The sequence below is a fragment of the Deefgea piscis genome (assembly GCF_019665785.1).
Taxonomy (GTDB): Bacteria; Pseudomonadota; Gammaproteobacteria; order Burkholderiales; family Chitinibacteraceae; genus Deefgea.
This window is the reverse complement of the sequence record NZ_CP081149.1, coordinates 689,662-747,332: the sequence shown is the minus strand read 5'-3', so window position 1 is coordinate 747,332 and position 57,671 is coordinate 689,662. Positions and strand designations below refer to the sequence as shown.

At 48.6% G+C, this 57,671-nt stretch carries 55 protein-coding genes and 1 tRNA gene (2 of these 56 only partly in view); 28 read left to right on the top strand and 28 right to left on the bottom strand.

Features of this window, described 5'->3' with window-relative positions:
* The 3 genes in view from K4H25_RS03590 to K4H25_RS03580 are tightly spaced (each overlapping or abutting the next) and all read right to left on the bottom strand, a layout consistent with a single transcriptional unit that may run on beyond the window.
* Positions 1-1,413, bottom strand: partial view of an efflux RND transporter permease subunit gene (locus tag K4H25_RS03590; RefSeq protein ID WP_221022048.1) — the beginning only. The gene continues 1,653 nt to the left of window position 1, outside the view; the window shows 1,413 of its 3,066 coding nt (coding positions 1-1,413); it begins with the start codon at positions 1,411-1,413; its stop codon lies beyond the left edge, outside the window.
* Complete coding sequence (locus tag K4H25_RS03585; protein WP_221022047.1) at positions 1,410-2,495, bottom strand: efflux RND transporter periplasmic adaptor subunit; 1,086 nt, start codon at positions 2,493-2,495, stop codon at positions 1,410-1,412. Before K4H25_RS03585 ends, K4H25_RS03590 begins: the two co-directional genes overlap by 4 nt.
* On the bottom strand, positions 2,488-3,132 hold the full coding sequence (locus K4H25_RS03580) for a TetR/AcrR family transcriptional regulator (protein WP_221022046.1): 645 nt from the start codon (positions 3,130-3,132) through the stop codon (positions 2,488-2,490). Before K4H25_RS03580 ends, K4H25_RS03585 begins: the two co-directional genes overlap by 8 nt.
* 170 nt (positions 3,133-3,302) lie before the next feature.
* Between K4H25_RS03580 and argB the strand changes: the two genes are divergently transcribed.
* The 3 genes from argB (at position 3,303) to K4H25_RS03565 (ending at position 5,404) form a co-directional block, all read left to right on the top strand.
* Positions 3,303-4,181, top strand: a complete 879-nt coding sequence (argB, locus tag K4H25_RS03575) for an acetylglutamate kinase (protein ID WP_182076263.1) — start codon at positions 3,303-3,305, stop codon at positions 4,179-4,181.
* A gap of 107 nt (positions 4,182-4,288) precedes the next feature.
* Positions 4,289-4,720 carry a CBS domain-containing protein gene (locus K4H25_RS03570; protein ID WP_221022045.1) on the top strand — a complete coding sequence of 144 codons (432 nt, stop codon included), beginning with the start codon at positions 4,289-4,291 and terminating at the stop codon, positions 4,718-4,720.
* Positions 4,721-4,783: 63 nt separating this feature from the next.
* The gene (locus K4H25_RS03565) at positions 4,784-5,404 is read left to right on the top strand and encodes a pyrimidine 5'-nucleotidase (protein WP_221022044.1); all 621 of its coding nucleotides are present in this window, start codon (positions 4,784-4,786) and stop codon (positions 5,402-5,404) included.
* A 73-nt stretch (positions 5,405-5,477) separates the two neighbouring features.
* Here K4H25_RS03565 and K4H25_RS03560 read toward each other — a convergent pair whose 3' ends face one another.
* From K4H25_RS03560 to ttcA, 7 genes are all read right to left on the bottom strand, one after another.
* On the bottom strand, positions 5,478-7,370 hold the full coding sequence (locus K4H25_RS03560) for a potassium transporter Kup (RefSeq protein ID WP_221022043.1): 1,893 nt from the start codon (positions 7,368-7,370) through the stop codon (positions 5,478-5,480).
* A 102-nt stretch (positions 7,371-7,472) separates the two neighbouring features.
* A complete protein-coding gene (gene ampD, locus K4H25_RS03555; protein ID WP_308443234.1) occupies positions 7,473-8,120 on the bottom strand; it encodes a 1,6-anhydro-N-acetylmuramyl-L-alanine amidase AmpD in 648 nt (215 codons plus the stop codon).
* Positions 8,113-9,480 carry a sigma-54-dependent transcriptional regulator gene (locus tag K4H25_RS03550; RefSeq protein ID WP_221022042.1) on the bottom strand — a complete coding sequence of 456 codons (1,368 nt, stop codon included), beginning with the start codon at positions 9,478-9,480 and terminating at the stop codon, positions 8,113-8,115. Before K4H25_RS03550 ends, ampD begins: the two co-directional genes overlap by 8 nt.
* The gene (locus K4H25_RS03545; RefSeq protein ID WP_221022041.1) at positions 9,464-11,050 is read right to left on the bottom strand and encodes a sensor histidine kinase; all 1,587 of its coding nucleotides are present in this window, start codon (positions 11,048-11,050) and stop codon (positions 9,464-9,466) included. The genes K4H25_RS03550 and K4H25_RS03545 overlap by 17 nt, the downstream gene beginning before the upstream one ends.
* Positions 11,051-11,101: 51 nt before the next feature.
* On the bottom strand, positions 11,102-11,596 hold the full coding sequence (locus tag K4H25_RS03540) for an RNA pyrophosphohydrolase (RefSeq protein WP_173533088.1): 495 nt from the start codon (positions 11,594-11,596) through the stop codon (positions 11,102-11,104).
* A gap of 168 nt (positions 11,597-11,764) precedes the next feature.
* Positions 11,765-12,556: a fused MFS/spermidine synthase gene (locus K4H25_RS03535; RefSeq protein WP_221022040.1), complete on the bottom strand. Its 792-nt coding sequence runs from the start codon at positions 12,554-12,556 to the stop codon at positions 11,765-11,767.
* The gene (gene ttcA / locus K4H25_RS03530; protein ID WP_221022039.1) at positions 12,553-13,494 is read right to left on the bottom strand and encodes a tRNA 2-thiocytidine(32) synthetase TtcA; all 942 of its coding nucleotides are present in this window, start codon (positions 13,492-13,494) and stop codon (positions 12,553-12,555) included. Before ttcA ends, K4H25_RS03535 begins: the two co-directional genes overlap by 4 nt.
* Before the next feature lie 324 nt (positions 13,495-13,818).
* Here ttcA and K4H25_RS03525 point away from each other — a divergent pair, with 324 nt between their 5' ends.
* Both K4H25_RS03525 and K4H25_RS03520 read left to right on the top strand, forming a co-directional pair.
* On the top strand, positions 13,819-15,885 hold the full coding sequence (locus K4H25_RS03525; protein ID WP_221022038.1) for an Ig-like domain-containing protein: 2,067 nt from the start codon (positions 13,819-13,821) through the stop codon (positions 15,883-15,885).
* Positions 15,886-15,994: 109 nt separating this feature from the next.
* The gene (locus tag K4H25_RS03520; RefSeq protein ID WP_221022037.1) at positions 15,995-16,318 is read left to right on the top strand and encodes a hypothetical protein; all 324 of its coding nucleotides are present in this window, start codon (positions 15,995-15,997) and stop codon (positions 16,316-16,318) included.
* Between the two features lie 486 nt (positions 16,319-16,804).
* Here K4H25_RS03520 and K4H25_RS03515 read toward each other — a convergent pair whose 3' ends face one another.
* Complete coding sequence (locus tag K4H25_RS03515; RefSeq protein ID WP_221022036.1) at positions 16,805-17,710, bottom strand: FAD-dependent oxidoreductase; 906 nt, start codon at positions 17,708-17,710, stop codon at positions 16,805-16,807.
* Positions 17,711-17,738: 28 nt separating this feature from the next.
* Between K4H25_RS03515 and K4H25_RS03510 the strand changes: the two genes are divergently transcribed.
* The 3 genes from K4H25_RS03510 to K4H25_RS03500 all read left to right on the top strand — a co-directional run bounded on the left by K4H25_RS03510 (position 17,739) and on the right by K4H25_RS03500 (position 20,349).
* Complete coding sequence (locus K4H25_RS03510) at positions 17,739-19,028, top strand: class I SAM-dependent methyltransferase (RefSeq protein ID WP_255587980.1); 1,290 nt, start codon at positions 17,739-17,741, stop codon at positions 19,026-19,028.
* Positions 19,029-19,228: 200 nt separating this feature from the next.
* Entirely contained in the window at positions 19,229-19,987 is a 759-nt protein-coding gene (locus tag K4H25_RS03505; protein ID WP_221022035.1) for a lysophospholipid acyltransferase family protein, read from the top strand.
* 134 nt (positions 19,988-20,121) lie between these two features.
* Complete coding sequence (locus K4H25_RS03500; RefSeq protein ID WP_221022034.1) at positions 20,122-20,349, top strand: hypothetical protein; 228 nt, start codon at positions 20,122-20,124, stop codon at positions 20,347-20,349.
* A 41-nt stretch (positions 20,350-20,390) separates the two neighbouring features.
* Here K4H25_RS03500 and K4H25_RS03495 read toward each other — a convergent pair whose 3' ends face one another.
* Together K4H25_RS03495 and K4H25_RS03490 are read right to left on the bottom strand one after the other, a co-directional pair.
* Positions 20,391-21,374: an IS110 family RNA-guided transposase gene (locus K4H25_RS03495; RefSeq protein ID WP_221021794.1), complete on the bottom strand. Its 984-nt coding sequence runs from the start codon at positions 21,372-21,374 to the stop codon at positions 20,391-20,393.
* Between the two features lie 423 nt (positions 21,375-21,797).
* Positions 21,798-23,261, bottom strand: a complete 1,464-nt coding sequence (locus K4H25_RS03490) for an amino acid permease (RefSeq protein WP_221022033.1) — start codon at positions 23,259-23,261, stop codon at positions 21,798-21,800.
* A 201-nt stretch (positions 23,262-23,462) separates the two neighbouring features.
* Between K4H25_RS03490 and K4H25_RS03485 the strand changes: the two genes are divergently transcribed.
* Together K4H25_RS03485 and K4H25_RS03480 are read left to right on the top strand one after the other, a co-directional pair.
* Positions 23,463-24,776 carry a Na+/H+ antiporter family protein gene (locus K4H25_RS03485; RefSeq protein WP_221022032.1) on the top strand — a complete coding sequence of 438 codons (1,314 nt, stop codon included), beginning with the start codon at positions 23,463-23,465 and terminating at the stop codon, positions 24,774-24,776.
* Between the two features lie 80 nt (positions 24,777-24,856).
* Positions 24,857-24,933, top strand: a tRNA-Met gene (locus K4H25_RS03480).
* A gap of 274 nt (positions 24,934-25,207) precedes the next feature.
* Here K4H25_RS03480 and ahpF read toward each other — a convergent pair.
* The gene (gene ahpF, locus K4H25_RS03475; protein ID WP_221022031.1) at positions 25,208-26,755 is read right to left on the bottom strand and encodes an alkyl hydroperoxide reductase subunit F; all 1,548 of its coding nucleotides are present in this window, start codon (positions 26,753-26,755) and stop codon (positions 25,208-25,210) included.
* 133 nt (positions 26,756-26,888) lie between these two features.
* Entirely contained in the window at positions 26,889-27,452 is a 564-nt protein-coding gene (ahpC, locus tag K4H25_RS03470) for an alkyl hydroperoxide reductase subunit C (protein ID WP_221022030.1), read from the bottom strand.
* A 233-nt stretch (positions 27,453-27,685) separates the two neighbouring features.
* Here ahpC and K4H25_RS03465 point away from each other — a divergent pair, with 233 nt between their 5' ends.
* Positions 27,686-28,462: a hypothetical protein gene (locus K4H25_RS03465; protein WP_221022029.1), complete on the top strand. Its 777-nt coding sequence runs from the start codon at positions 27,686-27,688 to the stop codon at positions 28,460-28,462.
* 21 nt (positions 28,463-28,483) lie between these two features.
* On the opposite strand, the gene K4H25_RS03460 is transcribed toward K4H25_RS03465, so the two are convergent.
* A complete protein-coding gene (locus K4H25_RS03460) occupies positions 28,484-29,512 on the bottom strand; it encodes a LacI family DNA-binding transcriptional regulator (protein ID WP_221022028.1) in 1,029 nt (342 codons plus the stop codon).
* Positions 29,513-29,840: 328 nt separating this feature from the next.
* Here K4H25_RS03460 and araD point away from each other — a divergent pair, with 328 nt between their 5' ends.
* The 14 genes from araD to K4H25_RS03390 all read left to right on the top strand — a co-directional run bounded on the left by araD (position 29,841) and on the right by K4H25_RS03390 (position 42,469).
* Positions 29,841-31,592 (top strand): L-arabinonate dehydratase, encoded by a 1,752-nt coding sequence (gene araD, locus K4H25_RS03455; protein WP_221022027.1) that lies wholly within the window; start codon positions 29,841-29,843, stop codon positions 31,590-31,592.
* A gap of 10 nt (positions 31,593-31,602) precedes the next feature.
* Entirely contained in the window at positions 31,603-32,391 is a 789-nt protein-coding gene (locus tag K4H25_RS03450; RefSeq protein ID WP_221022026.1) for an HpcH/HpaI aldolase family protein, read from the top strand.
* Positions 32,391-33,275: an aldose 1-epimerase gene (locus tag K4H25_RS03445; protein WP_221022025.1), complete on the top strand. Its 885-nt coding sequence runs from the start codon at positions 32,391-32,393 to the stop codon at positions 33,273-33,275. Before K4H25_RS03450 ends, K4H25_RS03445 begins: the two co-directional genes overlap by 1 nt.
* A complete protein-coding gene (locus K4H25_RS03440; protein ID WP_221022024.1) occupies positions 33,268-34,143 on the top strand; it encodes an SMP-30/gluconolactonase/LRE family protein in 876 nt (291 codons plus the stop codon). The genes K4H25_RS03445 and K4H25_RS03440 overlap by 8 nt, the downstream gene beginning before the upstream one ends.
* Before the next feature lie 2 nt (positions 34,144-34,145).
* Positions 34,146-35,018: an NAD(P)-dependent oxidoreductase gene (locus tag K4H25_RS03435; protein ID WP_221022023.1), complete on the top strand. Its 873-nt coding sequence runs from the start codon at positions 34,146-34,148 to the stop codon at positions 35,016-35,018.
* A 32-nt stretch (positions 35,019-35,050) separates the two neighbouring features.
* Positions 35,051-35,818, top strand: a complete 768-nt coding sequence (locus K4H25_RS03430) for an SDR family NAD(P)-dependent oxidoreductase (RefSeq protein WP_221022022.1) — start codon at positions 35,051-35,053, stop codon at positions 35,816-35,818.
* Between the two features lie 13 nt (positions 35,819-35,831).
* Positions 35,832-36,704, top strand: coding sequence for a sulfite exporter TauE/SafE family protein (locus K4H25_RS03425; RefSeq protein ID WP_221022021.1), 873 nt, complete (start codon positions 35,832-35,834; stop codon positions 36,702-36,704).
* 116 nt (positions 36,705-36,820) lie between these two features.
* Positions 36,821-38,185: an MFS transporter gene (locus K4H25_RS03420; RefSeq protein WP_221022020.1), complete on the top strand. Its 1,365-nt coding sequence runs from the start codon at positions 36,821-36,823 to the stop codon at positions 38,183-38,185.
* Between the two features lie 253 nt (positions 38,186-38,438).
* Entirely contained in the window at positions 38,439-38,723 is a 285-nt protein-coding gene (locus tag K4H25_RS03415) for a DnaJ domain-containing protein (protein WP_173533062.1), read from the top strand.
* Positions 38,720-39,283 (top strand): hypothetical protein, encoded by a 564-nt coding sequence (locus tag K4H25_RS03410; RefSeq protein WP_221022019.1) that lies wholly within the window; start codon positions 38,720-38,722, stop codon positions 39,281-39,283. Before K4H25_RS03415 ends, K4H25_RS03410 begins: the two co-directional genes overlap by 4 nt.
* An 87-nt stretch (positions 39,284-39,370) precedes the next feature.
* Positions 39,371-40,138 (top strand): hypothetical protein, encoded by a 768-nt coding sequence (locus K4H25_RS03405; protein WP_221022018.1) that lies wholly within the window; start codon positions 39,371-39,373, stop codon positions 40,136-40,138.
* Position 40,139: 1 nt separating this feature from the next.
* Positions 40,140-41,345, top strand: a complete 1,206-nt coding sequence (locus K4H25_RS03400) for a hypothetical protein (protein WP_221022017.1) — start codon at positions 40,140-40,142, stop codon at positions 41,343-41,345.
* Positions 41,346-41,486: 141 nt separating this feature from the next.
* Positions 41,487-42,101: a LysE family translocator gene (locus tag K4H25_RS03395; RefSeq protein ID WP_221022016.1), complete on the top strand. Its 615-nt coding sequence runs from the start codon at positions 41,487-41,489 to the stop codon at positions 42,099-42,101.
* A gap of 29 nt (positions 42,102-42,130) precedes the next feature.
* Positions 42,131-42,469: an FKBP-type peptidyl-prolyl cis-trans isomerase gene (locus K4H25_RS03390; RefSeq protein WP_221022015.1), complete on the top strand. Its 339-nt coding sequence runs from the start codon at positions 42,131-42,133 to the stop codon at positions 42,467-42,469.
* A gap of 27 nt (positions 42,470-42,496) precedes the next feature.
* Here K4H25_RS03390 and K4H25_RS03385 read toward each other — a convergent pair whose 3' ends face one another.
* From K4H25_RS03385 to K4H25_RS03330, 12 genes are all read right to left on the bottom strand, one after another.
* A complete protein-coding gene (locus K4H25_RS03385; RefSeq protein WP_173533056.1) occupies positions 42,497-43,099 on the bottom strand; it encodes a 2-hydroxychromene-2-carboxylate isomerase in 603 nt (200 codons plus the stop codon).
* A gap of 236 nt (positions 43,100-43,335) precedes the next feature.
* Positions 43,336-44,769, bottom strand: coding sequence for a sulfate adenylyltransferase subunit CysN (gene cysN / locus K4H25_RS03380; RefSeq protein WP_221022014.1), 1,434 nt, complete (start codon positions 44,767-44,769; stop codon positions 43,336-43,338).
* Between the two features lie 88 nt (positions 44,770-44,857).
* The gene (gene cysD / locus K4H25_RS03375; protein ID WP_255587977.1) at positions 44,858-45,784 is read right to left on the bottom strand and encodes a sulfate adenylyltransferase subunit CysD; all 927 of its coding nucleotides are present in this window, start codon (positions 45,782-45,784) and stop codon (positions 44,858-44,860) included.
* A 274-nt stretch (positions 45,785-46,058) separates the two neighbouring features.
* Complete coding sequence (rsfS, locus tag K4H25_RS03370; RefSeq protein WP_173533053.1) at positions 46,059-46,430, bottom strand: ribosome silencing factor; 372 nt, start codon at positions 46,428-46,430, stop codon at positions 46,059-46,061.
* Positions 46,431-46,512: 82 nt separating this feature from the next.
* On the bottom strand, positions 46,513-47,148 hold the full coding sequence (gene nadD / locus K4H25_RS03365) for a nicotinate-nucleotide adenylyltransferase (RefSeq protein ID WP_221022013.1): 636 nt from the start codon (positions 47,146-47,148) through the stop codon (positions 46,513-46,515).
* 102 nt (positions 47,149-47,250) lie between these two features.
* Entirely contained in the window at positions 47,251-48,507 is a 1,257-nt protein-coding gene (locus K4H25_RS03360; protein WP_221022012.1) for a glutamate-5-semialdehyde dehydrogenase, read from the bottom strand.
* Positions 48,508-48,758: 251 nt separating this feature from the next.
* Positions 48,759-49,652 carry a trypsin-like serine peptidase gene (locus K4H25_RS03355; RefSeq protein WP_221022011.1) on the bottom strand — a complete coding sequence of 298 codons (894 nt, stop codon included), beginning with the start codon at positions 49,650-49,652 and terminating at the stop codon, positions 48,759-48,761.
* A gap of 67 nt (positions 49,653-49,719) precedes the next feature.
* Positions 49,720-50,454 (bottom strand): hypothetical protein, encoded by a 735-nt coding sequence (locus tag K4H25_RS03350; protein ID WP_221022010.1) that lies wholly within the window; start codon positions 50,452-50,454, stop codon positions 49,720-49,722.
* A 139-nt stretch (positions 50,455-50,593) separates the two neighbouring features.
* Positions 50,594-51,889 carry an ATP-binding protein gene (locus K4H25_RS03345; protein WP_221022009.1) on the bottom strand — a complete coding sequence of 432 codons (1,296 nt, stop codon included), beginning with the start codon at positions 51,887-51,889 and terminating at the stop codon, positions 50,594-50,596.
* 212 nt (positions 51,890-52,101) lie between these two features.
* Complete coding sequence (gene rstA, locus K4H25_RS03340; RefSeq protein WP_173533046.1) at positions 52,102-52,821, bottom strand: two-component system response regulator RstA; 720 nt, start codon at positions 52,819-52,821, stop codon at positions 52,102-52,104.
* A 28-nt stretch (positions 52,822-52,849) separates the two neighbouring features.
* Complete coding sequence (locus K4H25_RS03335; protein ID WP_221022008.1) at positions 52,850-53,494, bottom strand: HugZ family pyridoxamine 5'-phosphate oxidase; 645 nt, start codon at positions 53,492-53,494, stop codon at positions 52,850-52,852.
* 217 nt (positions 53,495-53,711) lie between these two features.
* Complete coding sequence (locus K4H25_RS03330; RefSeq protein ID WP_221022007.1) at positions 53,712-55,190, bottom strand: aldehyde dehydrogenase family protein; 1,479 nt, start codon at positions 55,188-55,190, stop codon at positions 53,712-53,714.
* A 267-nt stretch (positions 55,191-55,457) separates the two neighbouring features.
* Here K4H25_RS03330 and ald point away from each other — a divergent pair, with 267 nt between their 5' ends.
* The 3 genes in view from ald to K4H25_RS03315 are tightly spaced (at most 57 nt apart) and all read left to right on the top strand, a layout consistent with a single transcriptional unit that may run on beyond the window.
* Entirely contained in the window at positions 55,458-56,582 is a 1,125-nt protein-coding gene (gene ald, locus K4H25_RS03325; protein ID WP_221022006.1) for an alanine dehydrogenase, read from the top strand.
* A gap of 16 nt (positions 56,583-56,598) precedes the next feature.
* A complete protein-coding gene (locus K4H25_RS03320) occupies positions 56,599-57,348 on the top strand; it encodes a gamma-glutamyl-gamma-aminobutyrate hydrolase family protein (protein WP_221022005.1) in 750 nt (249 codons plus the stop codon).
* 57 nt (positions 57,349-57,405) lie between these two features.
* Positions 57,406-57,671, top strand: the beginning of a protein-coding gene (locus K4H25_RS03315; protein WP_221022861.1) for a glutamine synthetase family protein. Its footprint extends 1,063 nt past the window's final position; only the first 266 of its 1,329 coding nucleotides appear in the window; it begins with the start codon at positions 57,406-57,408; the stop codon falls past the right edge of the window.

The following is a 57,671-nucleotide window of genomic DNA, read 5'->3' as shown; positions in this document are numbered from 1 at the left end:
AGCAAAAATCGAGAAGGTATATTCACCGGCATTCGATTTAGCCAGGCCGACCGGCAAAAACCCCGCTGCGGTAATTAAAGTACCGGTCAGCATTGGAAACGCCGTCGAGCTATAGGCAAAAGTGGCTGCACTAAAGCGATCCCAGCCTTGTTCTAATTTCAACGCCATCATTTCAACCGCAATAATCGCGTCGTCGACCAACAAGCCGAGTGCAATCACCAGCGCCCCCAGTGAGATGCGCTGTAATTCCAAATTAAAGATTTTCATGCATAAAAACGTCAAAGCCAGCACCAGCGGAATCGACAGCGCCACCACAATCCCCATCCGAAATCCCAGCGCCAAAAAGCTTACCGCTAGCACAATCACCACAGCTTCAAGCAAGGATTTCATAAAGATATGCACGGCCGACTTCACCACGGCGGGCTGATCAGAAACCGCTTGAATTTCGATGCCGACCGGTAAATTTTGCTTGGCTTTATGCAATACAGCGTCAATTTGCTCGCCCATTTTGAGCACATTGCCGCCTTTACGCATTGAAATACCTAAACCAATCGCGGGCTGCCCTTGGTAATACATTCGTGTTTCAGCAGGATTGAGCGAGGCGCGATAGACATCAGCCACATCGCTTACGCGAAAAGTTTTGCCATTGACGGTAATCGGCGTGGCTTTAATCGCGGCGATGGCGTCAAACTCGCCACTAACCCGTAAAAACACCCGTTCTTCATTGCCTTCAACCACACCTGCCGGCGTCACCGTATTGGTCGCGGCCAGCACTTGATTAATTTGCAACGGGGTAATGCCGAGCGTGGCCAACTTGGCGCTGCGATATTCAACGTAAATTTTTTCGTCTTGTGGCGCAATCAACGTGGCTTTATTAATGTCTGGAATCCGCAGTAGCTCGGTTCTGACACTCTCAACGTATTTTTTTAACTCCGCATCGCTAAAACCATCGCGAGTAAACGCATACAAACTACCGTAGGTTTCACCAAATTCATCATTAAAAAATGGCCCCACCACGCCAGGCGGCATTTTGCCCTTGGCGTCGTTAATGCGCTTACGGACTTGATACCACACGTCGTTGACTTCTTTGCCACGAATGCTTTCTTTGAGCATCACGGTAATCAAAGCCTCTCCCGAGCGAGAGTAGCTCTTGGTAAAGTCGACCTCAGGAATACCTTGCAGTGCTTCTTCGAGTTTATCAGTGACTTGCAGCTCAACCTCAGCGGCGGAAGCACCCGGCCAAAAACTGCGCACCACCATCGCTTTAAAGGTGAATTCTGGGTCTTCTTTTTGCCCTAGCTGGGTATACGACAGAATGCCTGCTACAGAAAGGATCACCATCAGATACAGTACTAAAGACTGATGCGTGAGCGCCCAAGCGGATAAATTAAACGACTGCCGTTGTTCGTTCATTGCTGTGCTCCTTGCGCTGCTGGCAAGATTTTGATTTTTTGCCCTTCACGCAATAAATGCACACCAGCAGTCACCACCACCGATTTAGCAGGAATCCCTTGAATTCTAACTTGCTGGCCTTGATGACCCAGCACGGTAATGGCTTGGCTATGCACGGTGTTTTTAGCATCCACTAACCACACTCGCATCATTTGCTCTTTGCCAAAGATTGCCGACATCGGTACAGATATTTCATTAGGTATCTCTTTAGAAGCGAATACCTGACTTACCTGTATCGTCATACCCAGTGCAGCTGAATTTTTTTCCGGTAGCGCGACCTTCACGCGAAACGTTCGGGTTTTACTATCGGCCGCAGGGGCGACTTCGCTCACCGTGCCAACCAACTCTCGATTGGCATCGGCCCACAGTTGCACGGCCACTTTTTGCCCTGGCTGCCACGCTTGAACGCGATTTTCTGGCACATCAATCACTGCCTCATACTGCCCAGCTTTGGCCAACATCAGTACCGATTGTCCCGCAGAAACCACTGCGCCCGGTTCAGCCAAGGTTTGCGTAATCACGCCATCGCCATCGGCAGTGAGTTGAGTGTAACTCGCCTGATTATTCGCCAAATCCACTTGCGCCTTGGCTTGCTCAGTGAGTTTTTGCGCTGAAATCAGCGCCGTTTGCCGTTTATCTACCTCGGCTTGGCTAACAAAGTTCTGTGCGTGTAAATCTTGTGAGCGCTGATAATCGAGTTTGGCTTGTGCTAACTGCGCCTGCGCAGAAGATAAAGCCGCGCGCGCAGCCGTGGCGTTCAACGCCACATCGCCGGCATCCAGTTGCGCTAACACCTGACCTTTTTTCACCATATCGCCCACACTCACTGAGCGCGAAATAATTTTGCCGGGAATGCGAAATCCCAACGGCACTTCATGCTGCGCTTTCACCTCGCCGCTATACACCTCAGCTGCAGCAGGTAAGGCTCCACCCACCACCATGGTGCGCACCGGGCGAATTTCTTCGACCGGTTTTTGTTCTGATTTGCAACCGGCTAAAACGACCATCGCGGCAAGTAGTGTCACTGACCATTTATTAAGCATGAGAGGCATCCATAGGACGGGCCAAAAGGCCGGTTAAAAATAAATCCACCGTGCATTGCACGTAACGTTGGGCAGAAAAATCAGCGGGTAAGCAATATAAAGGAGTGTTTTGCAACACCATCGCCATCACCATCGGGCTAGATAAAATATGCGCGGCATAGTCGATATCGTTAATGACAAACTCACCACGCGCCACGCCTAAAGTCAGCACCTGCCGCAACATCGCTTGCCCCGGTGCAGTCACTTCTTCATTGTAAAGTTGCATCACTTCTGGGAAGTTGCCCCCTTCTGCAATCATCAACTTAGGCAGTGCCGATAGCGATGTTGCGCCCACATTACGCCACCACAAATGAAATAACTCTTGCAGCAAGTCACGGGCACTACCTTGCCAGTCTTGTAATAGCGTTGCGCCAATTGCCAGCTGCGGCAACAGCAAAGAACGAATCACCGATTTAAAAATTTCTTCTTTATTGGCAAAGTACAAATAAGGCGTACCACGGGTCACCCCTGCGGCACGGGCAATGTCTTCGATCTTGGTAGCGGCATAGCCTTTTTCGACAAACAAGGACAAAGCCGCCTCAAGGATTTCTTGTGGTCGGGCTTCTTTACGCCGCGACCAACACTTTATGGGGCACATGACATTTCGCTAATAAATGAACGTTCATTTATTATCTACACTCGCGATTTCAGCGTCAATCATTCAAAGCGATTCATCTGGTATTTATTTTGCAACACAATCCACCCCCAGATTTCTGACGAATACGGTACAATCGCGGCAATTTAGTCCCGCCTATCCTGGAGACCGCCGTGCCTGAAATAACCCCACAAATCAAAGCCGAAATTCTGTCTGAAGCCCTGCCGTATATTCAGCGCTTCTTAGATAAAACCATCGTGATTAAATACGGTGGTAATGCAATGATTGATGAAGAGCTCAAAGATGGGTTTGCATCGGATGTGGTGTTGCTCAAGCTGGTGGGTATGAATCCAGTGGTAGTTCACGGTGGTGGCCCGCAAATTAATGATTTGCTCGATCGCATCGGCAAAAAAGGCGAATTCATCCAAGGCATGCGCGTCACCGATGCCGAAACCATGGATGTGGTTGAAATGGTCTTAGGTGGCCATGTGAATAAAGAAATCGTTTCGCTGATTAATAAACACGGTGGTAAAGCGGTCGGTTTAACAGGTCAAGACGGCCACTTTATCCGCGCGCGTAAAATGATGCTCAAAGACAATATGGGCGAAAACAATATCGATATCGGCCAAGTTGGCGAAATTCAAAGTATCGACCCATCGATTGTGCTGCATTTAGACGCCGCCGACTTTATTCCAGTGATTGCGCCAATCGGTGTGGATGCCACTGGCGAAAGCCTCAATATCAATGCCGATTTGGTCGCTGGCAAATTGGCTGAAGTGCTCAAAGCCGAAAAACTCATCTTAATGACCAATACCCCCGGCGTTTTGGATAAAGAAGGTAACTTACTCACCAAGCTCACTGCGCGTCGGATTGATGAATTATTTGCCGACGGCACCATCTCTGGCGGCATGTTGCCAAAAATTGCTTCGGCACTAGATGCGGCTAAAAGCGGCGTCAATGCAGTGCATATTATTGATGGCCGAGTTAAACATGCCTTACTGCTTGAAGTACTGACCGAGCAAGGCGTTGGCACGATGATTCGCGCCAAATAAGGCGGCATCAAGTTGATAAAAAGGGCGACTTTAGTCGCCCTTTTTTCTTGCATGTTAAACCCTGTCAGCTACAGTAAAAACACTGCTTAGCCAAGGGAAAACTAACAATGACCACCGCTCGTCAAATGCTCGCCGCCAAAAACAAACACGATACCGTCGCAGTCTCTCCAAACGCAACAGTCTATCAAGCCTTACAAATGATGGCCGATGCCAATATCGGTGCCATTTTAGTGATGGAAAACGACAAACTCGTTGGGATTTTCTCCGAGCGTGATTACGCGCGCAAAGTCGTTTTAATGGGGAAAACCTCATCCAACACACCGGTTTCAGAAATCATGACGCATAAATTACTTTGCGTGCCGCCCAATGCCACGACCAATGAATGTATGGGGCTCATGACCGAAAAACGCATCCGTCACTTACCGGTACTCGACGGCGACACGGTACTGGGCGTGTTGTCGATTGGTGATTTGGTGCATGAAAAAATGGCCGAGCAAGAATTCGCGATCGAGCAACTTGAGCAATATATTTACAGCTAAACACATTGTTTATCTTGAGTAAACTCGACACAATGGCCGATCTCATCGGCCATTTTCTTTGCTATGCCCCAACCTACTTGGATTTTTGATCTCGACAATACGCTGCATCATGCCAACCAGCATGCATTTCCGGTGATCGATTCGGCAATGACGGCTTGGCTACAAAATGAATTGCAACTGCAGCAATCGGCCGCCAATCAGCTACGCCAAGATTATTGGCGGCGCTATGGCGCGACTTTATTGGGCTTGATTCGCCATCATACGCATCTAAACCCACATCATTTTTTAGCGGCTTGCCATCCTTTACCTCAGCTACTGAGTGAAGTGCATCCGATGCCGCAGCTTAAATCCACACTGGCCAGACTCAATGGCAACAAGATTGTATTTACCAATGGCCCCATTGCCTACGCCAGAGCCATGCTCGCGGCGCTCGATATTGAGCGATATTTCATAGGTATAGCAGCCATCGATACGCTCAATCTTACCCCCAAGCCTATACCCAAGGCTTATTACCAAATGCTACGCCAATTTAAACTCAAAGCCAGCGACTGCATCATGGTTGAAGACAGTATCGACAATCTGATCACCGCCAAAAAATTAGGGATGCAAACGATTTGGTTGCGCCATGGTAATAAAAATCACCCTGCAGCCGATCGCTGTATTACCCAACTGAAACAGCTATAAAAAAACGCAGCCCAGAGGCTGCGTTGATGTATAGGGCGCTAACCCTTAACTAATAATGCTTAGAGTCATATACCTATAGCTCTACCTGCATCCCCATTTCAACCACACGGTTAGGTGGGATTTTAAAGAAGTTGGTAACCCGCGTTGCATTGCGACTCATCAAACTAAACAAGCGGCGACGCCACCAGCTCATTGATGGATATTTCGCTTCAACAATCGTTTCACGCGACAAGAAGAACGAGGTATTCATTTCATCAAACACCAATTCTGGCTGCAGCTGTGTTACTTGCAACAATACTGCAGGAATATTGGGCTCTTCTTTAAAGCCAAACGTTGCCACAATTTGGTAAAAACTTTCCCCCAATCGCCGCACTGTGACTCGCTCTTTAAGTGGTACATAAGGAATATCGTTGGTTTGCACCGTCAAGAACACCACTTGCTCGTGCAGCACTTTATTGTGTTTTAAATTATGCAATAAAGCATGCGGCACCGTGTCAGTATTGGCGGTCATAAAGATTGAAATCCCTTCGACACGCTGCGGTGGGTGCGCTTCAAGGCTTTCAACAAAGCCGCTTAATGGCATTTCACCTTCAAGCAATTTAGCCGACAACATCTTACGACCCCGCTTCCAAGTCGTCATCAAGATAAAGGCCACCAAACCAATCACCAATGGGAACCAGCCGCCCTCATGGATTTTGAGCGAGTTTGAGGCAAACAAGGCCAAATCGACGACTAAAAATAGGCTTAACATCGCGTATAAGCCATATTTTTTCCAACCAGCCAAACCACGACCCAAGACCATAAACGCCAGTAAAGTGGTCATCACCATGGTGCACGTCACGGCAAAACCATACGCGGCGGCCAAATTACTCGATGTTTTAAAACCAATCACCAATAAAATCACCGAGGCTAACAAGAACCAATTAATCCCCGGCATATAAATCTGACCAATTTCACGCTCAGACGTATGCTGAATATCCATTCTTGGTACAAAGCCGAGCTGAATCGCTTGGCTAGTGACCGAATACGCCCCAGAAATCACCGCTTGCGAAGCAATAATCGACGCACAAGTGGCCAATACCACCAGCGGCATCACCATCCACGCCGGCGCCATCATATAAAATGGATTTTTAATCGCTTCGGGGGTGGTCAACAATAGCGCGCCCTGCCCTAAATAATTGAGCATCAAGGCGGGCAATACCAAACCAAACCACGCATAGCGAATCGCCGGACGACCAAAGTGGCCCATATCGGCATATAAAGCCTCAGCCCCGGTCAAAGCCAACACCACTGCACCAAGCAAAATAAACGCAATTTTTGGACTAGAGATAAAAAATTCAATCGCATACAAGGGGTTAAGCGCTTTTAACACTTCAGGCGCTTGAATAATTTGGGCAATGCCTAAGCCCGCCAATGCCAAAAACCAAGCTATGGTAATTGGGCCAAATAACTTGCCCATACTGGCCGTACCGCGTGCTTGAATCCCAAACAGCACCACCATCACCACAATGGCAATCGGAATAATATAAGGATCAAAGGTGTGCGAAACAATGCTAATCCCTTCTAATGCCGAAAGCACAGAAATCGCCGGGGTAATAATCGAATCGCCATAAAACAAAGCGGCGCCAAATAGACCAATAATGGTAATCCACATGGCCTTGCGAGAACCCGGTGTGGCATTACGCGCCGCCAAGGCCATCAAAGCCAAAATACCACCTTCGCCTCGATTATCCGCACGCATAATAAACATGATGTATTTGGTCGAAACGACGATCATCAGGCTCCAAAAAATCAGCGATAAAACCCCTAAAATATTCGCTGGATTTAAATCAAGAGCCACATGGCCGTTAAAGCATTCTTTCAGAGTGTACAGCGGGCTAGTACCAATATCGCCATAGACCACACCAATCGCACCAACGATTAGTCCGGCTAGCTTTTTTGGATCCTGCGCTTGAGAAGTCGACATGTGTATTTCTATCAAACCAAGTAGAGGTTGCGGATTATAGTCCTGTGATACGCAGCAGGGGCATGAATAAACGACAATCGTTGCGGCAACGCAGCATAAACATTAGAGTTGGCTGATGTTGCCAGTTTGGCGTAATTCCAAAATCGGCTCCGCCAGTAAATTCCAATCAAAATAAGGGCCTGGATCGGTTTTTCTTTCCGGCGCAATCTCGCTATGCCCCAATAAAAAAGCCAGCGGGTAGCGGCGCTGCAATGCCGCAGCCAGTGAATTCAACGCTGCATATTGCGCTGGCATAAAAGGCACAAAGTCCGAGCCTTCCAATTCAATACCAATCGAAAAATCATTACAGCGCTCACGTTCTTGCCAACGTGATACACCCGCATGCCAAGCGCGCAGCTCGCACGGTACAAATTGCAGGATTTCACCGCTGCGGCGAATCAAAAAATGCGCCGACACCCGCAGTTGCGCCAACTCTGCATAACAAGCGTGATCAGCCACATCCAGCGTATTGGTAAATAGCCGCTCAATGTCCGGACCAGTAAACTCAAGCGTTCCTGCCGGTTGCGGTGGCAAATGAATATTGTGGATCACCAGCATATCGGGCGCTTGCCCGACTGGGCGCGCATCACAATTGGGACTCGGTATCCGCTTGGCCGCATGGCACCAGCCCAATTCATCAATTTCAAATTGCAACATTGGCTCACTCAATTTGATTGTTGCTGATTCAAACCGCCCCAGCGATTCACTCATCTTGCGTAATCCCCAATCTTTCTAAGCGATAGCGCAAACTTCGAAAGGTCACGCCGAGTAATTTCGCTGCCTGCGTTCGATTAAAGCCGGTTTTATCCAAAGCAGCGATAATGGCGGCTTTTTCTACCCGATCCAAATAGTCTTGCAATGGATAGGTGTCGCCTAAATTCGCCGCAACGGCCTCTGCTTTATCGCAAGAAGCGTGTTGCAATTGCAGATCATCGATATCAATCTGCTGGCCATCGGCCAAAGCCATTGCGCGCTCAAGTAGATTTTCTAATTCACGCACATTACCGGGAAAATCATAACGGCATAGCGCCTCTTTGGCTGCCGCAGTAAAAGCCAACACTGGCATGCCATGGCGCGCAGCGATGTCTTCAACTAAAAACTGAGCGATTAATAAGACATCGTTGCCCATTTCGCGCAGTGCCGGCATTTTCAGCTCGATCACATTCAGTCGATAATACAAATCTTGCCGAAAACGCCCAGCCTCAACGCAGCGCGATAGATTTTGATGCGTTGCCGAAATAATCCGTACATCAACGTCTTCTTCTTGCACGCCGCCCACTTTGCGTACTTTGCGCTCTTGAATGGCGCGCAGCAATTTAACTTGCATCAGCAAGGGCAAATCGGCGACTTCATCCAAAAATAGCGTACCGCCATGTGCCGCCTGAAAAAAGCCATCGCGGTCTTCCATCGCGCCGGTAAATGCGCCTTTGCGGTAGCCAAAAAACTCACTTTCCATTAAGTTTTCCGGAATCGCACCGCAGTTCACCGCAATAAATGGCTGATCCACCCGACTAGAACAACTATGAATCGTTCGCGCCGCCCGCTCTTTACCCGAGCCCGACTCTCCGGTGACGTACACTGGCGCTTGATTGCGCGCTAGTTTTTCAATTAACACCAAAGCGTGTTGCAAAGCTGGCGAATCGCCCAGCAGCGGACGATCTCGTCGCGCGGCTTTTACCGCTAGCGTAGCTTCAATTTTCAGTGCCGATTTGACTAAAGCCCGCAATTGCTCTAGCGCCACCGGCTTGGCCAAATAATCAAACGCGCCCGCTTTCAGAGCCGCAACGGCATTCTCGGTATTACCATATGCCGTAATCACCGCAATCGGTAAATCTAAGCCTTTACTTTGGATATACCGAACCAGATCCAAGCCTTCACCATCGGGCATGCGCATATCGGTCAAACACAAATCAAAATGCTGGCTATCAATCAAAGCTTTGGCGGCAATCACCCCATTGGCAGTTTCAACCGCCAGCCCCATTTTGAGCAAAGTTAATTCGAGTAATTCGGCCAAATCAGGCTCATCATCCACCACCAAAACTCGGGGTAATACTTTAGATTTTTTCGCCATCGGTATATCCAAATAAAATTCGAAAACAAGCACCGCTCTCTGGCGGGGATTGGTACTCTAGTAAAGCGGCATTGGCTGCGCAAATTTCCCGCGCAATATATAAACCCAAACCCGTGCCTTTACTTTCAGTAGTAAAAAAAGGCTCAAACAGCTGGCTCTGCGCGTCGCTCGGCACCCTAGGTCCATCGTTAATCACACTGAGCATCCAGCCAGAGCGAAATACACTCACCGTAAAACGCAGGCTATGATCTTGCTTTAAGCAATAGCGCCAACCATTACGCGATAAATTCCACAGCACTTGATGCAAATGCCCCACATCAAACCGCACCGTCGCCTCCGGTGGGCAAATGATGGTGAGCTGCACCGGTATTTTCTCTTGTTGCCGAAATTCTTCCACAAAATTGGCCAGCCAATCGGCCAAGTGAATATCAATACGCTCAACTCGATCACGACGATTGAGCTCTAAAACGTCTTTCACCATGCGCTCAAGGCGCAGGCTGTTGTCATTAATAATTCGCGTCAATTTTTGTAATAAGGGGTCATCATTCGCCTCTTCACGCATCAGCTCAGCCGCATGGCTAATTGCACCTAAAGGATTGCGAATCTCATGCGCCAGATTGGCCGTTAAACGCCCGAGCGCGGCGAGTTTTAATTGCTGTGACTCACGACGTAAGCGCGCCATATCTTCGAGATAAATCAGCACATTCCCGCTCGAATCATGCGTTAAAGACACAAACCGCGCCCGCAGCGTATTACGCCCACCTGCTGTTTGCACTAATTCACTACTGCCCAGCTCTGGAAACTCGCGCCAGCGGTGTAAAGGCGCTGCCAATTCAGGAAAATCCGCCGCCAATGGGCTACCTAAATCAGTCCGAACGCCGGTGACTCGAACGGCTTGCTCATTAAATTGCTGAATTAAATTGCAACTATCCACTACCAAAACACCGTCAGATACGTCTTGTAAAATCCGAGTATTGAGCTGACCTAAATTCGCAATATCGACACTACGTTGTTCAGCTAGCTCTCGGTTTTCTTCAGCATACCGAGAGAGCCGGTATGCCAGCCAAGCCACCGCAAATGAAGCGATACAGAGAAATACCGTCGACATCGGTATTGTTGATTCTAAATCACCGTGTATCGCGCTCCACAGCATTTCAGCCAATAAAGCAATGCTGGCAATCGCCGCATGAAAGATCGTCATCCGCCCACGCGCAATCAAACCGGCGCCAGCTAAATACGGCAATAATAAAATCCCAAATCCGCTTTTAATTCCGCCACCGAGATGCATCAACGCCACAATAAAAATCACATCAATCAACACATGAATCGACAATTGCACGTCAAAACGCGGCCATTTTTTGGCGATGCCAAAGGCAAAAATAATCCCGCACAGGGTGTAACACCCTAAAATCCAAATCACCACCCAAAAATGATCGCGCTCAAGCAAGCTCTCACCGGTGAGTAAAAACGCCCCCACCATCAAGCCAATCACGATTAATAGCCGGAAAATATTAAATAGGGATAGCGATTGCCATAGATGCTCACTCGATGAGCGATTGAAATCGGGCATAAGATCCAAATAAAAAAACGGGCGACCCAAGCCGCCCGTTCTAATGCTGTTTTAGTTGACGACTGAAGGCGGATGTTGACCAATCAATCGCGCTAACTCACCCAAAGCTGCTTCATATACGCCACGTTTGAAATCAATCACCGCCTCAAGCGGTGACCAATATTCATTCCAGCGCCATGCATCAAACTCGGGATGCGTGGTTTTACGCAAGCAAACGTCAGAATCCTTCCCGACTAGCCTGAGCATAAACCAAATTTGTTTTTGTCCTCTATAAGTACCGCGCCATTCACGGCGCACCCAATTGGTCGGCACATCATATTTCATCCAGTCCCGCGTGCGGCCCACAATTTCTACATGTTCCGGCAGCAGACCAACTTCTTCGGCCAGCTCTCGAAACATCGCCTGCTCAGGAGTTTCCCCCTGCTTAATGCCGCCTTGCGGAAACTGCCACGAATGCTCTCGCACGCGTTTCCCCCAAAACACTTGGTTCTGTTGATTAATGATAATGATGCCGACGTTTGGCCGATAGCCATCACGATCGAGCATAAGTACGACCTATTTAAGATTTCGTTGATTACCCTGATTTTTTCACATTCGCGAGCACTTGAAAACCTTTATTCGTGCGGGGAGTGGAGAGTAGGGAATCGGGAATGAAAAAAACCTTTCTTTTCTGCTTTTACTCCCTACTCCCTCACTCCCAACTCCCCGCCTTCATCAAATAAACAAACGTCGATCGTTATGTGGATTCATTCGCGCCAAATCACTAACAAATTCATTAAATTCAAGACCATACTCAGCTTCGAGTTTTTTGGCTTTATCAGCTAATCGCTCCCATTGCGGATTGTTTTGTCCGCGCATAAAAGCAAAAGCGATGACGTTGCCTTTTTGTCTTGCTGGCAAGCAAATCAAACGGCCATCAAATACACCCGCCAATTGCTCACAATACTGCTCGAATCGGCGATCAATACTCCATAAATTCACCGCCAAAACGCCATCATCGGTCAGCTTATTTTTGCACGCGGTAAAAAAATCAGTACTCGCCAATGGCGCAGCAATGCCGGTCGCTGAATACGCATCCATCATAATCATATCAACCGATTCGTCCGCCATATTGTAAACATGCGCAGCGCCATCGCCGGTAATCACCTCCAAGCGCTCATCATCTGGCGGCAAAAAAAACATCGAGCGCGCCACATTCACGACTTGCTGAAATAACTCAACGCACGTCAAATGTGTCGTCGGCAAATACTCATGCACCCATTTCGCAATCGAGCCGCCGCCCAAGCCAATCAACAGCATTTTTTTCGGGGGATCTAAAAACAATAAGCTAGCAAACACACAGCGTGAATACGCCAGTAGCAACTCATTGGGCGCATTGATCTTCATCGCGCTCTGCGTGTCATCGCTACCAAAATGCAGTTTGCGAACGCCGCCCTCCTCAGAGACATCAATCATCAGCTCATCGTCAAAATTTCTTGGGCGACGCCGAGTGCGCGATAACATCATGACTCATCTCCACACGCGCTCGCTGCAGGTTTACTCGACAAAATCGAAATCCGGCTCGGATCGCTAAATGTTTCCCGATCAAACGCCTTATCGCCATCGGCGCGTGGCGTGCCATCGGCCTTGGCATTTACAAAATCGTAACGCTTAGGATCGGCTAAATGCGAGGGCACCACATTACACATCGCGGTAAACATCGTTTCCAAACGTCCCGGGAAACGTTTATCCCAATCACGCAACATATCGCCAATCACTTGCCGCTGTAAATTAGGCTGCGAGCCGCATAAATTACACGGAATAATCGGAAATTCACGCGCTGCGCTGTATTTTTCAATGTCTTTTTCACGGCAATACGCCAATGGGCGAATCACCATATGTTTGCCATCATCCGACACCAATTTTGGCGGCATACCTTTGAGCTTGCCGCCGTAAAACATATTCAAAAACAGCGTTTCTAAAATGTCATCCCGATGATGACCTAGCGCAATCTTGGTCGCCCCCAATTCATCGGCCACGCGGTACAAAATGCCACGGCGCAAACGGCTACACAAACCACAGGTGGTTTTTCCCTCTTCGATCACTCGCGTCACAATCGAATAGGTATCTTCTTCGATAATTCGGTGCTCAACGCCAATTTCGGCCAGATACGTCGGCAAAATATGCTCTGGGAAACCCGGTTGTTTTTGGTCCAAATTCACCGCAACAATCGAAAAATTAATCGGCGCTGATTTTTGCAAACTCAGCAAAATATCCAGCATGGTGTAGCTGTCTTTCCCTCCCGACAAACACACCATCACCCGATCACCATCTTCGATCATATTAAAATCGTTAATCGCGTCGCCCACGTTATGGCGCAAGCGTTTCACCAATTTATTGAAATTATATTTCTGCTTTTGTTCCGCCTCTGTCAGTTGCGGCTTCTCTTGCGCTGGTTCGGTCATTGCGTTCATAGAATAAATACGGGACGCCCAAAGGACGCCCCGCTATAGGTAATTGAATTGGCAGTGATTTTACCTGAAAAACCCCTACTCGTACGCACAAAGCCATTCGCTCACAGCAACACGCTGCTGAGTGTTTGATTTTTCACCGCAATCTCATACCGCAATAGGCCGCCAAACCCGCATGACAAATAGGTGTCACTTTTAGAAAAAGTAAGCGAAAAGCAACATTCAAACAGCATAACTTGCTTAAAATACATAAAATAAAAAATCAGCAGAAAGAAAATACTGGTTTGTTTGTAAATATATCGTAAAAGGCAAGACAAAATGCACTCAACCCCTCGCAAAGCCCTTATTCATCTTGCCATTGTCGGCGCAATCGCCAGCACACTCACCGCCTGCGGCGGCGGCGGCCCCGGCGGTGCCGATCTGATTTCGGGAGGCAGTAATGGCGGAGGGGGTGGTGGCGCAACGCCGACGCCCATTCCTGCGGTTGCTAAGATCGTCCTGACGCCAACACAAGCTACCCTTGCCCTTGGCGAAACCATTCAAGTGACGGCACTGGTCGTCGACGCCAAGAACAGTCCGATTGCTGGCGCGGTAGTGAATTTCACAACCGATACGACATTAGGTTTGCTAAGCCCGAACGCAGGTTTAACCAACTCTGCCGGTCAAATGACGACCACACTCAGTGTGGCCAATATCAGCGCCAGTGGCAAAGTAGGCGAATTGATTGCTAGCGCCAAATACAAAGACGCTAGTGGTACCGATCAAACCATCACCAATTCGATGGCCTATCAAATTGGCTCTTCCACATTAAAAATTGATAGCATGCAAGCTGGCTTAGCCAGTATCAGCGCCAATGCCAATACCAGCTTAGAAGTGCAGGTCAGCGCCAATGGCAAGCCAATTTCCGGACAAACCGTTAATTTCTCTTCGCAATGCGCGCAAGCAGGCAAAGCAACAATCGACGCAACAGCCCTCACCAATACCAGCGGTAAAGCGATTGCTTCATTTACTGACAAAGGCTGCGCCAACACCGATACGATTACTGCAACACTATCTAACGGACAAAGCCAAAACGTAAAAGTCGCCATTGCGCCGCCGACCGCAGCATCACTCTCATTTAATGCGATTACCCCTGCCGATGGCGTAATCACCCTCAAGGGTTATGCCAGCGCAACGCGCCCTGATACTGCCCAAGTGCAATTCAAAGTGATTGATGCCACTGGTGCTCCGATTCCTGGTCAAGCGGTCACTTTTGCCTTGGACACATCGGCTGGCGGCGTTACTTTACTCAATGCCGTATCAGGTAAGGTCACCGTAACCACCGATAGCAACGGCGTTGCAAATGCAACAGTGATTTCTGGCAATCAACCGACTTCAATCCGCGTGACAGCCACAGCTGGCGCTTTAAGTAGTACGTCTGGAAAATTAGCGATCAGTTCAGGCTTCCCTGATCAAGACTCAATTTCATTATCCGCTGATAAATACAATATCAATGGCTGGAATTATGATGGTACTGAAGCCAAAATCACTATGCGCCTTGCCGACCACTTTAATAACCCAGTACCCGATGGCACCGCGATTAACTTTATTACCGATGGCGGGCGTATTGGCACGAACACCCAAGGTAGTTGCACTACGGTGGATAGTAGCTGCCAAATCACCTTAACCTCCCAGAGCCCACGCCCAAACAATGGCCGAGTTCACGTTCTGGCTTATGCAACTGGTGAAGAAAGTTTTGTCGATCGCAATAACAATTTAATTGCCGATCAAGACAGTGAGCTAATCGATGACAATAGCAAAACGACGGATATTGGCGAGGCTTTCTTAGATAAAAACGAAAATGGTAATTTCGATTTAGGCGTAGATCAATTAGTCGACTTCAACGGCAACAATGCATACGATGCGGCGGATGGACTACTCAATGCGAGTTTATGTGCACCAAGTTATGTGAAATGTTCAAGCAAAAAAACACTGCATATTTTCCAACAATCTACATTTATTTTCTCCAGTGACAATCCAAAAACACCTGTGCTCAGTCCTGCGGCGCCAGTTACTGGCACCTGTGGAACGAACAAAGATTACACAATCTATATCCCTGATGAAAAAGGCAATATCTTGCCAGCAGGTACGACGATCGCGATTGCAAGTACCAATGGGCAAGGTTCTGTGCTTTCTGGTAATAGCCATACCATTGGCTCATCTGCAATTGCGACTAATGCCGTCGTTTTAGGTCAAACCAATTTTGGATTTAAGCTTCAATTTGCTACAACTTGTCCTGCCACGCAAAATAGCGGTATTTTAACTGTCACTGTCACCACACCTGCAGGCGGCGGGCAGGCAGCAAAAATCACCACCTTCCCGTATAACTACACCATAACGCCATAACTAATCGCAGTCACCCACCACTAAAGCCGCTGTTTTTCAGCGGCTTTTTATTCGCAGCAAACCATTCGCGACTGGTATTTTCCAATACTACTTAACTTCGACCAACGCCATGCAAATCATCCACCTCCACCCACTCGCCCCCGCCAAACCCGCTATAGGTGCGGCGTGTAATGGTTGCGGGGTGTGTTGCGCGGCGGAGCCTTGTCCGGTGGGGATGTTAATCAGCCGAAAACGGCGCGGGCGGTGCGCCGCTTTGGTTTGGGATGAAGTGCAACATCGCTATTGGTGCGGTATGTTGCTCGAACCCGCGGGCTATTTGCCGGTCAATTGGCCTTGGCTCAATCGGCGCATCAGCCACTGGGCGCAGCGCTCAATTGCTGCTGGGATAGGCTGCGACTCGGACAGTGTTGTTGCCACTGAGCTGGATGCGTGAACTCTGCTGGCAAAGCTGGTATTGTCTTTGCCAGCAAACACCATCTGGCACGCTTTAACCAAGGGCCAATCAAAAAATACAGTTCACTTAACGACAAACCCTGAAAACCTGACGCAGAGGCGCGGAGGAAAATCAGGGTTTTTCGATTGATTTTCTCTGTACCTTTGCGTCAAAAGCGACCACTGCAATGAAATCGAGGAAAAAAATGCCGCTCACTTGGCTTCAGTGAACGGCACTAGGGTATATACATAGCAATTCAGCTTTAAAAATCAAAAATTAACACAGAGATACCAAGAAAAAACGAATCAACTCTAGGGATTTTTAAACCGGGGTAGTCTGAAATAACCGTTTTTGCTTTTCTCTGCGTCTCTGCGTCTCTGCGTCTCTGCGTCTCTGCGTCAAAAATTTTTACGTCAATTCAACTGGGTATATTCATGTAGGCTTTATGATTCAGACTCTACATAAATATACCCACTAATAAACAACTCAAGACCACTCGCCAAGCGCTAAATCAGTGCAGTGTCTAGTGCGCATTCCGTCGCCCGACAGCACGTGATCGATTTGCTTGGCCACCACCGCCGCTTGCCCTTGGGTGAGTAAAATATTGGGATAAGCTGGCCCAGTCATGTCGCCCAGAATAAACACATCGCGGCTGATTTGCTGATCTAGCCCATACAATACCGGAAAGTCCGTGATCGCCTTCGATGGCTGATAGCCATAATATACTGCGGCATAATCGTAAAACTCGCCGAATAACTCAATCCCGCTCACACTGACATTCAAAGGCAGTTCATCGCCATGCACCCGAAAATCAATCTGCGCGGCTTGTAATTGCTGCGCCAACACCGCCGATGCACGTAATTGACTGCGTACCAACATCACCACCGAGCAGCCCATCTCTTGCAAAATCAGCGCGTGTTCAGCGGCATTATCGCCACCACCCAAAACCAACACCCGATCTCCGGTTTGTAGATGGGCAATTTTTTGCAATCCCGGCCCAACAATCACCCGCTCAGCCGCAGCAAACGGCGAGACCGGTGCTGCGCCACAGGCAAACACCAGTTTTTTGGCCAGCATCGTGCGCCCATTACTGAGCTGACAGCGCCAAGCTTGCTCAATGCCATCGATCTCAATCTGCGTTAATTCGCAACTGAGCTCACAGTGCGTCGTATCAATGCCCGCCAAAATGGCGGCCATATAATCGCGCCCCGACACCGCAGGCCAGCCCGGAATCCACTTCAAAACATATTGGCTGTGCGCCAAAGGGCCGCCCAAATACGCTTCGCGCTCAACAATGCGCCAGCTACGCCCAAGCCCTGTGAGCCATTGCGCTAGCGTTAGCCCGCCAACGCCGCCGCCAATAATCAATACATCTACGCAGTGATCAGTCATCACGGTTTAAATTCTTCCCCATGTGCTTATGCCGTTATTTGATGGCCATTCATGCCAAAACTGCCGCTATTTAGCGCCAACGATTGCCTCGGTACGCCATGCAGCAACAATGCTAAAATCGGCGACACCTTTCTATTTGATCGACTTCGCCATGAATCAATTGCAATTACCCTTGCCATCGAGCGATGCGCTCGAAGCCAGCCAAGCCTTGTGTCAGCATATTGCCGAATCGATTAACGCCCACGGCGGCTGGATTTCTTTTGCCGACTTTATGCGCTTGGCGATGTACACCCCAGCGCTAGGTTATTACAGCGGCGGCGCAACCAAATTTGGCGGCGCTGGCGACTTTGTCACCGCGCCAGAAATATCGCCTTTTTTTGGTGCGACGGTGGCTGCCACGTTGGCGCATGTTCTCGATGAAATCGGTCAAGAGTCCGCCAGTGTTTTGGAAGTCGGCGCTGGCACCGGCCAACTGGCGGCGCAAATTTTGCAAGAACTCGAGCGCCGCAACGCCTTACCCGTACACTATGCCATCTTGGAGCTTTCTGGCCAATTACGCGAGCGTCAGCGTCAAACTTTGCTTACTTTAGTACCACATTTAATCGATCGCGTGCAGTGGCTCGATGCGCTGCCCGATCATTTTGTCGGCGTGATGCTCGGTAATGAAGTGCTCGACGCCATGCCATGCGAGCTGGTGCAACTGGCCGATGGGCAATGGCAACAACGCGGCGTTATCCTCAGCGAGCAAGGTTTTGCCATGCAAAATCGGCCGATTCAATCTGCGCAATTGGCCGCAGCTTGCGAGCCTTTGCCAACGATTCCGAACTACACCAGCGAAATTCACCTTGAAGCGCAAGGCTTTATCACCGCACTCGGGCAAAGCTTGCAGCGCGGTATGATCTTACTGATTGATTATGGGTTCCCGCAGCGCGAGTATTACCACCCTGAACGCAGCATGGGTACGCTGATTGGCCATTATCGCCACCACACCGTTCACGATCCATTCTTTTATCCTGGACTCACTGACATTACCTGCCACGTTGATTTTACTGCAATGTATACCGCTGCAGAAGCTAGTGGACTTAGCTTAGAGGGGTATACCACTCAAGCCAGCTATTTGCTCGACGCAGGCATTCTCGACTTTGCCCAGCAACTACCCACCACCAGCATCGACTATATGAAAAGCGTCGCAGCGATTCAAAAACTCACTACACACGCCGAAATGGGCGAGATTTTTAAAGTCATCGCTTTTTCTAAAGGCCTTACTGGCGATACCGCCCCCGGTTTACGCGGTCGAGATCGCTCTGGCGAGCTGTAAATCCATCCCGCCCCACCGCCGCGTGGGGCGCAGCTTGCGGCGCTTGCTAGCCATAAACCGCAGCTAAAATCACACACAAAAACAGATAAATCCGCTTTAAATCTAGCCACGATGCGCAATGCCACGCAGTTGGTGTATTTTGATGCCCGCGTAAGTAATAATCGCAAGGGGTCACGCCAATTGAACAAGGGTAAGTCGGGATGAAAACATGGTTGAGAATCCATCGATTGCAGCAATTTGTGCGGCATGTGATTTACGGCATGTTGCTGGTGCGCTTTCAGTTTCCTCGGCTCAATCACGCAGCGCGACTGAATACAACTCAAGTTTGGTCGCAACAATTGGCGCAAAAACTGGGCTTCACCATCAAAGTCTTTGGCCAAGCCACTCCGCTACACCCTGCCAATCATCTACTGCTCGCCAATCACATTTCATGGTTTGATATTTTTGCCATCAATAGCGTCACCGTCGCCCGCTTTGTCGCCCGCGCCGACGTGCAAACTTGGCCGGTCATCGGCATGCTATGCCAAGGCGCTGGTACGGTGTTTATTGATCGTAGCAAAACGCGCGATACCCAACGCGTTAACGCCAGCATCAGCTGCGCACTCAATAATCAAGAATGCATCGCTTTTTTCCCCGAAGGCACCACCAGCGACGGCCAAGCAATTCGCCCCTTTAAAGCCTCGCTCATCCAAAGTGCTTTTGAAACCAACGCCACCATCCAACCGATTTACCTGCGCTACACCAATGCCGCCGGTCAATACGTCAGCGACGCGGCGTATATCGACGACATGAGCATCGCCGACTCGCTGTGGCAAATCACCGGCGCGCAGCAACTGTGTATCGAAATCCATTTTCTAGCGCCACTCACCCCCGAAGGACGAGATAGACGCAGCCTCAACAAAGAAGTCGAAGCCATGATCCGCGCCAAACATGAAAGCTTGCAAGAGATGAGCACCTAACCGCAGCAAGCCTGTGCGCAGGGTGTGGATGAGGTGGTAGCTTGACGATGTGAGGGGTAGTTGTTGGGTATCGCTAGCAAAAACTTTTAGATCAAAAGCTGTAATCAAATACGGCCAATTGGAAGGAATAAGTAGTGGACAATATTGAGTTATCGATCAATGCAAAATTAGGCGCTTTGAAATATTTGCTGATTGGCATTATTTCAAGACTTGACTCGGAACATAAAGGATTTTTAACCGAAATATTAACCGCAATTGCCGCCGATGAAGCCGCGATCAAACAAATAGGCAAGATGCCGGACAATGTCAGTGCCATTTTTCAGGAAGTTAAAGAAATTCTCAAACATATCCCACCCAGCTAATGAATGAACCACACCTCAATTCGTAGATACTGTCTTGCCGGTCAAGCATTTTGGTACTCAGCTTGATACTTTTTCTGGGTTTTCAGTACGCCGAAGCACAGGTGAACTAATTTGCGCATGCAAGCACCGAGCGCCGACATTTTGCTCTTGCCTCGGGCAAGCAAACGCTCAAATAAGGCTTTGACGTGGGGGTTGTATTTGGTGGCGACGATGGCAGCCATGTAGAGCACGGCACGAACCTTTGCAGGACCAGCTTTAGACAGTTTGGCGCGCCCAAGAATCGATGACCCCGATTGCCGCTCGACGGGCACCAAGCCCAAATAGGCCGACAATTGTTCGGCCGTATTGAATTGATGCGTATGCATCACCGCCAATAATTGCGTGCCACTTTGTGGGCCGATTGCTGGGATGGTTTGCAGTAAATTGAGGTCGTTTTTCAGGCCAGGATGACGGTCGATATGGTCGTCGATTTGGCTTTGTAGCTTTTTGAGCTGAGCATTTAGAAAGACAATACTGTCGTTAATCGATTGATGAATCAGCTCGGTCGTCACCGTAGATTCGGCTTTTTCTTGCCGATTTTTTTCGCGGAGTAAGTCTTGCAAAATCGCTTCGCGGCGAGCCAGAAGTCCTTTTAGAATGCGGGCTTCAGGCGGAGGTGGCAGCCACGCAGCAGGCTTAATCATTGCGCAATAACGCGCCAGAACTTGGCTATCAACGCCATCGGTTTTGGTACGCACCGCGAGGCCTTGGCCGAAATGCTTCACTTGTGCGGGATTGGCAATCGAGACGCAAACGCCTGCATCATGCAGTAGTGTGGCGGCCAGTTCGTGATACACGCCAGTGGCCTCCATTGAGACGTGCAGCTGGTCATGCGGAATGTGATTTTTAGTCAGCCAAGCCAGCAAATCAGCAAGGCCTTTGGCGGTATTGGGTACGACCTTGGCCTTGCCTTTGAGTGGGTCAAGTTGAGTTAACAAGTAACAATCGAGTTTAGCTTTAGCAACATCAATACCGAGATAAAACATGAAGATTCTTCCTGTAAAAATGCCTAATTCGCCCACTTGCCTTGTGCATACAGGGTCAAAGCCCTTGGCTACCGTTCAGTGTCTGATTTGGCGAAAGAAGTGAGGCGAAGGGTTTAATCTACAAAACAAGGTCAATGCCTTAAGGGTGGAACCAAACTCACTTCGCCTCGTGTGGTAGTAGCTAACCACCACGGAGAGAAAGATACAAGGGTGGAATAAACGAAGTGCATTCCACCTAGTCCACAACGATCCGGTGGAATGCGCGGAGCTTATTCCACCCTAGCAAAGCAATGTATTTGATTGCAGGTCATTATCTACAAGCTATAGCAGGCAATACCCATATAATTCATATATTGCACTTTGATTTTTTCGACAAAAAATAGCCCCGACGCTGCGGGGCTATTTTTGCATTTGCTGGCGAGATTAATCGCGCTGGCTGTCTAAATCCATTTTTTCGTACGTGATAAATTTGGTTTTGTTTTTGTAGCGATAGCTAAACCAAATCAACAAAAACAACGGAATCCCGATATAAGTGGCAACCACGCTACCCCAATCAATGGTACCGGCCATAAAGGCTTGGTAGTTTTGGCCGAGCATAATCACCATACACAAGGCAAAGGCAAACATCGGTCCAAAGGGATAAAACTTCGAACGATACGGCAAATCATTAATGTCGCGGCCTTGCAAGATATACGCTTTACGGAAGCGATAATGGCAAATCGCAATCCCAAGCCAAGCAATAAAACCGGTCATCCCTGAGGTGCTCAAGAGCCATAAATACACGGTTTTTTCACCAAAAATCGAGGCAAAAAAGCACAACATTGCCACCAAACAAGTGGCGTACAAAGCATTGCGTGGCACGCCGTTGCTTGACAATTTAGCGAACATTTTTGGCGCTTTGCCTTCCGAAGCCAATGAATACAGCATCCGGCTTGAGGCATACATGCCTGAGTTACCGGCCGATAAAATCGCCGTTAAAATCACAGCGTTCATCACGCTCGCAGCAAAGGCAATGCCGGCGTTTTGAAACACCAAGGTAAACGGACTAACACCGACATTGGCTAAATCGCTTTTAAGCAAATTCGGGTCAGTATAGGGAATCAACATACCGATAACGAAAATCGCCAATACATAAAACAGCAAGATACGCCAAAACACTTGCTTGATCGCACGCGGGATGTTTTTTTGCGGGTTTTCTGATTCGCCTGCGGCAATACCGACTAATTCAGTGCCTTGGAATGAGAACCCGGCAATCATCGCCACCCCGAGCATCGCGGGGAAACCACCAACAAAAGGACCGTCGCCCATGGTGAAGTTTTCAAAACCAACGCTGTGCGTGCCATTTAAGATGCCAAAAATCATCAATACACCGGTGACAATAAAAATCACCACGGTTACGACTTTAATCAGCGAGAACCAAAATTCCGCTTCGCCAAAGCCTTTCACCGAGAGGTAGTTGAGCGAAAACATCATCGCGAGGAACAAGGCGCTCCACATCAGGCCTGAGCTGTCTGGAAACCAGAACTTCATCACCATGCTGGCCGCAGCCAATTCAACGGCAATGGTCACCGCCCAGTTGTACCAGTAGTTCCACCCGAGGGCAAAGCCAAAACCAGGCTCAACAAATTTAGCCCCATAAGTCGAGAATGAGCCTGAAACCGGCATATAAGCGGCCATTTCGGCCAAGCTGGTCATTAAGAAATACACCATCAAACCGATTACGGCATAAGCAGCCAAAGCGCCACCAGCGCCCGCTTGGGCCACCGTCGCGCCCGAAGCCACAAATAAACCGGTCCCAATCGAGCCACCAATGGCAATCATGGAAAGATGACGAACACGCAAATTGCGTTTGAGGTGGGGTGCCGTCTGGACTTCCTCTGCGATCATGCTAAATCCTTTGAACATAAAACGGGGAGCAAAACCAATCTTCACCCCCAAGGGGACAAGATGGTATCAGCTCAGATCGATTCCTAATACCCATAAAATCCCATATACGCAATCAAGCGAAACATCAATTAATGATTTTTCTCTAAACAACTCCCCCCTACTACAGGTAAAGTGGCATCTTTTTGACCAAGCTTTTTACTTATGAATGCCGTTTTAATTGCAGTAACACTGATGCTCGCGCTCTCATTGAGCCGCATTCATGTGGTGGTCAGTATCCTCATTAGTGCCGTGGTGGGTGGATTGGTCGGGGGATTAGAATTAAGTAAAACCATCGCCGCATTCAATGGCGGCCTCGGTGGTGGCGCAGGGATTGCGCTGTCTTACGCGCTGCTCGGTGCTTTTGCCTTGGCGCTGGCCGAATCCGGTTTACCGCACGCGATGGCCGATGGCTTGGCCAAATTAAGTGCCAAAAGCAGCAATACCCAGCGAGTTAAATGGGGCATTGTGTTGGCCGTTTTGGCGCTGGCGATTTCATCGCAAAATATTTTACCGATTCATATCGCGTTTATTCCTTTGGTGATTCCGCCGCTACTATTTACGCTGGCGACATTTAAAGTCGACCGCCGTTTATTGGCGTGCGTGATGACTTTTGGTTTGATTACGCCGTATATGTTGTTCCCTGTTGGTTTTGGCGAGATTTTCTTAACCCAAATTTTATTGGGCAGCATTACCAAATCAGGCTTAGATGTCACCCACGTGAATGTGATGCACGCGATGGCGCTGCCCGCACTGGGGATGCTGTTTGGTTTACTCACCGCGGTATTTGTCACTTACCGTAAACCGCGCCAGTACGATATGAACGTGCTCAAAGCGGTTGAGCGCGAAGACAGTCGCTACACGCCTCGCTCATTGGGCGTGGCGGTGCTGGCGATGGTAACGACCTTTATCGTGCAGCTGTGCGTTGACTCGATGTTGCTCGGCGCGCTAGCGGGCTTTACCGTTTGTGTGCTCGGTGGCGCAGTGCCTTGGCGACAAGCTGATAGTGTCTTTAGCGAAGGCATGAAAATGATGGCCGGCATTGGCCTGATTATGATTGCTGCTTCTGGCATGGCCGAAGTACTCAAAGCCACCGGCGATGTGGCCAGTTTGGTCACGCAATCGGCCGATCTAATCGGCAATAGCAAAGCACTGGCAGCGTTTTTGATGTTGCTGGTCGGATTGGTGGTGACATTGGGCATCGGTTCTTCATTTTCAACAGTACCTATCTTAGCCACCATCTATGTGCCGCTGGCGATGCAACTCGGGTTTAGCCCAGCAGCGATTGTTTGCTTGGTGGGCACAGCGGGTGCATTGGGAGATGCTGGCTCGCCAGCGTCTGATTCAACACTGGGCCCAACTGCTGGTTTGAATGTCGATGGTCAGCACAACCATATTTGGGATACTTCGGTACCGACTTTCTTGCATTTCAACCTGCCATTGATGGCGTTTGGTTGGGTTGCGGTGATGGTTTTATAAATATTTTGCGTTTTATCTGATTATTTTTAAAAAAGGGCTTGCCAAGACTAAATTCATCGGTGATAATAGCGCCCTCTCTTGGCTATGTAGCTCAGTTGGTTAGAGCACAGCACTCATAATGCTGGGGTCGCAGGTTCGAGTCCCGCCATAGCCACCAGTTACCATTCTCTGGCTAGCACAGAGAATTCAAATGCCCCGTCAATCTTAGGATTACGGGGTTTTTTGTTATCTACTCGACACTGAACATCATAGTATTGCCTGCCACTCCAAACAAATAAAAGCCTGCAGTCACATACCTAAATAAAATCCCATAACAACATGGCACTACAAGCAAGATAAGGCAGCAAAAAACTTGAGGCGGCTGGTTTTAATTTACCCCATAAAAAAACGAGGCGCTTGGCCTCGTTTTTTACGTCATTTCAATCTTGTGCTTAATGCCCGCTGCGAATCAGGTGATCAAAAGCTGATAACGAGGCTTTGGCACCTTCGCCCATGGCGATAATGATTTGCTTAAACGGCACGGTGGTCACGTCACCGGCGGCAAATACGCCCGGTACCGAAGTCTGGCCACGAGCATCGACGATGATTTCGCCGCTCGGGCTTAAATCCACCACGCCTTTTAACCAATCGGTATTGGGCAACAAGCCAATCTGCACAAAGATGCCTTCTAGCTCAATGCTGCGCGCTTCTCCAGAAGCACGATCGGTGTAATTAAGCGCAGTTACTTTTTCACCATTGCCAATCACTGCGGTGGTTTGCGCTTGCGTCAAAATCGTTACATTCGGCAGGCTGCGCAATTTGTTTTGCAATACCGCATCAGCGCGCATTTGTTCGCCAAACTCAAGCAAGGTCACATGACTCACAATCCCCGCCAAATCAATCGCCGCTTCGACGCCGGAATTGCCGCCACCAATCACCGCCACACGTTTGCCTTTAAATAAAGGACCATCGCAATGCGGGCAGTATGCTACGCCACGACCACGGTATTCTTGCTCACCCGGCACATTCATTTCACGCCAGCGCGCACCCGTCGACAAAATCACACTGCGACTTTGCAATTTAGCGCCGTTAGCCAATTCAATTTCAATCAAATCGCCTGGGGTTAATTTGCTTGCGCGTTGCAAATTCATAATATCCACATCGTATTCACGAACATGGTTTTCTAAGGCGCTGGCCAATTTCGGGCCTTCGGTGGCTTTAACCGAAATAAAATTCTCAATGCCCATGGTATCGAGCACTTGACCGCCAAAACGCTCGGCGACAACGCCAGTACGAATTCCTTTACGAGCGGCATATACCGCAGCAGAAGCACCGGCTGGGCCGCCACCGACCACCAACACATCAAACGCTGCTTTGGCATTGATGTCTTGTGCTGCACGCTCACCGCTGCGGGTATCGAGCTTGGCCACAACTTCTTCAATCGTCATCCGACCTTGGCCAAAAGGCTGATCATTAAGCAACACGGTTGGTACTGCCATTACGCGCTGCTCAGCAACATAATCTTGATACAAAGCACCATCGACCATGGTGTGGGTAATCGCTGGATTGAGCACCGCCAATAAATTCAAGGCTTGCACCACATCAGGGCAGTTGTGGCAAGACAAAGAAATAAACGATACAAAGTTCAATGGGCCTGGCAATGATTTAATCGATGCAATCGTGGCATCATCCACTCGTGGCGGATGCCCACCGACTTGCAATAAAGCCAAGACCAAAGAAGTAAATTCATGACCCAAGGGAATACCGGCAAAATGCACCCGTGGCGCATCGCCAAGGCGAGCAATGGCAAACGATGGGCGCAAGGCGGCAATGCCATCCAAACGAACAGTAACTTTAGAATTTAAAGCGGCGATTTCTTGCAATAAAGTGCCCATTTCATTGGCGGCGGCACTTTGGTCCAACGAAGCAATCAATTCGATCGGATATTGTAGTTTTTCGAGATAGCCCTGCAATTGGGCGCTAATTTGAGCATCGAGCATGGGGATTCTCCGGTTGAATTTCACTGATCAAGCGAAGCTTGATCACTGAAATCCATGCCGCCGCTGGCGGCACGGATTAACAGACTGATCTAAATATTTAGATCGCTAAAGCAGAGGGTTTACAGCGCAGGACTTAGATCTTGCCAACTAAATCCAAAGACGGCTTCAAAGTGTCTTCGCCTGGTGTCCATTTAGCTGGGCAAACTTCACCTGGATGGCTCGCAACGTATTGCGCTGCTTGTACTTTGCGTAGCAATTCTTTGGCATCACGGCCGATACCCAAGTCATGAATTTCAGCAACTTTGATCTCGCCTTCTGGGTTGATCACGAAAGTACCGCGCAATGCCAAGCCTTCTTCTTCGATCATCACATCAAAGTTACGAGTAATCGTACCTGTTGGATCACCAATCATTGGGTAGTTGATTTTTTTGATGGTGTCAGATGCATCGTGCCAAGCTTTGTGGGTGAAATGGGTATCAGTGGATACTGAGTACACTTCAACACCCATTTTTTGGAATTCTGGGTATACATCAGCCAAGTCGCCTAACTCAGTTGGGCAAACAAAAGTAAAGTCAGCTGGGTAAAAGAAAACAACCGACCACTTACCTTTTAGCGTTTCATCGCTAACCGGAACAAATTTGCCTTCGTGGTAAGCAGTTGCTTTGAAAGGTTTGATAACAGTATTGATAATGGCCATGGTGTAGCTCCTTGTGAACAACGTTGTGTGTAATTGACAGGAGCTATTCTAGCCACAATGTATCGATAGTTAAAATGAAATATTTACATCGACTCGTTAGTTTTTTTATATCATCAATCAATTACAGCACACCAGTAAAGAAACTCCCCCCATGGAAACCCCAGCAAAAACTGTCTATTTCATTGCTAATTTTGTATGCTTAAACACGAAGATTTGTTTGGGAGCCGGTCAACATGCGCAAAATATTACTGGTATTGCTACTTGGCATGACTCACCTCACAACAAGCCACGCTGATGACTGCAATGGCATCAAGACGACCAACTACACCTTTCCAATTAATGCACCCAACTTTCACGGTGTCGCGATTGAATTACCGGGAATTTTAGAAAATAGTAAAACAGGACCATTTCCTGAGCTCATCGCCGTCATCAATCAATTTTATCCCGCCGGCACAATCAAATTTAGCCTTGAACCTGTCAAACGAGTCTACCTCGACATCAATAACAAAAATGCCGATTTTCGCTTTCCAACGATGAAGATCAAAGATGGCGCAAAAAATGCTGCGCCTTATCAGTATTCCAAAGAGATGCTCGGTAAAGTCACCTTCGTGCTGTACACCAACAAAAACCAAATTGTCACCAAACAACAAGTAATTCAAGCCAACCAAGACACCAACACGCTAATTGAAGCCCCCCCTGCTGACTGGGGCTTTCCAACTCGCAGCGTCATCAATCTTGAGCAATCACTCAAAAAACTCAATGCTGGCCGAATTGCTGGCGTGCTGTGGGCACAAGAAGAAAGTGACTATCTGATCAAAAAATTAAAACTAAAACAAATTCACCGTGCGCACTTTGATGACTACCCCGATGTCTTGTTCTTTTCTTGCAATGAGCGTGGTGATTTCGTCAATGACGCCATCAGCAAAGCCATCAAAGCCGCCCGCGACAGCGGTGAGCTTGAAAAAGCCTACGCCAAAGTCCATAAACCCTACCAAGATTGGCAGCCTTAAGATGCGCCAATACAGAAAAAACTAAATCACCAGCCGTGTACTACCACGAGGAATAATTTCATAACCAACATCGACAATATCTCCTTGATAATCAATATCGCGATTCATTCTCAGCATCATTTTTCCTGTGGTTTCTGCGATGCAAGGCGCGTGAATATTAATCGTACTTAAACTGGCAGGCGCCAGATGCGCGCTGATCGGAAAATCACCAAAACCGAGCACACTGAGCTTATCTGGTACTGCGATTCCTTTATCTGCCGCTTCAATTAATAGCGCAGCACCAATTCCATCATTGGACGCAACAATGCCATCAAGCCCACGCTCTTTAATCATGGTCTTCAACAGCAAAGGACGTGTTGCCGTATAGATATTGTCCGACTGCGGAACATTAACCACAATCGGCAACTGATCTTGCTCGGCGACGGCCTTTAGATAGCCGGTGTAGCGCTTGCCTGCTCGTACATCCTCTTCAAATCGCGTCGTAAAAAACGCCACTTTCTGACAGCCTGTTTCATACAAATAACGCGTGGCATGATAACCAATCGAGAAATGATCAACCCCCACCTGAGCCGAGAATCGTTGCCCCTCAACCTGCCACATCTGTACGACAGGTACGCCACTTTGCTGCAGCATCTTAATGGTCGCATCCGTATGCTCTGGACCAGCCAAAGCAATCGCTGCGGGCGACCACTCCAAAAATGACCGAACTTGGGCTTCTTCTTTTTCAAGACTGTGGTTATGCGATGCAATCAATAACTGAAAACCTTCTTCACTCACAATTTTTTCAATTAACTGAACCGCCTCACCAAAAATAATATTCGCCACCGACGGCACAATAACCGCCATCGACAACCGAGCGCCGCCAGTAAATTGGCTGGCAATTTTATTTCGCACATAGCCCAATTCTTCAATTGCTCGGCTAATTTTCTCTGCTGATTTCGCCGAAACCTTATCTGGATGTCGCATATACAAAGATACGGTTGATGGCGAAACGCCGGAATGTGCTGCCACATCATCGAGCTTTACTGCGGGTTTAAAACGAGAACGCATAAGCAACATTTCCTAGTGAGTCATTAAAGATACAAATCACATTCTTAGGAATTCACCTCCTTTCAATAAAATGACTCAAAAAATCAAACACCCACAAAACATACGTCAGCAAAAAATTAAAAATCATTTACCTAAATGTAACATTGATTCATTTTAGCAAAAAATTGCAGCGCTGCAATACTCGTCATCGCAATAAAATCCCTTCATATACACCACTAAAATCCACTGTGCACAAAAATGTAGTGTGAAAAATACTGTTTCAATCGTAGCGCTACGATTGTAGAGTGATTGCCATCAACTACACATTTGAAACCACAGGTTGGAATCCATGTTTAACAAAGAAAACCTACAGCGGCTTGATGTAACAGCGCTACGAAGTCAGCGCTGGTATGCCCCCGACACCATTCGGGCATTTGCCCATCGCCAACGCACTCAGCAAATGGGCTTAAACCGTGAAGAATTCATGGGTAAACCCGTTATTGGCATCATCAATACTTGGAGCGAAATGAGTGCCTGCCATATTCATTTACGTGATCGAGCAGAAGCTGTAAAGCGGGCGGTATGGGCTGCTGGTGGTTATCCAGTTGAGCTACCAGCGCTATCTGTTGGTGAGGTGATGGTGAAACCAACGACCATGCTTTACCGCAATTTTTTAGCGATGGAAGCGGAAGAATTACTTCGCCAACACCCCATCGATGGCGCGGTGCTTTTAGGCGGGTGTGACAAGTCGACTCCTGCGCTATTGATGGGCGCATTGAGCATGGACATCCCAATGATTTTTTGTCCTGCGGGCCCAATGTCAACAGGCAAATGGCGCGGTCAAGTCACCGGTGCGGGCACTCATACTAAGAAATATTGGGATTTAGTCCGTGTTGGCACCATTAAACAGCATGATTGGGTTGAACTAGAAGGCGCAATGACGCGCTCAATTGGTACTTGCAATACGATGGGAACGGCGTCGACCATGACTTCAATCGCCGACGCCATTGGCTTTACTTTACCGGGTGCCAGCTCGATCCCTGCAGCAGATTCGCGCCATACGCAAATGGCTGCGCAATGCGGTAAAACCATTGTCGACATGGTTTGGTATGACCACAAACCGTCAAAATGGCTACAACGCGAAAACTTCCTCAATGGCATTGTGGCGTATATGGCGCTCGGCGGATCAACCAATGCCGCCATCCATTTAATCGCAATGGCCAATCGCGCCAACATCAAAATTACGCTGGATGACATGGCCCAAATCGCCCACCAAGTGCCAGTCCTCGCCAATTTATTCCCATCTGGCGATCAACTGATGGACGAGTTTTTCTTTGCCGGCGGCTTGATGGCGCTACTCAAAAAAGTTGAGCCTTTCCTTCACACACACAGTGTTGGTGTCACCAATCAACCGGTTGCTGACTGGATTAAACATGCCGATTGCTACGATGACAATGTGATTCGTGGCATGGATAACCCAGTTATTGCACTTGAGCAAGGTTGCGCTTTAGCCGTTCTGCGCGGCAATTTATGCCCGAATGGCGCTGTCATGAAGTCGTCTGCAGCCAAACCTGAACTACATCGACATTGTGGTCCTGCGGTGGTGTTTGATTCGGCCCAAGCGCTATCAGAACAGATCGATGATCCTGCGCTCGATATTCATAAAGATTCAGTCATTGTTCTGCGCAATGCCGGCCCTGTAGGCGCACCGGGCATGCCGGAATGGGGCAATTTGCCGATCCCGAAAAAGCTGCTCAAAGAAGGTGTGACCGACATGGTCCGAATTTCTGACGCCCGAATGTCAGGAACCCATTACGGCGCCTGTGTCTTGCATGTTGCTCCAGAAGCGGCAGTCGGCGGCCCGCTAGCGCTAGTCAAAACCGGCGACATGATCGAGCTCGATATCGCCGCAGGCACACTCAATATGTTGGTGTCTGACGAGGAGCTCGCTACACGCCGAGCCGCACTGCAACCTAGCCATCGCGTTTATCAGCGTTCATTTTCCGCCTTGTATCAACAGCACGTAACTCAAGCGGATGAAGGCTGCGATTTTGATTTTCTCCAAGCAGGCAGCGACGTGCCTGAACCAGCAATCTGTTAAGGACATCACAATGAATCACTTTAAAACCGCCATTCAAAGCGGAAAAACGCAATTGGGTACATGGATGATGACGGGCAGCGAAACCGTTGCCGAAGCCATGGCTGGCGTTGGTTTTGATTTTTTAGTGCTCGACCAAGAGCATGTTGCAGTCGACACGCTAGATGCGATTCGGATTGATCGAGCGATTCGCTCTGTGGGGCAGGTTACACCCTTGTATCGCCTTGCTTGGAATGACACCGTACTGATTAAGCGTGCGCTCGACGGTGGCGCAATGAGTGTCATGGTGCCATTTATTGAAAACGCAGAGCAAGCGCAAAAAGCCGTTGAAGCCGCCTACTACCCTCCTCTGGGTAAGCGTGGTTTTGCTGCGGTTCATCGTGCAAGTCAATACGGACATCAAACTGATTTTGTTCGAGCCGCACGAGAAGACTTGTGTTTAATTTTGCAGCTAGAAACGCCGGAAGCCATTGATCAAATCGAAGCGATTGCCGCCATCGAAGGTGTTTCTGGATTATTTATCGGCCCAGGCGATTTATCTGCGGCGATGGGCCACATTGGCAATCCATCACACCCAGACGTACAAGCCAAAATCAAACAAGGTTTAGCGCAATGCCAAGCGCTAGGCATACCTTGCGGAATTGTGGGTGGCAATCCTGATTTGGTGAATAAATATCAGCAGTGGGGATTTAGTTTTGTCGCGCTCGGTTCTGATATGAGCATGTTGATGGCTAGAGCCAAAGAGCAGCTCGCAGCAATTCGTGGCGAAAGCATCACAGTCAGCGGCGGTGAGGTGTACTGATGCTGACGCTAATAAGTAAACAATGCGGTGATTTGCAGTTGATATTAGTCCCCCAATTGGGTGGCGCAATTGCCGCTTTGAAATACAAAGGCGTTGATATCTTGCGGTCAATGCCGCTAGGTATTGCCTCGCAAGCCAATCAATGCGGATCTTTCCCTCTCATACCCTATTCAAATCGGATTGAGAACGGGCAATTTACATTTGCTGATCAGCACTACACGCTGGCAAAAAACTTTGGTGATCATCCGCACTCAATTCATGGCAATGGCTGGCAATCGGTTTGGCACGTTGCTGAAACGTCAACGCAGCAAATCGTTTTGCAGCTAAACCACGACGCGCCAGGTGATCAAACCGCCCATTGGCCTTGGCCATATCGTGCAAAACAAGTGTTTTCACTGACAGAAAACAGCCTGCACATTCAATTGAGTTATCTCAATGATGCCGCACATGCTGTGCCTGTTGGGCTCGGATTTCACCCGTACTTTGCCAACGCCGATCAAGCCCAACTGCAATTTTGTGCGCAGAGCGTCTTAATCAACGACAGCAATATGTTGCCCGCGGCACGCACAGCGATTCCGCCCCAGTGGGATTTCAGACAAGCACGTCCGGTTGAGCCCAATTCAATCGACAACTGTTTTCTCGGCTGGGATGGCTCAGCGCAAATTAACTGGCCAGCACAAAAACTACACGTCGAAATCACATCACCTGATGCCGGTAATGCCATCGTTTTTGTGCCTTCAAGAGAGAAAAACTTCCTCGCTTTTGAACCCGTCAGCCATAGCAACAATGCCATCAATCAAGATCATGGCGCAGCGATGTATGACTTGGCGAGCGGTGAAACGCACTCGATTTCAATGACCATAAGGATTATTGGTGATGAATAAAGTTGAAGTGTTATTTGACTATATCGGTGAGCTTCCTGAGAGCCCCGTCTGGTGCAGCAAAACGGCGAGTCTCTACTGGACCGATATTTTGCAAAAAGAACTGCATTGTTTGCAGATTGAATCGAAAACACATCGTGTTTTAGCCATGCCAGAAGAAGTCGGCTGTTTTGCTTTACGTGAACAAGGCGGCTTTATTTTAGCCATGCGCAGCGGTATTTATCTGGCCAATGCTGATGGTCTGATCGAGAAAAAGGTTTGTGATAACCCAAACAACCCAGCGCTAGCACGATTCAATGATGGCGGTGTTGATCCAGAAGGTCGTTTTTATGCCGGAACGTATTGGTCGCCGCGCGACTACAACGGCGCCTTCCTGTGTCAAGTGGATGCGGATTTAAAAACACAAGTCATGCAATGCGACATCTTGGGTGCTAACGGTTTGGCATTTAGCCCCGATGGGCAATGGATGTATACCACCGATACCCCCAACCACCGTTTATATCGCACCCCTAGAACGCCTCAAAGTGGCCAATTGGGTCTCAGAGAAACGCTAAAAATATTCCCCACCGGCCAAGGGCGTCCCGATGGCGCAGCGATGGATAGTGAAGGCTGCTACTGGACAGCGCTATTTGATGGGCACCGCATTGCACGCCTGTCGCCGACTGGAGACGTCCTAGAAGAATACCCACTCCCTGTTCGCTGCCCAACGATGCCGTGTTTTGGCGGGGAGGATATGAAAACGCTGTTTATCACCACCACTCGCGAAAACATGAGTGAAGAAGAACGAGCAGAACGTCCGCTTTCTGGCGCTTTGTTTTACCTGCGAACTGACGTTGCAGGCTTAGTTAAACCTACTTTTAAAGAGAATTAATCATGAAAACAATCGGTTTTATCGGTCTTGGTCTGATGGGTTCGGCAATGTCAAAAAACATTATCGACAAATTTAATGGCGACGTACTGGTGTATGACATCAGTACCGAGGCCGTTGCCAAACTGGTCGCTTGCGGCGCAACAGCTGCGTATTCAATCGCACAAATCGCCCAAGACGCCGATGTCATTATCACCATGGTGCCAAAGTCTGAGCATGTAGAGGCGGTCTACCTCGAATTATTGCCACATTTGCATCAAGGGCAAATCACCATCGATATGTCAACGATTGATCCAGCCGTCTCTCAGCGCTTAGCCAAACAAGTTCAAGCCACTGGCGCCAGCATGCTCGATGCGCCTGTTGTGAAGTCTGTACCTGCCGCGATCAATGCTGAACTCGGCATTTATGTCGGAGGTGACAGCGCTGCGCATGAACAAGTTCGTTCCGTGCTGGCCATGATGGGCTGCAATCAAATCCACCTTGGTGACAATGGCTCAGGTTTGGTCATGAAAATGTTGCACAACGTTTTAGTTGCCGGCATTCAAAACAGTGTGAACGAAATGTTGGCATCTGCCCAAGCCTATGGCATTGCCAAACCACAATTTAATGAAGCTATTTCATTTGGCGGCGGCGGTAATTTTTATCTCAGTAGCAAAATTAAAAGCCTCACTGAAGAGAATTACAACGCGGCATTCTCGCTACAAAACATGGCAAAAGACGTCAACATCATGCTGGGCATGATGCAAGAAAAAAACCTCCGCCTTCCCGGTGTTGAGCTAGTCAACCAAGTTTATCAACAAGGTTTAGCCACAGGACTGGGCGGTGAAGATTTCTGTGCAACTTACAAAATTGTGCAATCGAATAGCCAAGCGAACTGAAGTGATTTTTTATTTTCCTTAAGGAGTAAGTCATGAATTATCAAGAACACGTTGTCTATGCCTCTTTGAAAGATAAAGTTACCGTTATTACTGGTGGCGCATCAGGAATCGGTGAAGAGCTGGTTCGTGCTTATGTCAATCAAGGCGCTAAAGTTGCTTTTCTCGATTTCAATACCGACGCCGGTGAACAATTAGCGCAAGAATTAGGCTGTATGTTTTTATTCTGTGACGTCAGCAATCTGGCGGCGTTCCAAGATAGCTTCAAACAAATCGAAGCTAAGCTCGGCACCATCGATATTTTGATCAACAACGCCGGTAGTGATGATCACCACAATATCGAAAGCATTACTGAAGCGTATTTTGAAAATCGAATCAACGTTAATTTACGCCACCAAATTTTTGCCATTCAATCCGTCATTGATGGCATGGCCAAAAAAGGTGGTGGTTCGATTATCAATATGGGCTCCATTAACTGGATGCGTGGTCGTCCTGGCCGTGTGTTGTATTCCTTGTCCAAAGCGGCCATTCATGGTTTCACTCGTACCTTGGCGCAAGAGCTAGGGGCACGAAATATTCGCGTTAATAGTTTAGTTCCTGGTGCGATTCGTACAGCAAAACAAGATGCCATGTGGGCCAAAATGGACCCAGCAGCGGTCAATCAGTTTGTTGAATTACAGGCGTTAAAATTCCGCCTCGATGGCACACACTGCGCACGCCTAGCACTCTTTTTAGGTTCCGATGAGTCCTGTGGATGTACTGGCCAAGACTTCGTCGTTGATGCTGGTTTGTCACTCAACTAGGGAGCTAATCAGCATGGACTTTTTTACTCTAAATACCCCTGATGGGGAGCAACTGTCACCGGCAACCATCATTTCGGTGGTGCTTTTGATGTTTATGTACACTTTTGTCGGCATTTGCGCTGGTTTTGGTGGTGGACTCACCACCATGCCGCTGGTTTCAATGCTGATTCCAGTCAAAATGGCAGCGCCAATGTCGGTGATTGTCGGTACGGCGACAGCCTTATACGCCACTTGGCTCTCACGAAAAGAAACCGATTGGAAATCTGCAGCAGTACTGATTGGGTTTTCCCTGCTCGGGATTCCGTTTGGCCTTTATGCACTCTCAAATCTACCTGATGCAACGATGAAAATCGGTTTGGGAACGTTCCTCTTGATTTACTCGTTCTACAGCCTGTTTATCCCTCGCTTGCCCGTGTATGACAAACGTTGGATTGCCGCGCCAATGGGTACGATTGCTGGTGCATTGGGCGCCGCCTTCTCAACCAATGGACCACCGGTGGTGATTTACGGCATGTTGCGTAATTTAGGTCCTGCAGCCTTTCGCGGCACACTTAATGCCTTTTTTACCGCTAGCAATATATCGATCATCGTTGGCCTAACCAGCAGCGGCATCATGACGGTTTCGACTGTAAAACTGGTACTGTTTGCGATTCCAACGATGATTTTAGGTTCGCTAGTTGGTCAATGGGTGCACAAACGTTTACCGGTGGCTCTATTTCGCAAATTAGTCTTTATCTTGCTAATTGCTTCAGGCGGCATGCTCATTAAAGGCGCCACAGGTTGGCCTGCTTATGCGGTACTCGGTCCTGTCTTTGCTTTATTGGGTTTATTACAGTTGATCTTTGGCAAACAAATCGCTGCAATCCGTGCTGAGCAAACGGCTTAAATAAGAAAAATCCAAGCGTATCAAGGCAGATTTGAGCGTACCAAGATTGAATCAACACCTCACATCTGCCTTCTCAACTTCAGTAACAATTTATTGATTGAAAGTGAGCAATGGTCATGACAATGAATGATAAAACGACCTCTCAAAACAAAGAGATTCGCAAAGTAGTTTCTGGAAGTTTTGCCGGTGCTTTGTTGGAATGGTATGACTTTTTTATTTATGGCATGGCCTCTGGCCTACTCTTTGGACAATTATTCTTTCCTGATGCCGATCCAATGATCGGTATGCTCGGTGCTTTTGCTTCATTTGCAGTTGGTTTTTGGGCTCGTCCAATTGGCGGAATTGTCTTTGGTCATTTTGGTGATCGCTTAGGCAGAAAAGCCACATTACTGTGGACCATTTTGATTGTTGGTATTTCGACCGTACTCATTGGTTGTTTGCCAACCTATGCTCAAGTGGGTATCTGGGCACCTATTTTATTAACCGTGCTCAGATTAATCCAAGGATTTGGCCTAGGTGGCGAATATGCCGGCGCGGCGTTAATGGCTATTGAATCGGCGCCAAAAAATCGCCGCGGCTTTATCGGTTCTTTACCCCAGGCAGCCGCATCGGCGGGCTTAGTGTTAGCTACCGCTGTCTTTGCTCTATGCAATGCAACTTTAAGTAATGAACAATTCATCACATGGGGATGGCGTATCCCCTTCTTGCTTTCTGCCTTGTTATTACTCGTCGGCATGTATATCCGATTTAATGTAAAAGAAACCAGTGATTTTGTGCATGCTGCACAGCCTGCGCCAACCACTCCTTGCGCTAATGTCAGTCATCGTTTCCCACTCATCACACTGTTACGGACACAAAAACGCAATCTACTATTGGCCATGGGTGCAAGATTGATTGAAACCGTAATGTTTAATATCGTGTATGCATTTGCCATTGTGTATATGACGCAATCGCTCAATATGGATCGACAACTGCCATTGATGGCGCTACTTTGTGCTGCAGCGGTTGGGATCATAACTTGCCCTATTGCGGGCTGGCTTTCTGATCGTTATGGACAAAAATCAATTTACCTATTTGGCTCCGCATTTTGTGTGTTATTTGCGATTCCGTTTTACTTGTTGCTTGGCACGCAAAATACCACACTCGTTTTTATTGCGATGATCTTGGGCTACAACCTTGGACCGACTTTGATTTTCGCCGTACAAGCTACGATGTTTTCACAAATTTTTGATGTTCGCGTTCGCTATACCGGTCTATCTGTGGCGTATCAAGTGTCAGCCATTGCCGGTGGCATGACTCCCGTCACCGCGATCCTACTGCTAATGGCCAATGATGGTCAGCCTTGGTATGTCGCCATTGCAACCGCGATCATTGGGATTATTTCATTTGCTTGTGTACGGCTTATTCATCAAGGCGAGCTCGTTACCTATAAAACAACGGCACCCCGTTCTTTGCCTCTACATGCATTACAAGCTAAATAGGCCAAATATACTGCTAGTTACCGACAATCCAACAGGCATTGATTTCATGGCGATGGGGTGAGTTAAAATCTGCTATAATTGCGCCCACTTGTTGCTATATTTTGAGCTGGGTTTCACTCAATAGCACCTAAACGAGCTAGCTTATCTCACTCGTTTAGCTCTCCCAGTCATCAAGCTAAAAGTCCGCTTCGCAAGAAGTGGGCTTTTTGTTTGCTAGTTCACAAGATCACCCTCTTCACAATGAGGATACTGGATGTCTTTACATGATCACTATGCTCGGCTTGGCGTTCAGCCCAATGCCAGCATCGAGCAGATTAAATCGGCCTACCGCAGAAATGCGACTAAATTTCACCCCGATAGAAATCCGGCCCCTGATGCCGCTGCGCGATTTAGAGAAATCCAAGTCGCCTATGAAGTGCTTTCCGATAGCGAAAAACGTAAAGCTTACGATGATTATCGTCAGCGCAGCTTAATTGATGATCCTTTGGCTGTTGCTCAAGAGATTACTGCCAAATATCTACAAGGTTTGTTTCAGTGAATATATCGCCCTTTTTTGCCGAATTAATGCCCGTTTACGACGCGGAACTTGATGACTTAATGACCGATTCAGAAGGTCGTCCGGCGCTAAAAAAACGCCTGAATGAAAAACGCCAACAATTTGCTCATCTATTGCCGATGATTGAATTCAGCCCTGAAATGGTGGCGGTGGTTTTCTACAATGCATTTAGCTTTACTTCGCCGGCAATGATGAAAGCACTGATCGCCAGCGAGCCCGATGGGGATGATTTTATCTCTTGGGATCAATTGCAAGACAACCTCAATATTGCCGATTGGGCTCAGCAATACACTGCAGCAGCTGTTGCTGCCGATGGTGGTGAGCAATTTTTAGTTATCGCCGCTGCGCTGGAATATTTGCGAATCAAAGGCGGCCACTACAGCAGCGCGCCCGAGAGCCATGCCGAGTCAGAATCAATTGACGACGATCATGATGTTTACAATTCAGACGACGATGGCGGGCAGATGGGTGATTTAGATGCGTCAGGCGCATCTTGGTTATCAGAACAAGGTTTTGAATCGCACGAATCAGAGAGTAAATAAGCGACACCCCTATGGCACCGACGCCGATACGCGTCGGTTGACCATTGACTCTTGCTACCGAAATTCAACGCTGCAAAAGGACTGATCATGCATCCAGCAATTATCAATGCCTCACAACTTATTTTGGTCGGCGATATTTTAGGCGCCGAAAAAGTGCTGTCCGATATTGCCGATCAACACGGCGATACAGCGCTGATGCAAATTCTAGGCGATGTTGCGCCCAAAGATTTGCTGGCCATTATGCGCGAATATGACTCATCAAAAGAATCGTTACTGAGCATGATGGTCACGCCCGAGCAATTTGCCCGTGCAGTTGTTCTCGATAAGCAATATGGCGAGCGCAATAAAGACAAAATGCGCGGCATGATTAATGCGGTGATCTATAAAAATCCCGATTTAACCAGCGAATATCTTGAGCCGATTTTTAAAGAAGCCGGTGGCGTTGAAACGATGGCGGATTATTTTTATGGCCGTTTAGAAGACGTGCTCAACTTTGTGATGCACGCCAGCAATACCACCACACCACTGCCATTTTTATCGGATGATGGCGATAGCACCAGTGATGAAATTCGCGAATTCTTTAATGTGTTTCATTCGCTGGAACATATTTTGGATAAAACCAATTGGAGCTATACCCGCTCAGAAGTGGCCGATAACGACTGGAAAGAAACCATTTGGCTACTGTTTCACGAGCTTCCTGATGAATTTGAATTACTCATCGGCGAATTACAAGGCCGTGTGTTGATGCGAGCGATGCACAATGAGCGCCGCAGCAAACCCATTAGTGATAGCGCACTCGAAAGCCTCATGCAGGCGATTAGCAAAACGGATGATGCTGAGGAATCGGCAATTTAATATGACAATAAGCACGACCATCACCGCGTTTGACTCGCGCCGCTTTTTTGATAAAGCCTTTGTGTATGGCGTTCAGCACGGCATTATCAGTGCTGAACGGCAGACGACGATTCAAGCTGATTTAGCCAAGGGCATGGTGCAGATTGCCAATTATTTTGGCACGGCCTACCTGCGCCCTGATCTAGAGCTAGCTATTATCCGCATCACCAATTTGATCAGCATTTACCTTGAAGACCATGCTCAAGGTGATGTGCAAATTGGCGCGCAGTCTTTGCAAAATAACTCGCTGCTATCGCACTCGAAACAAGGCGCCGATATGCTGCGCCGCCTGCACGCCATGCCCAAAGAAACCTTGCTACTGCAGCATGGCCCAGCGTCTAGCGACGAGCAGCAATCATTTTTAAATGAAATGAGCGGAGAATCGCAGATTTCGTGGCCTGACTACAAGGCTGAATTGGCGCGTGGGCAAGCGACTCAAAACCTACTGGATTTAGGCTTTTGGCTAGCCAAAAAACTGCAATTAGCCAGCGAAGAAATTTGCGATGCTGAGCAACTGATCAACACCGCGATGCTGTTGATTTTAGCGCCTAAAGCCGCGATAAAACTGCCCAAACGCAGTGAGTTTGATGCGTTGATTAAAGCGCTTAAACCGAAAAAAGTCAGCGAAAACCCTGAGCGATTCGCATTATTTTTTAGCGATGCGCCGACAAAAATCGAGCAAATCGCCCAAAAAGAGATGGCGCGATTTATCGCCCAAGAATGGCCAAAAATTCGCAATAATAGTTTTAATCTTGCCCATTATTATTTGAAAGGCGGCATTGATGCGATTAGCGAATACGATGAAGCCATTGCCAAAAATTGGCAGCGCATTAGCCATAACGACGACAATAGTGTGATTGCTACGCTGTTTTTATTGGTCGCCACTGGCCAGCCAGTCAAATCAGCCATGCTCAAGCGCGAAGCCACCGCTATGGTGCAAGCGCTGCGCGAGCATGGCCTCAACGACGCCGCTGTGATTGAATTTATCGAGCACAATGTGCCAGTTGAATTACGCGAAGAACTGACCGATTTTTGGTTGAACGATTTAAAAGAAGACGCAGACACGGCTCTTGCCAATAAAGACCCTGAGTTTCCAGATCTCTATATGGAGCGGGCATTTAAATATCTGCAAAACAACTGCAACACCACTTGGAAAGGCCGCAGCTAACTACCAACTCCTAGATGGGTATCTGACTACAGCCGTTATTCACAAAAAGATACTGAGCAATACCTATAGTCTGTCGGCATTAGCTTGCCATCTGGTGTTGCTGTAAACAAGCGATGGCCAACAGTCCAAAAGGAAATACAAATGTCTTTGCAGATATGGTTGGCTTTTATTGCTACCACTTGTTTTATCTCGGCGACGCCGGGGCCAAATATGTTGTTAATGATTAGCCATGGTGCCCGCTACGGCTGGCGGGCAACAACGGCGACGATGGCAGGCACCATTGTCGGTTTGGCCTTGCTACTGAGTGCATCGGCGATGGGCGTCAGCACGATTTTAGCGGCTTCAGCGCTGCTATTCACCGCTTTAAAAATCGTCGGTGCCTTGTATTTACTGTATTTAGGCTATCAATGCTGGAATGCAGGTAGCCAACTGTCGCTGCCAAACGCCAACGCCGATACTGCCCGCGCCCGCTTTCGAACCGGACTCACTATCGCTTTATCCAATCCTAAAGCCATTTTATTTGCCGGTGCTTTTTTGCCGCAGTTTATTAACCCCAATTTGCCGCAAGGCCCACAATGGCTGATTTTACTCAGTAGCTTTTTTGTGATTGAGCTCAGTTGGCAACTGATTTATGCCTTGGGTGGGATGTCGCTGGCGCGCTGGTTGGCCAGCGGTCAAAGAATTAAAGCGTTTAATCGCAGCTGTGCGTTGGCTTTTTTTGCCGTAGGTGGTGCTTTAGCCTTTGCCAAACGTTAATTTTTTATCCACTTTATGATTCAAAGACTATGACCACAGAACTCATTATCGAAGACCTCATCGTCGGCGATGGCAAAACCGCCGTCAAAGGTGCGTTGATTACCACCCATTACACCGGCACTTTGCTTGACGGCACGGTGTTTGATTCTTCACACCTGAAAGGTCGACCCTTTCAATGCGTCATTGGCACTGGTCGCGTGATTAAAGGCTGGGATCAAGGGCTGATGGGAATGCAAGTCGGTGGCAAACGCAAGTTATTCGTTCCAGCGCATTTGGCCTATGGCGAGCGCCAAATTGGCGAACATATCAAACCCAATTCTGATTTGTATTTTGAAATTGAATTATTAGAAGTATTAACGCGCGACTAAGCGCCGGTCCGCATTCGCAAAACCTCGTTAGTATGGACCTGTGGCCAGCCAGCGCTCGAGTTGCGGCAAACGATCATTACCCCAAAAGCGCTCGCCCCCCACCATAAAAAATGGCGAGCCAAAGACGCCGCGCGCCTCCGCCATATCGACTTCTGCCTTCACCCGAGCACGGCTACTTGGATTACTGCAGGCTTCGTGGAATTCTTCTGCTGAGATATCCACTTGGCTTGCCAGTGCTTGCAGCTCTTCTAAGATGGCAATGTTTTTGTTTTCGACAAAATAAGCCTTGAGCACCAAGCTGGCAAAAGCCGTACCTTGCTGCGGATCACGATCATGAATGGTGTGAAACAGCCGTGCCGCTTGCTCGGTATTCACTCCGACCAAAGAAGGGGTGTGATAAGCAATGCCATAATAAGCCGCCAAACGCTGGGCATCGCGCTTAATATAATCGGTTCGCATCATATTACCGGCCATTTTCATTCGCTCAAGCGATTGAAAATTATCATTTAAGACAATCGCATGCCAATGACTAGAGCGGCCGTATTTTTCAGCGAGGGGATCGATTAATTGTGAAGCGATATAACCGTATGGCGAAGAAAAATCAAAGTAAAAATCAATGGCCAGCGACATCTTTAGTGTTCCCAGGGTCTGTTGACGTTTGGTTTTCCGCTGCTGGCAACCAAATGTCAACAGACCCTAGTATCGGCGCGTCAGCGGGTAAACTCATTGCCTTAGTTTAGATGCAGAATCAAAATTCGGTAAGCTTTCGCTCGCAATTAAATCATCATCAACACACCAGCGCTTTAAATCAGCGCCCATAAAAAAACCCGCAACATCGCGGGTTTAGTTTTGCTGCTTCAATGCGCTTACTTGAGCAAGTCCAAGATGTCTTTTGCACCCCAATGCGGGAAGTGTTTGCGAACCAGCACATTCAAATCCGCTTCAAAGGCACGCAAGCGTGTTAACTCATCAACTTCGCTACCCACGGCGGCCGTTGCTGGCGCGTGGATCATGCCGGCAGCAGAAGTGGCGTTGCTTAAACGGTCGATGATGATCAAATTGCCCGTACCACGGCATTCGCGGTAGGTATCAAACGCAATCGGCGCGGTCAAATCGATACGCACCAAACCAATCTCATTGAGTTTCAGTTCTTGCACGTTTAGATGATCAAGGCTATTTACATCGATACGATACTGGATGGAGGTAACACGCCCAAAGCATTGTTTACCGCCAAGCTTGACCATATACTCCTTGCCAACCACCAACGGTGTTTCGTTCATCCACACCAAATGCGCATCAAACGCACTACCGACATGCGGCTGCGCATCTTGCGCGCGAACAATCATATCGCCGCGAGAAATATCGATTTCGTCTTCCAGCGTCAATGTGATCGCTTGGCCTGAATATGCGGCTGGCTGCTCGCCCTCATACGTCACAATCGCCTTAACTTTCGATTTTTTGCCTGATGGCAGCGCAATGATTTCGTCACCCGGCAACACATGCCCTGCGGCAATGGTGCCGCAGAAACCACGAAAATCCAGATTCGGGCGATTCACGTATTGCACTGGCAACCGGAAGGCATCGAGCTTGGCGTGTTTATTGATTTGCACGCTTTCGAGCAAGCCCATCAAAGTTTGGCCTTCGTACCAAGGGGTCTTCTCTGACTCATTCACGACGTTATCGCCGCGCAGCGCCGACAATGGCACGAATTCAATGTCTTCAATCGCCAAATCTTTAGCAAAATCCAAATATTGCGTGCGGATTTCGTTGTAACGCGCTTCCGAGAACTCAACCAAGTCCATCTTGTTCACAGCAACGATGACTTGCTTGATACCCAGCAAGGACACAATAAAGCTGTGGCGACGCGTTTGCGTTTGCACGCCGTAACGCGCGTCGATCAAGATAATCGCCAGATCAGACGTTGAAGCACCGGTTGCCATATTGCGCGTGTATTGCTCGTGACCTGGGCAATCGGCGATGATGAATTTGCGTTTTTCAGTACTGAAATAACGGTAAGCGACGTCAATCGTAATGCCCTGCTCGCGCTCGGCTTGCAAGCCATCAACCAGCAGCGCTAAGTCGATTTCTTGGTCGGTGGTGTTAAATTTTTGGCTGTCTTTTTGAATCGCCGCGAGGTGATCTTCAAAAATCAGTTTTGAGTCGTGCAGCAAGCGACCGATCAAAGTCGATTTACCGTCATCCACATTGCCGCAAGTAATAAAACGCAGCATGTCTTTGTTTTCGTGTTGCTTCAAATACGCCAAGATATCGCTGGCGATCAGTTCTGATTGATTTGACATGTGTAAAACCCCGGGAGTGGGGATTGGGGATTGGGGAATCGGAGGAGCTAAGCTCGACTCCCGACTCCCTATTCCCTATTCCCCGATTTTAGAAATAGCCTTCCATTTTTTTCTTTTCCATCGAGCCTGATGAGTCATGGTCAATGGCGCGGCCTTGGCGCTCGGAGGTCGTCGCCAACAACATTTCCTGAATCACTTCAGGCAAAGTCGTTGCTGTAGATTCCACAGCACCGGTCAATGGATAACAGCCCAAGGTACGGAAACGCACCCATTTCTTGCTGATTGTCGCTTTTTGCTCTGGCGTTAGATATTGCAAAATGCGCTCGTCGTCAATCATGATTAGCGAGCCATTGTATTCAACCACTTCGCGCTCTTCCGACAAATACAACGGCACGATCTCGATGTTTTCCATGAAGATGTATTGCCAGATATCGAGCTCAGTCCAATTCGAAATCGGGAATACGCGAATCGATTCACCTTTGTCGACTTTCGAGTTGTAGATATTCCACAGCTCTGGACGCTGATTTTTAGGATCCCAACGATGGTTTTTATCGCGGAAAGAATACACGCGCTCTTTGGCTCGTGATTTTTCTTCGTCACGGCGTGCACCACCAAAAGCCGCATCAAAACCGTATTGATTCAAAGCTTGCTTCAAGCCTTGCGTTTTCATCACATCAGTATGCTTGGCTGAACCCGCAGTAAACGGATTAATCCCAGCCGCAACACCTTCTTGATTCACGTGGGTAATCAAATTCCAGCCGTCTGCAATCTGCTTTTGACGCAGCTTGTACATTTCTTGGAATTTCCAAGTGGTATCAACGTGCATCAAAGGAAACGGTGGTTTGCCCGGCGCAAAGGCTTTTTTGGCTAAATGCAGCATCACGGCAGAATCTTTGCCAATGGAATACAGCATGACGGGGTTTTCAAATTCAGCGGCCACTTCACGAATGATGTGGATCGATTCGGCTTCAAGCTGCTTTAAGTGCGTCAGCCTTGCTTCAGACAAAGTATTCATAGCGCCTACAATCAAGATGATCTGGGAATGGATGAACTGTACGGAATATTAAGCGAATAAAAAAGATCATTTGCTTATATAGATATAATGCCGGGTCAGCATCAATGACATAACTTAATTTTGCGCAGTGCCGTTAACCAAGTCGTACTGAATGTACGGCCTGAGGCGGCGACACTTTCTGATCAAACTTTTGCGCAGAGTCGGCCTGCGTCTGAACTACGCAAGCGAAAAAAAAGGCGAGTCCAGCAAAGCTGAAACTCACCTTGTGCAGTAATTAAACTGCTGACCAAGCTTTACCCATTGGGTTAAAGGTTGGTTTTTGACCACCCCACAATTGCTCAAGGTCATAATAATCACGCACTGCAGGCAACATCACGTGAACAATCAAGCTACCGGCATCAACCAATACCCAATCGCCAGTCTCTTCACCTTCGGTGCTGAGGATTTCATAGCCTTTGGCTTTCAATTCAACGGCCACATTATTAGCCAAAGCGCGAACTTGACGGTTTGATTCACCGGTAGCAACGATCATGCAATCGAATAAATCAGTCAGTGTGGTGGTATCCAAAACTTGGATTTCTTTACCTTTAATATCTTCAAGCGCCAAAACGGCGATATCACGCATTGCGTCGACGTATTCTGTCATTGTATTTCCTTGTAAAAGCTTCATCGCCACCGCCGAAGCTGATTTTTAACCAAATCAGCTACTTACGGCGCAGCATTATAATTTAACGATAAAGCCCACTTTGATCTAACAGGTCGAACACGGGGGTGAGCGCTGAAACATCTTCCCCACGTGATAATAAATCACGCACTTGCGTCGACGAGATAGGCATAAGCGGGCTGGATAATAAACTGATTTTACCCCGAGACAGTGTATTGGTGTTGGCTATTACGTGCCGACTGGCAAATTCTTCTGCTAAATCAGGGCTTAAGCGTGAATTTTCCACGTCAATATCAAACTCTGGCCGCGCTGCGATCAGTAAATGCCCCAAATCCAATAATTCACGCCAAGCATGCCACGTTGGTAAATGCTGCCAAGAGTCGGCCCCGATCAACCAAACCAGCAAAGCTTGCGGATTCTCTGCTTGAATTTCGCGCAAGGTATCAAAAGTGTAACAGTAACCCGTTCGGCGAACTTCTCGATCATCAACCAGTAAACCCGCCTCGCCCGCAGTCGCCGCCCGCACCCATGCTAAACGCTGTGCGGGAGATACTGGCGATATCGGACGATGCGGCGGTAAACCGGTGGGGATTAAGCGTACTTCATTGAGCTGCAATTGATCGCGCATACAGCGCGCCAAAGCCAAATGCCCATAATGAATGGGATCAAACGTACCGCCAAAAATGCCGATTTTTTGCATGCTTAAACTCAATCAGCACTGCGGATGCAGCATCAACAATTGCTGCTCGAGCGCGTCGATTTGCTCGCGCAACGCGAGTAACTCAGCGGGCACGCTCATCAATTAAACTCGAATCTCGCCATCACCAAACACAATCCATTTTTCGCTAGTCAGCCCTTCTAAACCCACCGGACCACGCGCGTGGATTTTGTCGGTTGAGATGCCGATTTCAGCGCCCAAACCATATTCAAAACCATCGGCAAAGCGCGTTGATGCGTTAATCATCACCGAAGCCGAATCCACTTCACGCAAAAATTGTCGTGATTTAGTGTAATTCTCGGTCACGATGGCATCGGTATGATGGCTGCCATAGGTATTGATGTGATCCATCGCCTGATCCAGATCGTCAACAATCCGAATAGCAATAATCGGCGCTAAATATTCGGTACGCCAATCGGCTTCTGTCGCTGCCAAAGCATCTGGCAAAATCGCTTGTGTGGCTAAGCAACCGCGCATTTCTACGCCTTTTTCGCGATAAATAGCGGCAATTTGCGGCAAAATCGTCGCGGCAATGGCTTCATTAACCAGCAGCGTTTCCATGGTATTGCACGGTGCATAACGGTGCGTTTTGGCATTGTCAGCGATACGAACGGCTTTTACTGGATCGGCTTCATTGTCGATATACACATGGCAAATACCGTCCAAATGCTTAATCACCGGCACGCGGGCATCACGGCTAATGCGCTCAATCAAGCCTTTACCGCCGCGTGGGATAATCACGTCGACAAATTCAATCATCGTAATCAGTTCGCCAACCGCAGCGCGATCTGGCGTTTCGATAATTTGCACCGCGCTCGCTGGCAAACCTGCAGCAGATAAACCTTCTTTAACGCAAGCCGCAATCGCTTGATTACAGTTAAATGCTTCACGACCACCGCGTAAAATCGTTGCGTTGCCCGATTTGATACACAGCCCCGCCGCATCCGCAGTCACGTTCGGGCGAGCTTCATAAATAATGCCGATTACACCCAGTGGCACGCGCATTTTGCCGACCTGAATCCCGCTCGGACGATATTTAAAATCACCCATATTGCCGATCGGATCGGGCAAAGCCACCATTTCACGCAAGCCTTGCGCCATTGTGGCGATGGTTTTTGGCGTGAGTTGCAAGCGATCAAGCATTGCCGCATCCAAACCATCGGCACGCGCTTGATCCATATCTTGTTGGTTGGCGGCGAGTAAAAGCGCTGCATCACGCTCGATGGCATCAGCAATCGCATTCAGTGCGGCATTTTTGGCGCCAGTATTGGCTTTGGCCATTAAGCGGCTGGCTGCACGCGCAGCACGGCCAACGTCTTGCATATATTGTTGGATATCCATCGATGACTCCATTAAAGATTTGCTTCAATTGTAGCGGAAAGGCCCTAATCTCACACATACTCGCTGGCAAGTGCGGCAATTGCGGTCAATGCGAGCAATACGAGTGGTTTGTAGCCAGCTGGCTGAGGCGGTCGAACCAAGCCATGTATTCAGCAATGGGTATACGGCCGTTAAATATATTTAACAAAGCTTACCGCTATATACCTGCAATCTATTTCAACCCGCCTGCAGTCTTTAATAACCGCACGTGCTTATAGCGCAGGCAATTGCAAGACGCTCACGCCGACATTGTCCGCTTTTTGGCGATTAAACCAATCGGGGGCCGAGCTTTGTACACCGATCAAGAGTGGACCTTGGTCGGTCGTTAACCAAATCGGCGATCCAGAATCACCCGATAAGGTGTCGCAACGATGAAACAAGGTATTGTTTTGACGAAATTGAGTTAGGCTGCAAGCCAGATGCGCAGTGAGTAATTGATCGTGATCTTCAGCAAAACCGCCTTGATTGAGCTGCATATTCGCCGTTTTAAACGCCTGCTCTAAAGCCGCTCGTTCGCCTTTAAACAAAGGCATTGGCGTGGGTGCCACGCCTTCAACCAGCTTTACTTTTAACCAGGCAATATCGTGTTCAGCCGCTTGCGGCAAGATATACACATCATTGCCTTTGTATTGCAATCCGCGTTTAAACGCCGGGTGAAACACTTGATCGAGTACTTGGTATTTGGCTTGATATTCGCCCTGATGAAAACCAGCTTTAAACCATAAACCAGCATCGGGTTTACGCGCTTCCATCATAAAGCAGTGCGCCGCAGTCACCGCTAAATCAGAAGCCACCAAGGTGGCAGTGCAGTTGTAATCATTTTTGGTGGTGAGCTGGCCAATCGCAGCAAACGGCGCTGGATACGGCGCTGGAATCACCAAGCGGTCATCCGTGCCAAAAAATAAAATCTGCTGCTGCCGAGAGAGTTCGGGATTTTGTTTGTCTGGCATACTCGCAGCACGCACAAATTCGGCAACCGGCACACTCGCTATCGGTTTGGCGGGATTCAATCGCGGAGGATTGAACGCCAGCGCCACGGCACCGATCAGCGTGCAGGCAGTCACTGTTAAGCCCAATGCAACGGCGATTTTTTCTTCAATGATCATATCAGTCCAATCCACAATGCAAAAAGGGACGCTAGCGCGTCCCCTTTGTTTACAACGATGCGGCTAATTATTTAGCTGCAACAGTTGAAGCTTTAGAAGCTACAGCAGAAGCTTTTTTAGATTGTGCTTTTTGAGCAGCAGAAGCTTTAGAAGCTACAGCAGAGGCTTTTTTAGATTGTGCTTTTTGAGCAGCAGAAGCTTTAGAAGCTACGGCAGACGCTTTTTTAGATTGAGCTTTTTGAGCAGCAGAAGCTACAGAAGCACCAGAAGCTTTTTTAGCTTGTGCTTTTTGTGCAGCAGAAGCTACAGAAGCGCCAGAAGCTTTTTTAGCTTGTGCTTTTTGTGCAGCAGAAGCTACAGAAGCGCCAGAAGCTTTTTTAGCTTGTGCTTTTTGTGCAGCAGAAGCTACAGAAGCGCCAGAAGCTTTTTTAGCTTGAGCTTTTTGTGCAGCAGAAGCTACAGAAGCGCCAGAAGCTTTTTTAGCTTGGGCTTTTTGTGCAGCAGAAGCTACAGAAGCGCCAGAAGCTTTTTTAGCTTGAGCTTTTTGAGCAGCAGAAGCTACAGAAGCGCCAGAAGCTTTTTTAGCTTGTGCTTTTTGAGCAGCAGAAGCTACAGAAGCGCCAGAAGCTTTTTTAGCTTGTGCTTTTTGTACAGTCGATGCTTTTTGTGCAGTAGAAGCTTTCTTAGCGTGTTTCTCAACTTTCACTTCTTTTACTGCAGAAGCAGAAGAAGCTGGCGCAGCAGCGATAGCAACAGTAGAAGACAAAACAGCAGCTGCAACGATAGCGAGGAATTTGTTCATTTTGATCATCTCTTAAAATTGGGTTAGCTGGATGTGTATCGCAGCTTTGACGGAACGGATTATGCGTTGGGCGTACTAAAGAGAGAAGTGGACCTTGGTTGCGTCTTGTAACTGAAAGTACGTAGTTAAATTACATTGCTTACAAGTCGAGTCGTAAAGCCGTTGGCCACGCCAAAATAATCCGCGCGCCCCCTGCTGGCGCACTCTCAATACTCACCTGCCCACCATGACCGCGCAAAATCATCGCTACAATCGCTAAACCCAAACCAAAACCACCGGTGGCTTTATTACGGCTGCCTTCCATTCGCGTAAAGGGTTGCAATAAACGACTGCGTTGTTCCTCTGGAATGCCCTCGCCATTATCATCAATCAGTAATTGCGCCATGCCGTCATGCCATTTGAGCGTCATCACAATGGTATCGCCACCATAACGGCGGGCATTACTTAAAACATTACTCACCGCACGGCCAAAGTAATAACTATCCATCTCTAGATACGGATCAATTGAATCAGTCTGATTGATGATCTGTGGCGCTTTGCCGCTCAAGCTTAACTCTGCGGCGATTTTACCCAACCAAGGCAACATTGCCTGCGGCTGGATATTCATCTGCATTTGCGGGCTATCCAAGCTCGACATCGTTAGCCATTCTTCGATCAAGGCATCAATCTGCCCTAAATCGCGCTCTAATGCGGCCACTTGCGGGCCGCTGTCGGCGCCAGATTTGATGGCCTCTAAGCGATAACGCATCCGCGCTAAGGGCGTGCGCAAATCATGCGAGACCGCATCAATCATGGCCCGCCGCGAAGTCGTTAGCTGCTCAACGTCTTGCGCCATACTATTAAAGGTCACCCCCAAAGAAGCCAAGGCCGAACTTTCATCGAGTTTGACTCGGGCAGCAAAATCCCCCTGCCCTACGCGGCGACTTTGTTGAATGATTTGCAATAAATCACGCCAAAATGGCCGCAACCAAAGCCAAGTTGGCAAGCCCAGCGCCGCCCCCATCATCAATAAGGCCAAGAAATCGAGCCAAGAAATATTATCCAAATCGGTCAAAAATGGAATCGGCCCCAACACCACCATTTGATCGGTTTTGTGAATCCGATGAATATAAAGCCCTTTATCGAGCAATAAAATAATATCGCCCTTTTCTAAAGACTTTTGATTCTCTGCGCTTAAGCTATATTCGCCGAGCTTTTCAATTTGCACCGGCACCGGCAATTTACCGCGCAAACGCGATGCTTCGTCATGCCATAAAGACGGCGGCAAATCACCGAGTTCTTCTTCAATAATCGACACCGTCGATTTAAAAATATCAGTGAGGTAACGCTGATTAGTGCGCTCGATGAGCTGCTTATAAATGCCGCCAATGAGTAAAGACGTGGCTAAAAAACACACGACAACGGTCAAATAAAATCGCAAAAAAACTTGGCGCATGAAAAATCCGAGGGGCGAAATATTAGAATATGGCTAGAACAACCTCACCACAGAGGCACAGAGACGCAGAGGAAAAACAAAAGACATCTTTGAACAAAATCAGTTTTGGTTTCGCTACAGCACCCAATCTAATGGTTTTCTCTGTGTCTCTGTGCCTCTGTGGTAAATCGTTTTTTTACCCTCGTATTTAGAATAAACATGAGGGTATATGATTACTCGTCTTGCCAGATATCACTCGCAAACAAATACCCTTTGTTTCGGATGGTTTTGATTTTGCGGGGGTCAATCGGATCATCGTCGAGTTTTTTACGTAAGCGCGAAATCGCCACATCCATACTGCGATCAAGGCCATCGTATTCAATACCGCGCAGTTTTTTCAGCAAATGATCACGGCTTAAAATCTCGCCGGCGTGGCTGGCCAATTCCCACAGCAAATCAAAATCACTGCTCGACAAACCCATTTGCTCGCCGCGATACACCGCGCTGCGATTGCGCGCATCAATTTGTAAACGACCAAAGTTAAGCCGTGATTGATCTTGCACTGGCACCGCCGCCAACAAACTGCCACTACCGGCGTGGCGTAAATGGGAACGAATCCGCGCTAATAGCACTGAAGGCGGCGTGGTTTTGACCACGTAATCGGTCGCGCCGATTTCAAAGCCCAAAATCTGATTCATATCGCTATTGAGCGAGGTGAGCAGCACAATCGGCCCAGTATAAAATTCACGCAGTTCGCGGCAAATGGTCAAACCATCTTTGCCGGGCAACATAATATCGAGCAAAATCAAATCAGGGGGATTGGCTTTCACATTGTCATTCACCCCTAAACCATCGCCGAGTACTTCGACGGTAAACTCAAACGAGCGCAAAAAACCGCCAATCAATTCGGCCAATTCAGCGTCGTCTTCAACAAATAATACTCGGGTACTCATTGTTTATCCTTTGTCTTACCTTGGGCAGTCATGCCCGAATCACAGAATCAATTGCCACGCGTAGCGCAGCCAGATCGAAACGATCGCAATGCAAAATATGCCGTTCTAGTTGTCCATTACGGCGCACATCACAGCCAGCCCAATCAACACCAATCAATTCACAACCCTCGGGTAGCTGGGTATTCTGAATGAGTGCGGCTTCATCGGCCAAACTCAGCTGTGCTGCAGTCTCCCACTCATCCCCTTCGATCCAGCCCATTTTGCCAAATCCGGCGATATAGCGCGCTCGGCGCGGCCATAAACGCCACACCGAAAAATCTGCCATCGCCAAATAGCTGGCTAATTGCGGATTTTGCCGCGCCAAGCGCGCCACCAGCAATGGATCATCCGGCACTGGCTGTAAATCACCCAAAATCGTCAACCGAGCACCCGATAATGTGGCGCTTGGCTCATGAACTAAAAAGCTGACTTTTTCATCCAATAAAACATTTTGCGTATGCTCAGCCAAACGGCTTATTACTAGCACAATACGTCCAGCCTCATCCAATACAAACGGTAGCCATGAAGCATGTGGATAGCCGGGCAGCACCAGCGATTGCGTCGCCAATACACCATGCTGAGTTTGCCGCAATAAGGCGAGCGCCGATGAAAACAAGGCCGATGATTGAGTCATAATGAGGTGTGCGCTCGATGGGGATTCATCGGCAACGATTTTATACTAAAAAAAGCTGCAATTTGAAAAGCAGCAGCAATCAACGCCAGCAGCCACACACAAAACAAAAGGGTATTTAACGCCAGGCTTTTTAAAATAAGCTCTAGCGTTAAATACCCATTATTATTTTATATACAAAGCTACGCAATACAGTGGCTCAATTGCCAAAATCTTTGTTTTAAGACAATTTAATCAAAGTCGACTTCAACTCGGTGTATTTTTCTAATGCGTGTAGCGATTTATCGCGGCCATTGCCCGATTGCTTATAGCCACCAAAAGGCAGATTCATATCCCCGCCTTCGTCGTAGCAATTAATCCATACGGTACCGGCGCGTAGTTGCTTGGCCATACAGTGCGCGGTATTTAAGTCGCGTGTCCACACCGCAGCAGCCAAACCATATTCACTATCATTGGCAATGGCAATCGCTTCATCTGGCGTATCAAACACGATCACCGTACACACCGGGCCAAAGATTTCTTCGCGCGCTATGCGCGCTGATGCGCTGGCTTTAAAAATGGCGGGAGTAATAAACCAGCCCGTTGCCGCCGGCACCGCTTCGCCACCGCCCAACCATTCGGCCTCTTGCTTACCGATATCAATCCAAGCCAACACTTTTTGGTATTGGATCTCATCAACGATGGCGCCCATTCTGGTTGCCGGATCGAGTGGATTGGCTGGCGCGTAATCCGTAGCGGCGGCTTGCAAGGCAGCCATAAACTCAGGGTAAATCGCCTTTTGCACCAAAACTCGCGAGCCAGCGGAGCACATTTCGCCTTGGTTATAAAAAATCCCACCCGCTGCAGCCGCGGCGGCAGCGCCCACATCGGTGCAATCGGCCAAAATAATATTCGGCGATTTGCCGCCCAACTCGAGCCAAACGCGCTTTAAATTACTCTGTGCTGCCGCCTGCATAATCGCTTTGCCCACCGCCGTTGAGCCGGTAAAAGTAATGCAATCCACGTCGAGATGCTCAGCCAATAAGCGCCCGGTTTCAGCAGCACCCGGTAGCACTTGCAACACACCATCAGGCAGCCCCGCTGTTTTGGCTAAAGCGGCAATATAAATTGCTGTTAATGGCGATTTTTCGGATGGTTTTAAAATCACCGAATTGCCCATGGCCAAGGCGGGAGCGATTTTCCAGCTGCTCATCAACAGTGGAAAATTCCAAGGTACTACCGCAGCGACCACGCCCACTGGCTCTCGGGTCACCATACCCAGCATATTGCCCGCCACGGGCACCACCTCACCACCGACTTTATCAATCGCTTCAGCAAACCACTGAATGCAATACGCGCTACCCGCAATATCCACCGCCAAAGCGTCCGAAATCGGTTTGCCGGTGTCGAGTGTTTCTAGCAGCGCCAACTCATCGGCGTGCTCGCGAATCAAAGCGGCTAAACGTAGCAAAATACCTTTGCGCGCGGCAGGCGCTAAGCCCGCCCAACGCTGATCATTAAACGCGGCGCGTGCCGCACGCACCGCCGTATTTACTTCAATGTCCGAGCACAGACTCACTGCGGTCAAAACCTGCCGCGTCGCTGGATTAATACAAGGAAAAGTACTCGCTGTTTGGCAATACACGCCATCAATAAATGCACGCCCTTCAAACTGCAACTGCGCGGCGAGCGCCGACCAATCTTGTTGAGTTTTTGCCATGATTTAATCTCTTTGAAGTGGCTGAATCAACGCGGCAATGCGGCAGTGCCAGCGTGATTTAGATCTAGCAGCGCAGCCGGGTGAACTCGAGTTATTTTCAGTGGTATCAATCAAATATTGCATCCAGCCACTGGGTAAAACCAAAGCTAGCTGACTTTTAGCATACACCATAGCTAGAAACCGACCTTGGAAAAGGCAATTACCTAGCTACACTCTAAGTAAGCTCATTAAAAATAATCATCGCCATTGCGCGCCAAGGTGAATCAGATGTTGATCGGCATACCGAAAGAAATTAAAAATCACGAATATCGGGTTGGACTTACTCCCAGTGGGGTGAAAGAACTCGTCAAACACGGCCATCAAGTGTTAATCCAGCAATACGCAGGCGACGCGGTGGGTTTTACCGCGCACCATTACATCGGCGCAGGCGCGCAGATTGTCGATTCGGCACAAGAAATTTATCAACGCGCCGAGATGATTATCAAAGTCAAAGAGCCACAAGCGAGCGAAATTGCCCTACTTCGGCCCGGGCAGATCCTGTTTACTTATCTGCACTTAGCTGCCGATCCCGAGCAAACCCAAGGCTTGCTGGCCAGCGAATGCATTGCCATTGCCTATGAAACCGTCACCGATTCACGCGGGGGTTTGCCATTATTGGCACCGATGTCTGAAGTCGCTGGGCGAATGTCGATTCAAGCAGGCGCGCACTGCCTAGAAAAAACCCAAGGCGGCTCAGGGATTTTACTCAGTGGCGTACCCGGCGTCGCACCCGCCAATGTAATCGTACTCGGCGGTGGCGTGGTGGGGATCAATGCCGCCAGAATGGCGCTGGGTTTAGGTGCCAATGTGTCGCTATTTGATGTGTCATTAGCGCGCCTCAAAGAGCTAGACGCTCAATATGGTCCACAACTGACTACGCTGTTTTCGACCACCGACGCGATCGAAGTGGCACTGGCGAGTGCCGATTTAGTGATCGGTGCAGTGTTAATCCCTGGTGCTGCCGCGCCAAAATTAATCTCGCGGCAAATGCTCAAGCTAATGAAACCGGGATCGGTGTTAGTCGACGTGGCGATTGATCAAGGCGGCTGCTTTGAAACCTCTCACGCCACCACGCATGAGTCGCCAACGTATGTTGTCGATAACGTAATTCATTATTGCGTCGCCAATATGCCCGGCGGCGTAGCGCGAACCGCCACCTTGGCGCTAACCAATGCCACCTTACCGTTTGCGCTGGCTTTGGCTAATAAAGGTTGGCAGCGCGCCTTGCAAGATGATCCGCATTTACGCAATGGCCTCAATATCTGCCGTGGCAAGCTCACTTATGCTGCGGTGGCGCGTGATTTGGAGCTGGATTACACCCCGAGCGAACAACTGTTAGCCACATTGATTTAAATATAAAGAGATCGTTATGGGTCTACCCATCATTGGTATTGTTTGCTGCCGCTGGCGCCTAGAAAGTGGCCATTTTTATCATTTAGTCGGAGAAAAATACCTCGCCGCCATTGCCGGAACCGGTGGGCTACCGCTGTTGATTCCCGCCTTAGGCGCTCGTGATCACGCGCAAATTCTAGCGTTGGTCGACGGGCTGCTGTTTACCGGTAGCAATAGCAATATTGAACCCGAGCATTATGGCGGAACGCCCTTAGCCGATGATTTTAATGACGCAGCGCGCGACGCCACCACGCTGCCCTTTATTCGCGCCGCCATTGCGGCCCACATCCCGATTTTGGGCTTATGCCGTGGGGCGCAAGAAATCAATGTCGCTTTCGGTGGCAGCCTGCATCAACAAATTCAAACGCTAGATCAAATGCTCGATCACCGCGAACCCGAAGGGGATATCGACACCATGTATGGTTTCGCCCACCCGATCGAGCTGGTGCCTAACGGCTTACTTCACCGCCTATATGGACAGCAACAGGCGATGGTCAACTCGCTGCATCAACAAGGTGTCAAACAATTAGGGCACGGTTTAGTCGCCGAGGCGATTGCGCCAGACGGTTTAATCGAAGCGTTTCGCTTGGCCGACGCGCCAAGTTTTAATCTGGCGGTGCAGTGGCATCCGGAATGGCAATACGCCGACAACCCACTGTCGATGGCGATCTTTAACGCTTTTGCTGCCGCCTGCCAAGCGCATTACCAACATAAACATTTCGCTTAAACGGGCAAGATAATCCGCCCCCACCCAAGCGCAGCACTTTTGTTTGAAGGAATGATGATGAGCTTAATTAGCGAATGGCTGCGCGAGCGGCGAATCACCGAAGTGGAATGCGTGACCCCAGACTTTACTGGGATTGCTCGCGGCAAAATCGTTCCGCGCGAGAAGTTTAACGAAGACGACGGCATGCGCTTGCCGCAAGTGGTGCTGGTGCAAACCGTAACCGGTGAATACGCCGACGGCATTACCCCCAGTACCGATCCCGATATGGTGCTGATTCCCGATCCGAATACCATTCGCCTAGTGCCTTGGGCCAAAGACCCGGT

Coding starts and splice junctions, on each gene's coding strand:
- K4H25_RS03570 (WP_221022045.1), top strand. CDS start 4,289: ATGACCACCGCTCGTCAAATGCTCGCCGCCAAAAACAAACACGATACC.
- K4H25_RS03580 (WP_221022046.1), bottom strand. CDS start 3,132: ATGTGCCCCATAAAGTGTTGGTCGCGGCGTAAAGAAGCCCGACCACAA.
- K4H25_RS03515 (WP_221022036.1), bottom strand. CDS start 17,710: ATGACTGATCACTGCGTAGATGTATTGATTATTGGCGGCGGCGTTGGC.
- K4H25_RS03540 (WP_173533088.1), bottom strand. CDS start 11,596: ATGCTCGATCGTGATGGCTATCGGCCAAACGTCGGCATCATTATCATT.
- K4H25_RS03360 (WP_221022012.1), bottom strand. CDS start 48,507: ATGGATATCCAACAATATATGCAAGACGTTGGCCGTGCTGCGCGTGCA.
- ttcA (WP_221022039.1), bottom strand. CDS start 13,494: ATGACCGAACCAGCGCAAGAGAAGCCGCAACTGACAGAGGCGGAACAA.
- K4H25_RS03585 (WP_221022047.1), bottom strand. CDS start 2,495: ATGCTTAATAAATGGTCAGTGACACTACTTGCCGCGATGGTCGTTTTA.
- K4H25_RS03450 (WP_221022026.1), top strand. CDS start 31,603: ATGAATCACTTTAAAACCGCCATTCAAAGCGGAAAAACGCAATTGGGT.
- K4H25_RS03405 (WP_221022018.1), top strand. CDS start 39,371: ATGCATCCAGCAATTATCAATGCCTCACAACTTATTTTGGTCGGCGAT.
- nadD (WP_221022013.1), bottom strand. CDS start 47,148: ATGCAAAAAATCGGCATTTTTGGCGGTACGTTTGATCCCATTCATTAT.
- K4H25_RS03400 (WP_221022017.1), top strand. CDS start 40,140: ATGACAATAAGCACGACCATCACCGCGTTTGACTCGCGCCGCTTTTTT.
- K4H25_RS03395 (WP_221022016.1), top strand. CDS start 41,487: ATGTCTTTGCAGATATGGTTGGCTTTTATTGCTACCACTTGTTTTATC.
- ahpF (WP_221022031.1), bottom strand. CDS start 26,755: ATGCTCGATGCTCAAATTAGCGCCCAATTGCAGGGCTATCTCGAAAAA.
- K4H25_RS03545 (WP_221022041.1), bottom strand. CDS start 11,050: ATGCCCGATTTCAATCGCTCATCGAGTGAGCATCTATGGCAATCGCTA.
- K4H25_RS03345 (WP_221022009.1), bottom strand. CDS start 51,889: ATGCGCCAAGTTTTTTTGCGATTTTATTTGACCGTTGTCGTGTGTTTT.
- K4H25_RS03320 (WP_221022005.1), top strand. CDS start 56,599: ATGGGTCTACCCATCATTGGTATTGTTTGCTGCCGCTGGCGCCTAGAA.
- K4H25_RS03560 (WP_221022043.1), bottom strand. CDS start 7,370: ATGTCGACTTCTCAAGCGCAGGATCCAAAAAAGCTAGCCGGACTAATC.
- araD (WP_221022027.1), top strand. CDS start 29,841: ATGTTTAACAAAGAAAACCTACAGCGGCTTGATGTAACAGCGCTACGA.
- K4H25_RS03435 (WP_221022023.1), top strand. CDS start 34,146: ATGAAAACAATCGGTTTTATCGGTCTTGGTCTGATGGGTTCGGCAATG.
- K4H25_RS03445 (WP_221022025.1), top strand. CDS start 32,391: ATGCTGACGCTAATAAGTAAACAATGCGGTGATTTGCAGTTGATATTA.
- K4H25_RS03525 (WP_221022038.1), top strand. CDS start 13,819: ATGCACTCAACCCCTCGCAAAGCCCTTATTCATCTTGCCATTGTCGGC.
- K4H25_RS03420 (WP_221022020.1), top strand. CDS start 36,821: ATGACAATGAATGATAAAACGACCTCTCAAAACAAAGAGATTCGCAAA.
- K4H25_RS03425 (WP_221022021.1), top strand. CDS start 35,832: ATGGACTTTTTTACTCTAAATACCCCTGATGGGGAGCAACTGTCACCG.
- cysD (WP_255587977.1), bottom strand. CDS start 45,784: ATGAATACTTTGTCTGAAGCAAGGCTGACGCACTTAAAGCAGCTTGAA.
- cysN (WP_221022014.1), bottom strand. CDS start 44,769: ATGTCAAATCAATCAGAACTGATCGCCAGCGATATCTTGGCGTATTTG.
- K4H25_RS03550 (WP_221022042.1), bottom strand. CDS start 9,480: ATGGCGAAAAAATCTAAAGTATTACCCCGAGTTTTGGTGGTGGATGAT.
- K4H25_RS03510 (WP_255587980.1), top strand. CDS start 17,739: ATGCCGTTATTTGATGGCCATTCATGCCAAAACTGCCGCTATTTAGCG.
- K4H25_RS03390 (WP_221022015.1), top strand. CDS start 42,131: ATGACCACAGAACTCATTATCGAAGACCTCATCGTCGGCGATGGCAAA.
- K4H25_RS03330 (WP_221022007.1), bottom strand. CDS start 55,190: ATGGCAAAAACTCAACAAGATTGGTCGGCGCTCGCCGCGCAGTTGCAG.
- K4H25_RS03520 (WP_221022037.1), top strand. CDS start 15,995: ATGCAAATCATCCACCTCCACCCACTCGCCCCCGCCAAACCCGCTATA.
- ahpC (WP_221022030.1), bottom strand. CDS start 27,452: ATGGCCATTATCAATACTGTTATCAAACCTTTCAAAGCAACTGCTTAC.
- K4H25_RS03465 (WP_221022029.1), top strand. CDS start 27,686: ATGCGCAAAATATTACTGGTATTGCTACTTGGCATGACTCACCTCACA.
- rstA (WP_173533046.1), bottom strand. CDS start 52,821: ATGAGTACCCGAGTATTATTTGTTGAAGACGACGCTGAATTGGCCGAA.
- K4H25_RS03440 (WP_221022024.1), top strand. CDS start 33,268: ATGAATAAAGTTGAAGTGTTATTTGACTATATCGGTGAGCTTCCTGAG.
- K4H25_RS03430 (WP_221022022.1), top strand. CDS start 35,051: ATGAATTATCAAGAACACGTTGTCTATGCCTCTTTGAAAGATAAAGTT.
- K4H25_RS03485 (WP_221022032.1), top strand. CDS start 23,463: ATGAATGCCGTTTTAATTGCAGTAACACTGATGCTCGCGCTCTCATTG.
- K4H25_RS03490 (WP_221022033.1), bottom strand. CDS start 23,261: ATGATCGCAGAGGAAGTCCAGACGGCACCCCACCTCAAACGCAATTTG.
- K4H25_RS03350 (WP_221022010.1), bottom strand. CDS start 50,454: ATGAACAAATTCCTCGCTATCGTTGCAGCTGCTGTTTTGTCTTCTACT.
- ald (WP_221022006.1), top strand. CDS start 55,458: ATGTTGATCGGCATACCGAAAGAAATTAAAAATCACGAATATCGGGTT.
- K4H25_RS03460 (WP_221022028.1), bottom strand. CDS start 29,512: ATGCGTTCTCGTTTTAAACCCGCAGTAAAGCTCGATGATGTGGCAGCA.
- K4H25_RS03565 (WP_221022044.1), top strand. CDS start 4,784: ATGCCCCAACCTACTTGGATTTTTGATCTCGACAATACGCTGCATCAT.
- K4H25_RS03335 (WP_221022008.1), bottom strand. CDS start 53,494: ATGACTCAATCATCGGCCTTGTTTTCATCGGCGCTCGCCTTATTGCGG.
- K4H25_RS03535 (WP_221022040.1), bottom strand. CDS start 12,556: ATGATGTTATCGCGCACTCGGCGTCGCCCAAGAAATTTTGACGATGAG.
- K4H25_RS03505 (WP_221022035.1), top strand. CDS start 19,229: ATGAAAACATGGTTGAGAATCCATCGATTGCAGCAATTTGTGCGGCAT.
- rsfS (WP_173533053.1), bottom strand. CDS start 46,430: ATGACAGAATACGTCGACGCAATGCGTGATATCGCCGTTTTGGCGCTT.
- K4H25_RS03495 (WP_221021794.1), bottom strand. CDS start 21,374: ATGTTTTATCTCGGTATTGATGTTGCTAAAGCTAAACTCGATTGTTAC.
- ampD (WP_308443234.1), bottom strand. CDS start 8,120: ATGAGTGAATCGCTGGGGCGGTTTGAATCAGCAACAATCAAATTGAGT.
- K4H25_RS03355 (WP_221022011.1), bottom strand. CDS start 49,652: ATGATCATTGAAGAAAAAATCGCCGTTGCATTGGGCTTAACAGTGACT.
- K4H25_RS03385 (WP_173533056.1), bottom strand. CDS start 43,099: ATGTCGCTGGCCATTGATTTTTACTTTGATTTTTCTTCGCCATACGGT.
- K4H25_RS03415 (WP_173533062.1), top strand. CDS start 38,439: ATGTCTTTACATGATCACTATGCTCGGCTTGGCGTTCAGCCCAATGCC.